Origin of the sequence: Micromonospora sp. NPDC050187, from assembly GCF_044459745.1 — a bacterium.
Lineage (GTDB): Bacteria > Actinomycetota > Actinomycetes > Mycobacteriales > Micromonosporaceae > Micromonospora.
The window spans coordinates 1-46,736 of sequence record NZ_JBITJH010000005.1 but is presented as its reverse complement, the minus strand read 5'-3'; the positions used below and the strand labels follow the sequence as shown (position 1 = coordinate 46,736).

43 protein-coding genes and 1 pseudogene are annotated in these 46,736 nt (G+C 72.6%); 16 read left to right on the top strand and 28 right to left on the bottom strand.

Annotated features, from left to right (window positions below; translation table 11 throughout):
- Together ACIBJE_RS09845 and ACIBJE_RS09840 are read right to left on the bottom strand one after the other, a co-directional pair.
- Nucleotides 1-325 (bottom strand): type IV toxin-antitoxin system AbiEi family antitoxin domain-containing protein (locus ACIBJE_RS09845; protein WP_396745739.1); only part of this gene is annotated, 325 nt, incomplete at its 3' end.
- A gap of 205 nt (nt 326-530) precedes the next feature.
- Nucleotides 531-1,820 (bottom strand): adenylosuccinate synthase, encoded by a 1,290-nt coding sequence (locus ACIBJE_RS09840; RefSeq protein ID WP_396746649.1) that lies wholly within the window; start codon nt 1,818-1,820, stop codon nt 531-533.
- Nucleotides 1,821-1,945: 125 nt separating this feature from the next.
- Here ACIBJE_RS09840 and ACIBJE_RS09835 point away from each other — a divergent pair, with 125 nt between their 5' ends.
- Both ACIBJE_RS09835 and ACIBJE_RS09830 read left to right on the top strand, forming a co-directional pair.
- A complete protein-coding gene (locus ACIBJE_RS09835; RefSeq protein ID WP_396745736.1) occupies nt 1,946-2,962 on the top strand; it encodes a hypothetical protein in 1,017 nt (338 codons plus the stop codon).
- 867 nt (nt 2,963-3,829) lie between these two features.
- Nucleotides 3,830-5,488 carry a chromosome partitioning protein gene (locus tag ACIBJE_RS09830; RefSeq protein WP_396746646.1) on the top strand — a complete coding sequence of 553 codons (1,659 nt, stop codon included), beginning with the start codon at nt 3,830-3,832 and terminating at the stop codon, nt 5,486-5,488.
- 222 nt (nt 5,489-5,710) lie between these two features.
- Here the strand turns inward: ACIBJE_RS09830 and ACIBJE_RS09825 are convergent, their stop codons facing one another.
- Entirely contained in the window at nt 5,711-6,139 is a 429-nt protein-coding gene (locus ACIBJE_RS09825) for a DUF3151 domain-containing protein (RefSeq protein ID WP_396745733.1), read from the bottom strand.
- 264 nt (nt 6,140-6,403) lie between these two features.
- Here ACIBJE_RS09825 and ACIBJE_RS09820 point away from each other — a divergent pair, with 264 nt between their 5' ends.
- Nucleotides 6,404-7,621 (top strand): LOG family protein, encoded by a 1,218-nt coding sequence (locus tag ACIBJE_RS09820; protein ID WP_396745730.1) that lies wholly within the window; start codon nt 6,404-6,406, stop codon nt 7,619-7,621.
- Between the two features lie 82 nt (nt 7,622-7,703).
- Here ACIBJE_RS09820 and fbaA read toward each other — a convergent pair whose 3' ends face one another.
- Nucleotides 7,704-8,729, bottom strand: a complete 1,026-nt coding sequence (gene fbaA, locus ACIBJE_RS09815) for a class II fructose-bisphosphate aldolase (RefSeq protein WP_396745727.1) — start codon at nt 8,727-8,729, stop codon at nt 7,704-7,706.
- Between the two features lie 188 nt (nt 8,730-8,917).
- Nucleotides 8,918-9,289, bottom strand: a complete 372-nt coding sequence (locus ACIBJE_RS09810) for a phage holin family protein (RefSeq protein ID WP_396745724.1) — start codon at nt 9,287-9,289, stop codon at nt 8,918-8,920.
- A gap of 211 nt (nt 9,290-9,500) precedes the next feature.
- Between ACIBJE_RS09810 and ACIBJE_RS09805 the strand changes: the two genes are divergently transcribed.
- The 3 genes and pseudogenes from ACIBJE_RS09805 to ACIBJE_RS09795 form a co-directional block, all read left to right on the top strand.
- Nucleotides 9,501-9,713, top strand: a complete 213-nt coding sequence (locus ACIBJE_RS09805; protein ID WP_396745721.1) for a hypothetical protein — start codon at nt 9,501-9,503, stop codon at nt 9,711-9,713.
- 254 nt (nt 9,714-9,967) lie between these two features.
- Nucleotides 9,968-11,074: an LPXTG cell wall anchor domain-containing protein gene (locus ACIBJE_RS09800; protein ID WP_396745718.1), complete on the top strand. Its 1,107-nt coding sequence runs from the start codon at nt 9,968-9,970 to the stop codon at nt 11,072-11,074.
- 228 nt (nt 11,075-11,302) lie between these two features.
- Nucleotides 11,303-12,004 (top strand): annotated as a pseudogene (locus ACIBJE_RS09795) (DedA family protein); the annotation flags it as partial.
- A gap of 1,184 nt (nt 12,005-13,188) precedes the next feature.
- Here the strand turns inward: ACIBJE_RS09795 and ACIBJE_RS09790 are convergent.
- The 14 genes from ACIBJE_RS09790 to ACIBJE_RS09725 all read right to left on the bottom strand — a co-directional run bounded on the left by ACIBJE_RS09790 (nt 13,189) and on the right by ACIBJE_RS09725 (nt 26,099).
- Nucleotides 13,189-13,566: a helix-turn-helix transcriptional regulator gene (locus tag ACIBJE_RS09790; RefSeq protein WP_076468717.1), complete on the bottom strand. Its 378-nt coding sequence runs from the start codon at nt 13,564-13,566 to the stop codon at nt 13,189-13,191.
- Between the two features lie 56 nt (nt 13,567-13,622).
- Nucleotides 13,623-14,162, bottom strand: coding sequence for an orotate phosphoribosyltransferase (pyrE, locus tag ACIBJE_RS09785; RefSeq protein WP_396745715.1), 540 nt, complete (start codon nt 14,160-14,162; stop codon nt 13,623-13,625).
- A 165-nt stretch (nt 14,163-14,327) separates the two neighbouring features.
- Nucleotides 14,328-15,152: an SDR family NAD(P)-dependent oxidoreductase gene (locus tag ACIBJE_RS09780; protein ID WP_396745712.1), complete on the bottom strand. Its 825-nt coding sequence runs from the start codon at nt 15,150-15,152 to the stop codon at nt 14,328-14,330.
- A 10-nt stretch (nt 15,153-15,162) separates the two neighbouring features.
- Nucleotides 15,163-15,771 (bottom strand): hypothetical protein, encoded by a 609-nt coding sequence (locus tag ACIBJE_RS09775; protein ID WP_396745710.1) that lies wholly within the window; start codon nt 15,769-15,771, stop codon nt 15,163-15,165.
- 73 nt (nt 15,772-15,844) lie between these two features.
- Nucleotides 15,845-16,714, bottom strand: coding sequence for a hypothetical protein (locus ACIBJE_RS09770; RefSeq protein WP_396745707.1), 870 nt, complete (start codon nt 16,712-16,714; stop codon nt 15,845-15,847).
- Nucleotides 16,715-16,840: 126 nt separating this feature from the next.
- On the bottom strand, nt 16,841-18,409 hold the full coding sequence (locus ACIBJE_RS09765; protein ID WP_396745704.1) for a polyamine aminopropyltransferase: 1,569 nt from the start codon (nt 18,407-18,409) through the stop codon (nt 16,841-16,843).
- Entirely contained in the window at nt 18,406-19,170 is a 765-nt protein-coding gene (locus tag ACIBJE_RS09760) for a hypothetical protein (protein WP_396745701.1), read from the bottom strand. Before ACIBJE_RS09760 ends, ACIBJE_RS09765 begins: the two co-directional genes overlap by 4 nt.
- Nucleotides 19,170-19,592: a DUF350 domain-containing protein gene (locus tag ACIBJE_RS09755; RefSeq protein WP_396745698.1), complete on the bottom strand. Its 423-nt coding sequence runs from the start codon at nt 19,590-19,592 to the stop codon at nt 19,170-19,172. The genes ACIBJE_RS09760 and ACIBJE_RS09755 overlap by 1 nt, the downstream gene beginning before the upstream one ends.
- Nucleotides 19,593-19,720: 128 nt before the next feature.
- Entirely contained in the window at nt 19,721-20,146 is a 426-nt protein-coding gene (locus ACIBJE_RS09750; protein ID WP_396745695.1) for a DUF4247 domain-containing protein, read from the bottom strand.
- Nucleotides 20,143-20,667 (bottom strand): DUF2617 family protein, encoded by a 525-nt coding sequence (locus ACIBJE_RS09745; RefSeq protein WP_396745692.1) that lies wholly within the window; start codon nt 20,665-20,667, stop codon nt 20,143-20,145. The genes ACIBJE_RS09750 and ACIBJE_RS09745 overlap by 4 nt, the downstream gene beginning before the upstream one ends.
- A 2-nt stretch (nt 20,668-20,669) precedes the next feature.
- Nucleotides 20,670-21,308, bottom strand: coding sequence for a DUF4178 domain-containing protein (locus ACIBJE_RS09740; RefSeq protein ID WP_396745689.1), 639 nt, complete (start codon nt 21,306-21,308; stop codon nt 20,670-20,672).
- Between the two features lie 85 nt (nt 21,309-21,393).
- On the bottom strand, nt 21,394-22,272 hold the full coding sequence (locus ACIBJE_RS09735; RefSeq protein WP_396745687.1) for a hypothetical protein: 879 nt from the start codon (nt 22,270-22,272) through the stop codon (nt 21,394-21,396).
- A 44-nt stretch (nt 22,273-22,316) separates the two neighbouring features.
- On the bottom strand, nt 22,317-24,911 hold the full coding sequence (gene clpB / locus ACIBJE_RS09730; RefSeq protein ID WP_396745684.1) for an ATP-dependent chaperone ClpB: 2,595 nt from the start codon (nt 24,909-24,911) through the stop codon (nt 22,317-22,319).
- A gap of 102 nt (nt 24,912-25,013) precedes the next feature.
- Complete coding sequence (locus ACIBJE_RS09725) at nt 25,014-26,099, bottom strand: hypothetical protein (protein WP_396745681.1); 1,086 nt, start codon at nt 26,097-26,099, stop codon at nt 25,014-25,016.
- A gap of 36 nt (nt 26,100-26,135) precedes the next feature.
- On the opposite strand from ACIBJE_RS09725, the gene ACIBJE_RS09720 reads away from it, so the two are divergent.
- The 3 genes from ACIBJE_RS09720 to ACIBJE_RS09710 all read left to right on the top strand — a co-directional run bounded on the left by ACIBJE_RS09720 (nt 26,136) and on the right by ACIBJE_RS09710 (nt 28,454).
- Nucleotides 26,136-26,636: a cation:proton antiporter regulatory subunit gene (locus ACIBJE_RS09720; protein ID WP_396745678.1), complete on the top strand. Its 501-nt coding sequence runs from the start codon at nt 26,136-26,138 to the stop codon at nt 26,634-26,636.
- Nucleotides 26,637-26,643: 7 nt separating this feature from the next.
- Nucleotides 26,644-27,849: a cation:proton antiporter gene (locus ACIBJE_RS09715; RefSeq protein WP_396745675.1), complete on the top strand. Its 1,206-nt coding sequence runs from the start codon at nt 26,644-26,646 to the stop codon at nt 27,847-27,849.
- A 179-nt stretch (nt 27,850-28,028) separates the two neighbouring features.
- Nucleotides 28,029-28,454 carry a hypothetical protein gene (locus ACIBJE_RS09710; protein WP_396745672.1) on the top strand — a complete coding sequence of 142 codons (426 nt, stop codon included), beginning with the start codon at nt 28,029-28,031 and terminating at the stop codon, nt 28,452-28,454.
- Between the two features lie 127 nt (nt 28,455-28,581).
- Here the strand turns inward: ACIBJE_RS09710 and ACIBJE_RS09705 are convergent, their stop codons facing one another.
- The 5 genes from ACIBJE_RS09705 to dnaK all read right to left on the bottom strand — a co-directional run bounded on the left by ACIBJE_RS09705 (nt 28,582) and on the right by dnaK (nt 33,401).
- On the bottom strand, nt 28,582-28,803 hold the full coding sequence (locus tag ACIBJE_RS09705) for a hypothetical protein (protein ID WP_396745669.1): 222 nt from the start codon (nt 28,801-28,803) through the stop codon (nt 28,582-28,584).
- A 267-nt stretch (nt 28,804-29,070) separates the two neighbouring features.
- Nucleotides 29,071-29,511: a heat shock protein transcriptional repressor HspR gene (locus tag ACIBJE_RS09700; protein ID WP_396745666.1), complete on the bottom strand. Its 441-nt coding sequence runs from the start codon at nt 29,509-29,511 to the stop codon at nt 29,071-29,073.
- 50 nt (nt 29,512-29,561) lie between these two features.
- Entirely contained in the window at nt 29,562-30,740 is a 1,179-nt protein-coding gene (gene dnaJ / locus ACIBJE_RS09695; RefSeq protein ID WP_396745664.1) for a molecular chaperone DnaJ, read from the bottom strand.
- 85 nt (nt 30,741-30,825) lie between these two features.
- Nucleotides 30,826-31,497 carry a nucleotide exchange factor GrpE gene (gene grpE / locus ACIBJE_RS09690; RefSeq protein ID WP_396745661.1) on the bottom strand — a complete coding sequence of 224 codons (672 nt, stop codon included), beginning with the start codon at nt 31,495-31,497 and terminating at the stop codon, nt 30,826-30,828.
- A gap of 47 nt (nt 31,498-31,544) precedes the next feature.
- Entirely contained in the window at nt 31,545-33,401 is a 1,857-nt protein-coding gene (dnaK, locus tag ACIBJE_RS09685; RefSeq protein ID WP_396745658.1) for a molecular chaperone DnaK, read from the bottom strand.
- A 196-nt stretch (nt 33,402-33,597) separates the two neighbouring features.
- On the opposite strand from dnaK, the gene ACIBJE_RS09680 reads away from it, so the two are divergent.
- The 3 genes from ACIBJE_RS09680 to ACIBJE_RS09670 are packed head-to-tail and all read left to right on the top strand — an operon-like array spanning nt 33,598 to nt 38,361.
- Nucleotides 33,598-35,400: an ABC transporter gene (locus ACIBJE_RS09680; protein ID WP_396745655.1), complete on the top strand. Its 1,803-nt coding sequence runs from the start codon at nt 33,598-33,600 to the stop codon at nt 35,398-35,400.
- A 17-nt stretch (nt 35,401-35,417) separates the two neighbouring features.
- Entirely contained in the window at nt 35,418-37,103 is a 1,686-nt protein-coding gene (locus tag ACIBJE_RS09675; RefSeq protein WP_396746643.1) for a GTPase, read from the top strand.
- Between the two features lie 46 nt (nt 37,104-37,149).
- The gene (locus ACIBJE_RS09670) at nt 37,150-38,361 is read left to right on the top strand and encodes a hypothetical protein (RefSeq protein WP_396745653.1); all 1,212 of its coding nucleotides are present in this window, start codon (nt 37,150-37,152) and stop codon (nt 38,359-38,361) included.
- A gap of 48 nt (nt 38,362-38,409) precedes the next feature.
- Here the strand turns inward: ACIBJE_RS09670 and ACIBJE_RS09665 are convergent, their stop codons facing one another.
- Both ACIBJE_RS09665 and ACIBJE_RS09660 read right to left on the bottom strand, forming a co-directional pair.
- Complete coding sequence (locus tag ACIBJE_RS09665; RefSeq protein WP_396745650.1) at nt 38,410-39,327, bottom strand: hypothetical protein; 918 nt, start codon at nt 39,325-39,327, stop codon at nt 38,410-38,412.
- Nucleotides 39,324-40,388 (bottom strand): SPFH domain-containing protein, encoded by a 1,065-nt coding sequence (locus tag ACIBJE_RS09660; RefSeq protein WP_396745647.1) that lies wholly within the window; start codon nt 40,386-40,388, stop codon nt 39,324-39,326. The genes ACIBJE_RS09665 and ACIBJE_RS09660 overlap by 4 nt, the downstream gene beginning before the upstream one ends.
- A 73-nt stretch (nt 40,389-40,461) precedes the next feature.
- On the opposite strand from ACIBJE_RS09660, the gene ACIBJE_RS09655 reads away from it, so the two are divergent.
- Nucleotides 40,462-41,169 (top strand): NUDIX hydrolase, encoded by a 708-nt coding sequence (locus ACIBJE_RS09655; protein WP_396745644.1) that lies wholly within the window; start codon nt 40,462-40,464, stop codon nt 41,167-41,169.
- Here ACIBJE_RS09655 and ACIBJE_RS09650 read toward each other — a convergent pair.
- Entirely contained in the window at nt 41,153-41,683 is a 531-nt protein-coding gene (locus ACIBJE_RS09650) for a phosphatase PAP2 family protein (protein WP_396745641.1), read from the bottom strand. The two genes, ACIBJE_RS09655 and ACIBJE_RS09650, sit on opposite strands and share 17 nt — an antisense overlap.
- 92 nt (nt 41,684-41,775) lie before the next feature.
- Entirely contained in the window at nt 41,776-42,456 is a 681-nt protein-coding gene (locus ACIBJE_RS09645) for a hypothetical protein (protein ID WP_396745638.1), read from the bottom strand.
- A 478-nt stretch (nt 42,457-42,934) separates the two neighbouring features.
- Here ACIBJE_RS09645 and pdhA point away from each other — a divergent pair, with 478 nt between their 5' ends.
- Genes pdhA through ACIBJE_RS09630 form a run of 3 tightly spaced genes read left to right on the top strand, consistent with a single transcriptional unit; the run spans nt 42,935 to nt 46,577 of the window.
- Nucleotides 42,935-44,116 (top strand): pyruvate dehydrogenase (acetyl-transferring) E1 component subunit alpha, encoded by a 1,182-nt coding sequence (gene pdhA / locus ACIBJE_RS09640; protein ID WP_396745635.1) that lies wholly within the window; start codon nt 42,935-42,937, stop codon nt 44,114-44,116.
- Complete coding sequence (locus ACIBJE_RS09635; protein ID WP_396745632.1) at nt 44,116-45,105, top strand: alpha-ketoacid dehydrogenase subunit beta; 990 nt, start codon at nt 44,116-44,118, stop codon at nt 45,103-45,105. The genes pdhA and ACIBJE_RS09635 overlap by 1 nt, the downstream gene beginning before the upstream one ends.
- Before the next feature lie 5 nt (nt 45,106-45,110).
- The gene (locus ACIBJE_RS09630) at nt 45,111-46,577 is read left to right on the top strand and encodes a dihydrolipoamide acetyltransferase family protein (RefSeq protein ID WP_396746640.1); all 1,467 of its coding nucleotides are present in this window, start codon (nt 45,111-45,113) and stop codon (nt 46,575-46,577) included.
- Nucleotides 46,578-46,736 lie beyond the last annotated feature (159 nt).

Below are 46,736 nucleotides of genomic sequence, written 5' to 3'. Positions count from 1 at the left end.
CCATGCCCGACGCCCCGGCGGCCGCGCCTGATTCCCTGGCGGCGGCCATGCCCGACGCCCCGGCGGCCGCGCCTGATTCCCTGGCGGCGGCCATGCCCGACGCCCCGGCGGCCGCGCCTGATTCCCTGGCGGCGGCCATGCCTGGCTCCCTGGCGGCCAGGGCGGGGACGGGCAGATAACAGCCACGGGCCAGGCGCAGCCACCTACCGGACCGACACAGCTGCCGGATCTCGTCCCGGCCCAGTCCCGCACCGAGCGCCTGGGCGGCCGTGACGATCCCGCCCTGGGCGGCGGCGAGGTGTCGGAGAAGCGCGAACGGAGTCACGTCGCCACCCTGCACCGCCGCTGCCCACAGCTTCACCCCCTGTGGACAACCCTGTGGATAACCCGGCCCTCCCCCTTCCGTCTCTCCCGTTGATCAAGAAGTTCGCGTCAGGATCCGGCTATTCCGGTGACGCGAACTTCTTGATCAACGGGGCGAGCCGGCGGGGGCCAGGCCGGCGGGGGCCAGGCCGGGTGGGGCAGTGGGGTTAGGGGAGGAGGGGGTGGCGGTGGACGTTCTCCTCGCGGCCGGGGCCGACGCCGACCACGCTGACCCGGGTGCCGCAGAGTTCCTCGATCCGGGCGATGTAGCGGCGGGCGTTCTCCGGCAGCTCGTCCTCGGTCCGGGCCTTGGTGATGTCCTCCCACCAGCCATCGAGCTCCTCGTAGACCGGAGTCGCGTGGTGGAAGTCGGTCTGCGTCATCGGCATGTCGTCGTACCGCTTGCCGTTGATCTCGTACCCGACGCAGATCGGCACCTTCGGCAGGCCGGTGAGCACATCCAGCTTGGTGACGACCAGGTCGGTGACGCCGTTGAGGCGGCAGGCGTACCGGGCGACCACCGCGTCGAACCAGCCGCACCGCCGCTCGCGGCCGGTCGTGGTGCCGTACTCGTGGCCGACCTTGCGCAGGTGCTGGCCGTTGTCGTCGAAGAGTTCGGTCGGGAACGGACCGGAGCCGACCCGGGTGGTGTACGCCTTGCTGACCGCGATCACCTTGTTGATGGCGGTCGGCGGGATACCGGCGCCGACGCACGCCCCACCGGCCGTCGGGTTCGACGAGGTCACGAAGGGGTACGTGCCGTGGTCCATGTCGAGCATGGTGGCCTGGGCACCCTCCAGCAGCACCGTCTCGCCCCGGTCCAGGGCGTCCCAGAGCATCACCCGGGTCTCGGCGATGTACGGACGCAGCCGCTCGGCGTACGCGAGGTACTCCTCGACGGTGGCCTCGACGTCGATCGCCTTGCGGTTGTAGACCTTGAACAGGATCTGGTTCTTCTCGCGCAGGGCCAGTTCGAGCTTCTTGCGCAGGATGCCCGGGTCGAGCAGGTCCTGAAGGCGGATGCCCATCCGGGCGACCTTGTCGCCGTACGCCGGGCCGATGCCCCGGCCGGTGGTGCCGATCCGGGACGAGCCGAGGTACCGCTCGACCACCCGGTCCAGCGCCCGGTGGTGCGGCATGATCAGGTGCGCGTCGCCGGAGATCCGCAGACGGGAGACATCGACACCCCGCTCGGCCAGGCCGTCGATCTCACCGAGCAGCACCTTCGGATCGACCACCACGCCGTTGCCGATCACGATCATCGCGCTCGGCGAGAGAGCGCCGGAGGGCATCAGGTGCAGGGCGTACTTCTGGCCGTCGGGCGTGATCACCGTGTGGCCGGCGTTGTTGCCGCCCGAGTAGCGCACGACGTAGTCGACCCGCTCGCCCAGCAGGTCGGTAACCTTGCCCTTGCCCTCGTCGCCCCACTGAGCACCGAGGAGCACGATCGCTGGCATCTTCACCGCCTCCAGGGGGCTCGGGTGCCAGGTGGCGACCGCGTGGCGAGCCCGAGGTGTCAGGCTAACAAGTGGTGGAGGCGCAGCCGGCAGGGGCTGCGTGACGAGGCAGGAGGCCCTCTTCCGTGTACGACGTGGTGCTACTCACCCTCGGCTCGGAGCGTGACGCCGCCGGGGCGTGCGGTAGCGGTGGCGGCTGCTGCGGAGCCGGCGGGAAGACCGGTACCGAACCGGCCGAACACTGCGCACCGGAGGCCGCCGAACGCTGCGAGACACCGCGCGTACCGGTGCTGGCCTGCGCGGACGCGCTGACCGAACGGGGCGCCCGGACGGAGGCGGTCACCGCCCGCTCGGACGCCGAGATCGACGAGGTGCTGGCCCGACTCGACGCCCCAGCCCGGCCCGACGGCCTCACCTGGCCCGACCCGGACTCCAAGACCCGGCTGGTCGTCGCCACGGCCAGTGACGCCCAGTTGCGCGCCGTCGTGCGCCGACTCGTCCGCCGGTACGCTCCACCGCCCAGCCGCCGCCCCGCCGACCTGGCCGGCAACCGTACGGTGCCGGATCTGCCCCCGGTCGGCGTCCTGCCGCTCGACCCGGCACGGGCCGCGACACAGCGTGACCTCGCGGCGCGACTCGGGCTGCCCCGGGAGCCGGCGGCGGTGGCCGCCGCGGTGCTGGACGGTCCGGCACGCCGCCTCGACCTGCTGCGCAACGACGGCGGCTCGGTGACCCTGGACGGGGCGCTGCTGGGAGCCTCGGACGAGTCCGGCCGACCGCTCTACTGGCGGGGACGGGTGGAGGTCGACGACGCCGTCCTCACCTCCGGTGACGATCCCCTGCTGGCCTGCGCGATCGGCAACGCCGGCGGGTATGCCCGACTCGACGGCCTCCCCCTGCTCACCGACCCGGACCCGACCGACGGCGTGGTCGAGGTGGCGGTGGCCGTTCCCGTGGTGGCCCGCACCCTGTTGGGCAGGAAGCGGGTCCGGTTCGAGGTACGCCGGGCCCGGGGCCGAGCGGTCGCCGTCGTACCCCGGGACGAGCGGGTGCCGTATCTCGACGACGGGGTCGAGGGCGAGCTGAACCGGAAGCGGTCCTGGTGGATCGAGCCGGGAGCATGGGCGGTCTACACGGCCTGACCGCCCGGTTCGGCGCTGGATGGGCGACTTTCAGGGCCTATCCTCGGCACGAGGACAGGGGGAGGAACCGTGGTGCACGAGAACGCCGACCGGGTCCGTCTGCCGGGTCAGCAGAGGGGACCGGTCCCCGAGCGGGACATCGAGCCGCTCTGGCCGCCGGGTCCGGTCCGGCCCGACACCGATCCGGCGACATGGACTTCCACCCCGCACTGGGCGCCGCCGGCTCCGGCGGCTCCGGTAGCCGATGGGGCAGTTCCAGGACCGGCCTCCCGGCCGACACGTCCGACGACGACCGGTGATGTCACGCCGGCGGACGATCCGACGGCGTGGGCACCGGACGGACATCCCGGCTGGTCCCCGGTTCCACCGTCGACCCGTACCCCGCTCGGCACGGCCCCGCCCGACGGCGGTCCGACCGGTGCAGCGGACGACAGCACTCCGGCCGATGGAGCGCACGGCACTCCGATCGATGGAGCGCACGGCACTCCGCCCCGGGCAGCGAGCGGCACTCCGAACAGCGGCGCGGCGGTCAGCGGCCCGGCGGTCAGCGGCGCGGACGGAGCAGCGACCGACGGTCCGGGCGGCAACCAGGCGCCCGGCGCAACGGCGGCTGACGGACTGGCACACGACGGCCCGCGCGGTGCAACGGCGGCCAGCAGCCCGGCGAGCCTCGGTCCGGACGGGGAAGCGACGGTCGCCGGAGTGCGACCGGGAGCGGCCGAAGAGATCGATCTCGCCGCTCCGTTCAGCCTCGACCCGCCGGTGGCCCACGAACCGGCCGTTCCTGCTGTCGCTGACGGCGACGCCACGGCCGCCGGCGCCCCGCCGCCGGTCACCACCGACGGCGGCTCCGACACGACCCGCCCGGTGTCCGCGTCCCGACCGCAGGCGGACTCACCGTGGGCGTACCCGCCGCAGCGGTCGCCCGGCACGCCGGTCGCGGTCCAGCCGCCGGTAACGCGTCAGCAGCAGGCCGACGACGGCAGCGTCCCCGGCTGGTATCCGTTGCCGTCGCCGCCGGTCAGCGGGGGCTCGTTCCCGCCCGGCGGCGACCCCGCCATGCCCGACGACGCGCCGCCGGCCGACGGTGGCAGTGCGACAGCCGGCGGCCGCCTGCCGATGGACGATGGTGAACCGGCGCGTGAGGGCAGGCCCGCCACGGGTTTCGTGCCCGAGTCGCGGCCGGCCGAGGCGCCGCCGAATCTTCCGCCGAACGTGCACCACCCCGACGGTGGGCCGGACCGCGTCGGTGAGCAGGCCGGACCGGGGGTCGCTACCTGGACGAACGAGCAGGTCGGTCCGCCTGGCGGGGCGTACCCGGGCAACGATGACCCCGCCTTCGCACCGGCCGGCGGTGCGTCTCTGTCCGGCTGGGCACCGCTGCCGGCCGCTCCGCCGCCTCCGGTCGCTCCGATGCCTCCGGGCTGGCCCGCGAGCGGCGGTTGGGCAACCACTGCCGCCCCGGGCCCGGCGGCATCGGACGGCCAGCAGTACCCGTCTCCCGGTGAGCCGGGCGGGGTGACGGCGGAGCCGGTCCCGCCCCGGGTGCCGACCGCACCCGCGAGTTACTCGGAACCGCTCTGGTCGGACGGAGCGACACCGACCGCCGAGGACTTCGCCCGGCGACGGCAGGCCCGGCCCGCCGACCCGGTGGCGACCATGGGCGTGCGGGCCGTGCTGAACCGGACGACCCTGGGACTGGTCAAGCTTCCGCCGGGGCGGCACGAGCAGGAGGTCAAGCACGACATCGAGATGGTCCGCCGCAACTTCGGCGGCCTCCGTCAGGTGACGGTGGTCAACCCGAAGGGCGGTGCCGGCAAGACAGTGGCAATCCTGCTGCTCGCGATGACCTTCGGCCAGAAGCGCGGTGGCTACGTCCTGGCCTGGGACAACAACGAGACCCAGGGCACTCTGGGCATGCGGGCCCAGCAGGACTTCCACTCCCGGACGGTCCGGGACATGCTGCGTGATCTCGCCCAGTTCCAGGGCGCGCACGGGCGGGTGGGCGACCTGTCGCAGTACGTCCGCTCGCAGGGCGAGGGAATGTTCGACGTACTGGCCTCGGACGAGTCGGCGACCGGTGGCGAGATGCTGACCGCCTCGGCGTTCGCCGAGATCCGGGACGTGGTGAGCCGGTTCTACAAGCTGATCTTCGTGGACACCGGTAACAACGTCCGGGCGCAGAACTGGCAGGCCGCGATGGACGCGACCGACCAACTGGTGGTCACCATGTCCGCCCGGAACGACTCGGCGGAGACCGCCGCGCGGATGCTCGACCACCTGGAGCAGAGCGGGCGGCAGCGGCTGGTACGGCAGGCGGTGACGGTGGTGTCGATGCCGCCGTCCCGGAAGGAGATCGACCTTCCGGCGATCCAGGAGCACTTCGCGGCCCGGACCAGGGCGGTGCTGCTCGCGCCGTACGAGCGGTTGATCGACACCGGCGAGCCGATCCGGTACGGGCAGCTCTCCTCGGCGACCCGGGACGCCTGGTTGAAGATCGCAGCCGCGGTCGCCGAAGGGCTCTGAGCGACCAGCATCCGTCCGCCCCACCCGAGGTACCCAGACCCCTCGGGATGCCCCAGGTGCCGTGTGGCCCGTGGGCTGCCGCCAGGTGCTCAGGCGTGCGTCATGTGCGTGGAGTGCTCGGGGCGTGGGGCGGCGAGTGCTCGGGTGCGTGGGGTGCCGTCAGGTGCGTGCAGGGGTCCCCTGCTACTCAAGAAGCGGTAGCAGGGGACCTCTGCTACCGCCTCAGTCGCTGGCGAGGGCGTCGCCGGCGGCCGGGTCGCAGTCGCGGAGGAACTGGGCGCAGCGGGCCGCCTCGTCCGCCTCGCCGATCTCGTCGGCCGCCCTGGAGAGCACGTACAGGCAGCGGAGGAAGCCCCGGTTCGGCTCGTGCGACCACGGCACCGGGCCGTGCCCGCGCCATCCGTTGCGACGGAGCTGGTCCAGGCCCCGGTGGTAACCGGTCCGGGCGAACGCGTACGCCGGGACGACCTGGCCCTGCGCGAGTGCCCGGGTGGCCAGCGTGGCCCAGCCCGCGCTGTAGGTCGGGAATCGGGCGGCCACCTCGAAGTACGCCTCGTCGGTGTCCGCCTGGCGAGCGTCGGCCAGCGCGGTGTCAGCCTCGTCGTGTACGGACAGGAGAGTGGCCGGCGGCTCCGGCAAGAGGTTCTGCATCGTCTCATTCAACCCGCTTCGCCGACCGGCTCGCGAGGGGGTCCGGCCAGGTCGTCGGCTGAACGGCTGAGTCGCGGCCACGCCTGTGGCCCATGTCGACCAGTGTTCACCTCGGCTACAAATGATGTTCCGGAGCCTCCCCAGGAACCGGTTTCACGAGAGCCCGGTGACCCTGGTCGCCGGGCTCTCGCCGGTGCAGGTGGCGACACCGGGTGGTGGCACCGGGTGGTTTGGCCGGTTGACCGGGCTGGGCACGATGATCTCGTGCCGACCCCACCACCCGCGGACGTCATCGAGCCGCACACCGCCCCCGACGAGATCGAGACCCGCACCGCCTTCGACCGGCGGCTCGCCACCGGCAGCCTGGCCGGGCTGACCGTGCAGGGACTCCGCCTCGACCTCACCCCCGTACCCGATCTGACCGGCACGGACGTCGCCGGGACGCTCTTCGTCGGCTGCCGGTTCGCCTCCCGCGAGATCGGCGCGGACCTGGTCCGGCGCGGCGCGAACGTGGTGCCGCCCTTCTCCGGGTTGCCCTATCCGACCCAGCCGTCGCACCTCTACACCCCGGAGGAACTGGCCGCCGGCTTCGCCGAGGGCGGCTTCGCCACCATGTACGACACCCGGGTGTACGAGCACTTCCGGGCACACGGTGGCGCGTTGCCGGACGTGAAGGAGGCACTCGGCCAACGACTGCACGACCATGGCGTGGACAACGCGCTGGCGGACGCCACCCGTGCCTGGCTCGCCACGCACGGCCCACAGTCGGTGGTGGGCGTCATGGGCGGACACGCGGTGGCCCGTGGCAGTGTGCCGTACCGGATGGCGGCGATGCTCGGCTGGGAGCTGGCGCGGGCCGACCGGCTGATCGTGACCGGCGGCGGCCCGGGGGTGATGGAGGCGGCGAACCTCGGCGCGTACCTCGCCTCCCACCCGGCGGAGACGTTGGCGACGGCGATCGACCTGCTCGCCACCGCGCCGGACTTCACCGACCACGACCGGTACACCGCCGTGGCGCTGGACGTGCGAGCGCGGTACGCACCGACCGAGGGGCTGCCCTGCTCGCCGGGCGAACTCTCCAGCCTGGACTGGGCCCGCACCGGTGGGTTGGCCATTCCCACCTGGCTGTACGGGCACGAGCCGGCGAACCTCTTCGCCGGGAAGATCGCGAAGTACTTCTCGAACGCAATCCGGGAGGACACCATCCTGCGGCTAGCGCGGGGCGGGATCGTCTTCGCGCCGGGGCGGGCCGGCACCGTGCAGGAGGTCTTCCAGGCGGCGACGAAGACGTTCTACGGCACCGACGGGGCCAGCGGGGCTTACGTCTTCCTGGACCGGGAGTACTGGACCCGGGAGCTGCCGGTGGAGGCGTTGCTGCGTCCGCTGCTGGCCGCGTCGCCGTTCGGGGACCTCTCCGGCACCATCCACCTCACCGACGACGTCGCCGAGGCGGCCCGCGCCCTGATCGGCGCTCCCGCCTGAGGTGTGTGCAGGGGTCCCTTGTTACTCGAAAACGAGTAACAAGGGACCCCTGCTACCACCAAACGGAGCGAGCCTGGTCCGGCTACTTGGCGAGCGTGGTGCCCGTCGAGCGGAGGTGCTCGCAGGCCTCGACGACCCGGGCGGCCATGCCGGCCTCGGCGGCCTTGCCCCAGACCCGCGGGTCGTACAGCTTCTTGTTGCCGACCTCGCCGTCGACCTTCAGGACGCCGTCGTAGTTGCGGAACATGTGGTCGGCGACCGGGCGGGTGAAGGTGTACTGCGTGTCGGTGTCGATGTTCATCTTGACCACGCCGTAGTCGAGCGCCTCGCGGATCTCGGAGAGCAGCGAGCCGGAGCCGCCGTGGAACACCAGGCTGAGCGGCTTCTCCTTGCCGTACTTGGCGCCGACCGCCTCCTGGATGTTCTTCAGCACCTCGGGGCGCAGCTTGACGTTGCCCGGCTTGTAGACGCCGTGCACGTTGCCGAAGGTCAGCGCCGCCATGTAGCGGCCCTTCTCGCCGAGGCCGAGCGCCTCGACCATGGCCAGGCCGTCCTCGACGGTGGTGTAGAGCTTGTCGTTGATGGCGTTCTCGACGCCGTCCTCCTCGCCGCCGACCACGCCGACCTCGATCTCCAGGACGATCTTGCCCTGGGCGGCGTCGGCGAGGAGCTGCTCGGCGATCTCCAGGTTCTCCGCCACCGGCACGGCGGAGCCGTCCCACATGTGCGACTGGAACAGCGGCTCCTCGCCCCGGGCCACCCGCTCCTTGGAGATCGCCATCAGCGGCCGGACGAACTTGTCCAGCTTCTCCTTCGGGCAGTGGTCGGTGTGCAGGGCGATGTTGACTGGGTAGTTCTTCGCCACCTCGCGGGCGTACGCGGCGAACGCGGCGGCACCGGTGACCATGTCCTTGACGGTCGGCCCGGAGAGGTACTCGGCGCCACCGGTCGAGACCTGGATGATGCCGTCGCTCCCCGCGTCGGCGAAGCCCTTCAGCGCGGCGTTGAGGGTCTGCGAGGACGTGACGTTGATGGCGGGGTACGCGTACCGACCGGCCTTGGCGCGGTCCAGCATCTCCGCGTAGACCTCAGGGGAAGCGATGGGCATGTCAAACGCTCCTAACTACCGCTCTCGGCCGTGTCGGCCGACTGTCTTCCATGGCTGCGAGACCGCGCTGTCCTCCGCGGAAAGTATCCCGTAGCCGGCCGGTGCGGACACAACCGACCCGGAAGGCGCCCGGATCGTCGGACCTGTCCCGTCCCACGGCCCACCGTCGCACCGGGCGGTGGCACCGCTCACCGCTCCCGGACGACAATGCTGATCAGCCAGCTGACCACCGCCACCACGATCGCTCCCCAGAAGGCCGGCCAGAACCCGTCCACCTGGAACGGCAGGTCGAGCCGGCCGGCGATCCAGTCCGTCAGCAGGAAGAGCAGCGCGTTGACGACCAGCGCGAACAGGCCCAGGGTCAGCAGGTAGAACACGCAGCCCACGATCTGGATGACCGGCTTGAGCACCGCGTTGACCAGACCGAAGATCAGCGCCACCACGAGCAGGGTCAACGCGCTGTTCACACCGGACCGGCCGCCCACCTCGACGCCGGGCACGATCAGGGTGGCGACCCAGAGCGCCACCGCGCTGGTGACGAGGCGGATCAGGAAGCCCACGGTCCCATCCTGGCACCGGGCGTCGCCCCCGGGTGGGCCAACCGCCGACTCCGCACCGACGGCCGGCAGGGAGGCTGCCCGCCGGGGACCGGCGGGCAGCCGTCGAAACGCGCTGACAGCGGTGGCGATTGTTTGGGACGGCTCGCCCGTGGGCAGGAGTGTCAGCCCGTACGGTGTGGAAGTAGAGCCGGCACGACGCGAAGGAGGGACGATGGGTCAGCCCGACGAGGAGTTCGCCCCCGGCGACCACCTCACCCCCGACGAGCGGGATCCCGAGGCCCCACCCGCCGACGCCGTCGAACAGGCGACGGCGGCCGGTCCGGTCGACGGCGACACGGAGCCGCACCGTGGCCTGGAGGTCGCGGACTGGGACGCGGTGGAGCAGTCCCGCGTGGTCACCGTGGACGAGGACGACTACCGCTGAGTTCAGCGGCACTTCCGCCTCGTCCGACGCCGCGAATCGGCACGACGAACTGATCTCGTTCATCCGTTCGGCTCGGTCTCGCCCGGCGGGCACCTCTGGACATCTGTGGGCACCTACGCTCCACAACGACCCAACGGTCAGTCCACGGGAGGAGCCTCGGCGGTCTCTTCCCGGTCGAGATCGCCGCGACCGACGGGACCGACGACGCCGCCGGCACGCTGAAGGTCACCTTCTCCGCGGCCGGCGTGGACCCGGTGACCCGGGAATCCAGAATTCGGGTCGGCGAGGGGGTGGACCTGGCCGGCGGCACGAGGACCGAACTCTCCGCGCGGCCCGGCGAGGCGTTCACCCTGCCGCTGATCGCCCGCAACGCCGGTGCCACCACCGTGACGGGCAGCACCGTGATCTTCTCCGGTGACTACGCGCTGCGTGCCGGCGAGAAGTACCGCAACTGCACCTACGAGGGCGACGAGTTGCGCACCTGCCGCTTCGACCAGGAACTGGCCCCCGGCACCAGCTACCGGGCCTCGGTCGACTTCGTGCTCGGCAGGGACACCTACGCCCCGGGCCGCGTCGCCGCTGGCGTCAGCTGGATGACCAGCGCCGAGTACGAGGACTTCGCCAAGTACCTGGAGCACGTCGGCGTCTCCCCCGGCACGCCGGGCACCGGTCCCGAGCTGACCCTGGCGGTCGACGACAGGGCACGCGCTTCGCAGGTCGACACCGACCCCGAGAACAACTGGTCCTCCTACGCGGTCACCGTGACCGGCTCGAACGGCACCGACCTGGCGGCCGTCGGCGACAAGCTGACCGGAGCGGCCGGCGACGAGGTCACCGCGAACGTCGGCTTCCGCAACAACGGCCCGGCGACGCTGAACGACCCGTCTGGCGCATCGATCACCTACCTGCGGGTGGACGTACCGCCGGGTACGACGGTGATCAGCGCGTCCCGGTCGTGCCAGCCGATCAAGGGTGAGGGGCTCGGCCAGCCCGGCGAGGCGGGCGGGAGCAGCTATCACTGCTACTCCAGCATCCGCAGCATCGCCGGCGAGGAGGAGACCTACGAGTTCACGCTCCGCATCGACGAGGTCCTGGCCAACGCCGAGGGCAAGGTCGAGGTGAACGTGCCGTGCCCGTGTGGCGGCTTCGACGACGACCTGAAGCCGGCGAACGACACCGCCGAGATCCTGGTGAACGCGGCGGGCGGCGAAGGCGGCGGAGGCGAAGACGGGGATGGCGGCGGTCTGCCCATCACCGGCGCCCAGACCGGCCTGATCGCCGGCGCCGGCGGGCTCCTGCTCGCCGTGGGCGTCGGTGGCTTCGCCCTGGCCCGTCGTCGCCGGACCCGGTTCGTGGCCTGATCCCCCAGCGCGCCACCGGTGCCCCACCGACCTTGTCGGGTCGGTGGGGCACCGTCGTCTCCGCACCGGCATCGGGTGCCGGTGCCATGGGCGTGGCCGACGTCGGCCGCCGTCCGGCGGGCCTGTGACGTCGAGCACCGGGGACCGTCGGAGGCCACCTAGACTTACCGGAGCCGTCGCCGGTGGCGTGTTCGCCACCCCCAACTGGCAGATCCCGGAGGTCACCTCGTGCCGACACCCACCACCACCCTGGCCCTGGGGCCGGAATGGCTCGACCCGGAGTGGTTGATTTCGACGTTCGGGTTGCTCGGCATCCTGGCCATCGTCTTCGCCGAGTCCGGCCTGCTGATCGGCTTCTTCCTGCCGGGCGACTCGCTGCTGTTCACCGCCGGACTGCTCACCGCCGACGGCAAGTACATCACCTACCCACTGTGGCTGGTCTGCCTGTTGATCACCCTCTCGGCGATCGCCGGTGACCAGGTCGGCTACGCCTTCGGGCGCAAGGTCGGGCCGGCGCTCTTCCGCCGGCCCAACTCCAAGCTGTTCAAGCAGGAGAACGTCCTCAAGGCACACGAGTTCTTCGAGAAGTACGGCGCCCGCTCGATCGTGCTGGCCCGGTTCGTGCCGATCGTGCGGACCTTCACCCCGATCGTGGCCGGGGTCAGCCGGATGGACTACCGCACCTTCGTGATCTACAACGTGGTCGGCGGCATCCTCTGGGGCACCGGGGTCACCGTGCTCGGCTACTTCCTCGGGCAGATCCCGTTCGTCAAGGCGAACATCGAGATGATCCTGATCGGCATCGTGGTGCTCTCGGTGGTCCCGATCGTCATCGAGCTGCTCCGGGCGCGCCTGGCGGCGAAGCGGGGCACCACCTCCGAGGAGAAGGCCGCCGCCGAGGAGGCCATCCGGGAGACCCGCGAGCACTACGCGGACCAGCGGTCGCCGTACGGCGGGCAGCCGTATCCGGCCGAGGGCGCGCAGCCGTACGGTGACCGGTCCCAGCCGGGCAGCGGTCAGGTCCACGGCGGCGCGCAGCAGCAGCGGGGCGGTCAGGTCTACGGGAGCGGCCAGCAGCAGGGCGGTCAGGCGTACCCGGAGGACCCGCAGCCCTACGGTGGCCAGCCGCACCAGGGTGGCGAACCGTACCGGGGCGGGCAGTACCAGAGCGACCAGCCGTACCAGGGCGGTGGTCAGCAGCCCTACGGCGGCGCGTCGTACGGCGGGCAGGAGCAGTACCACGGTGGCCCGCAGTCCGGGTACGACAGCCCTCGACCCGGGTACGGCGCGCAGCAGCCCTACGGGGGCGGGCAGCCGGGATACGGCGGGAGCCCGCAGTCCTACGACACCACCCGGTCCTACGGTGACGAGCAGCGGTGGACCGGTCAGCCCTACGGCAGCGAGCAGTCCTACCGCGACGAGCAGCCCCCGAGCCACGGGCAGTCGTACGAGGACCGGCCGGCACCGCCGCCCTACGGCGGCCAGCCCCACCACGGCGGTCAGCAGTACGGCCGCCACTGAGCGGCGTACGGCCGTTCCCGGAGTCGCGCCGTAGCGGCCGGCACCGGGAACGGCCACCGGTGAGGCCCGGCTCCCGGATCAGGTCAGTTGGCTGCCGCGCTGCGGCCCGGGCGAGTTCGCGCCACTGAGTCCGCGCCACCTGGACGCCAGGCGCTCCGGACCGGTTGCCGCCCGTCAGTGAACCCTGGCGCACGGGAACGCCGCCCACGGCAGCGCGGTCACGCGAGCCAGCGGGCAAGCACCCCAGGCCGCGCGCAGAAGAGTCGGTCACGCGAGCCAGCGGGCAAGCACCCCGAACCACGCCGTCACGCGAGTCGGGGGGGTAAGCACTCTGAACCGCGCAAGAACGCAGGCCGCGCCCGCTCGGTCGGGGCGCACCCGCACAGCGCACGGAGCAGGCCGCGCGAGCCGGTCGGGACGTCGGCCCGTCGGGCACACCCGTTCGTTACGGGTGGCCGGGGACCGTCCCGACCGGCGGCGGGCATTCCGACGACGGCCGCCGAGTTCCGACGGCCGGTCGGTACCGCACCGGTCGAACCCTCCCGGCTGTCTGGTGTCCCTCCCTCAGGAGCGACACCAGACGACCGGAACGGTCAGCGAGCCTTCTTGGTGGCGCGCTTACGGGGCGGGGTCAACAGGTCAGCGATCGTGGCGATCGCGGTCGGCACCAGCCGGTAGTACGCCCACACGCCGCGCTTCTCCCGCTCCAGCAAGCCGGCCTCGGTGAGGATACGCAGGTGGTGGCTGACCGTCGGCTGCGAGAGGCCGAGGGGCGCGGTCAGGTCGCAGACGCACGCCTCGCCCTCGGGTGCCGACTGGATCAGGCTGAGCAGCCGCAGCCGCGCGGGGTCGGCGAGGGCCTTGAGGACCCCCGCCAGCCGCTCGGCATCGGCACGTTCGATCGGCTCGCCGGCAAGCGGCGAGATCTGAGGCATAGTCATTTCAGCCAACGCAGTTCCCACGTTTTCCATCCTTCCACCAGCAGCATCGAAACGCCTGCATATCCGCAATCCGAATCGGCAAACTTTTAGGCCACAAGGCCGAGGTCAGCCAACGTATAGGCCGCCCGGTAGGCCAGTCCGGCTGCTTGCACGACGTCACCGGCGCCTCGATCAACAATAACCGCTACTCCGACGACCTCGGCCCCCGCCTCACGTAACGCTTCAACTGCGGTGAGTACACTCCCACCGGTCGTTGAGGTATCTTCGACCGCCAATACCCGGCGCCCGGATACTTCAGGCCCTTCGATGCGGCGTTGGAGCCCGTGCGCCTTACCTTCCTTGCGCACGACGAAGGCGTCGAGCGATCGTTCCGTCGCCGCTGCGGCGTGCAGCATCGACAGAGCGACCGGGTCGGCGCCCAGGGTCAGGCCACCAACCGCGTCGAACTCCCAGTCGGCGGTGAGATCCAGCAGGACGCGCCCCACCAACGGAGCGGCCTGGTGATGGAGCGTGACGCGACGCAGATCGACGTACCAATCTGCCTCGCGCCCCGAGGAGAGCACCACCCGCCCATGGACCACGGCCAGGTCGGAGATGAATTTACGCAGGTCGTCGCGGTCCCCCATGGCGCACAAGGGTACTGCTCAAGTCTGGGAGCCGTGGGTTGGGTCCACCCCCCGTCAGCCCTGTGGGCGACGACGAGTGGCGATGTTCACTTACTCTGCGCGACGACCCTGCGGTTCCAGGTGACCACCGGCCGGTTGTGCCTGTTCCGCCCGGGTCGGCTCCGGTCAGCGGCCGCCGCGTCCAACGAGGACCTTGGTGCTCCGGGTGAGCCGGTGCAGCAGCCGCTGCGGGGTGTGCCGCAACGCCACCACCGCCAGCTTGTACTTCCAGTCGGGAACGCTCACCAGTCGACCTTTCCGCAGGTCGCGTAGGCCCTCGTCGATGACCGCGTCGGCGTCGAGCCAGATCCAACCGGGCATCGACGAGATGTCGATGCCGGCCCGCTGGTGGAACTCGGTGCGGGTGAACCCCGGACAGAGAGCCATCACCCGCACGCCGTTGGGACGGGCGGCTTGCCCCACCGACTCGCTGAAGTTGGTCACCCAGGCCTTCGTCGCGGAGTAGGTCGAGCCAGCCTCGAGCGCACCGAAACCCGCCACGGAAGAGACATTAATCACTGCGCCCTGGCGTCGGGCGATCATCGTCGGCAGCACCGCGTGGGTCAGCCGCATCACCGAAGTGACGTTCAGCCGCAGCAGCCGGGCCTCGTCTTCGACGGTGGTCCGCAGGAAGGACCGGGTGAGCGCGATCCCGGCGTTGTTGACCAGCAGGTCGACCGGGCGGCCCTCGGTCAGTCGCCGCTCCACGGCGATGCAGCCGTCCTCTGTGGAGAGATCGGCCGGCAGGGTCTCCACCGTCCGGCCGTGCCGCTCGGTCAGCTCGGCGGCGAACCCGCTGAGCCGTTCCGCGTCCCGGGCGACCAGGACGAGGTCGTACCCGTCCCGGGCCAGCCGCCGGGCGAATGCCGCCCCGATGCCGGCTGTCGCCCCGGTGACCACCGCGAGCAGGTCGGTACGGCCGGGGGCAACCGGATCGGGCGTCGCGGGCACGGGCGGATCCTCATCTGGGCGGCACGGGGTGGGCGGGAAACTGTCGTGGCGCGGGCCGGGACACCGGCCGCTGCCGGTGGTGAGCGTTCACCGACGGCAGGGCCAGCAGCACGGCTACCACAAGGTAACCGAGCGCCTGACCGACCGAAAGCCCCGCGTTGAGCGCGATCCACCCGTTCGGATAGGCGTCGGTGAGGGCGTTCAGCAGCACGGCGGCGGTGCGTTCGTCGGCGTCCAGCCGGAACGGGGTGGACCGCTGCACGAACACGAGAGCCAGCGCACCGCAGCCGGCGAGGAGGCCGAGTCCGCAGACGACCCAGGCCGCCACCCGCACCCCGGCGCGCCCGGCGAGCAGGCCGAGGGCGAGCGCCACGAGCAGCGCGCCGACCGCCACCGCGAGCACCGCGGTCAGCACGGTGGCCGTCCGCACCAGCGTCACCACACCGTCGACCGCGCCCCGGTCGGGAGCGTCCGTGGTGGCGGATCGAAACCGCGCGACCGTGCCGTCCAGGGTCAACAGACCGGCGACCGCGTACGCGCCCCCGACGGTCGCCATGGTGACGAGCAGCCCGGCGGCGAACCTGACCACGGGCGGCCGTCGGGGCGGCTGTTCCGACACGAGCGATCCCTCCGGGTAGGCGTCGCGTTGCAACCTACTCGGAGGGATCGTCGTACGTCCCGCTTATCGGCGGTCAGCTTGCCGACGGCGGCCGGTCACCTGGCGGGTTCTGTTCGCCGGAGGGGCCACCGGATCCGCCGGCCGGCGGCTGTTCCGGCTGGCCGGTACCCGAGGGCGGCGGGTAACCCGGCTCACCGGACGGGGTCTGCCCCGGGTAGCCCGGGGTCGGCGGGTAGCCCGGCTGGCCCGAGGGGGTCTGCCCCGGATAGCCCGGGGCGGGCGGGTAGCCCGGCTGACCCTGGGGCGGGTAGCCCGGCGTCCCCGCCGACGGGTAGCCGGGGTAGGCGCCGGGAACCGGGGGCTCCCAGGCCGGCTGCTGCTTGCGGAAGAACTGGTTCGACGCGGGCAGGGCCAGCAGCACCAGGGCGGCGATCAGCGCGAGCACCGCGACCACGTTGACCAGGTTGCTGACCGGGTAGTACCAGGACGGCAGAACCTCCTCCAGCCGGCGCGCGATCTCCTCCTGGCTCGGCATGTCGGCGCTGGAACCGCCGACCGGACCGCTGACCGAGCCGGCCGCGCCGCTGACCAGGGTGCCGCCGCTGCAACAGAGCAGGATCCCGCCGACCACCCAGGTGGTGATCCGGGCACCGTTCTTCCCCCGGTTGTTGAGCATGGCCAGCACCACCAGCCCCACCGCCAGGAGCAGGGTGACGATGCCCGCCCCGACGGCGACGACGGTGGCGAAGTCGGCGACCGCGTCCATACCGTTGACCGAGCTGTCGCGGTACGCCTCCTCCAGCACTCGACGGGTGTCGCCGAGGGTGGCGAGGGTGAGGATCAGGTTGATCACCTGGATGACGGCCACCAGGATCAACAGGTAGCTGGATATCGTCACGCTGCCCGGGCGCACCCGGGCCGGGGTGCTGTGGGTTTCGGCCACGACTCTCCTTCCCTTGGATCGCCACCACACCGTAACGGCATTCCGCCAGCCGTACGGGACGGACGGGACGGACCCGCCGGGCGACGCTCGACGTGCCCTACCCAGTCGCGCACACCCGCAATCCGGTCAGTAGCCGCGCCACTCCGCGCGGGCGTACTCCAGCACCTTCGGATGGAGCAGGGTGGAAGCGGGCACGTCGACCCGGCGCCGGTCGGCGGGGAAGTTCCCGGCCGCGGCGAGCGTGCCGGTGTCCAGGAAGCGCAGCGACGGCACGTCGGCGGGCAGCTCCAGCGGGGGCGGGGTCGGGCCGGGGGCGGCCAGCACGAACCCCCAGTCGCCGAACGACGGAACGTCCACGTGGTACGGCCGGGTGGCGAAGCCGGCCGCCCGGACCGACGCCTCGATCGACCAGTACGACCGGGGTGCGAAGTACGGCGATCCGGACTGCACCACCAGTCGTCCCGTGTCGGCGAGCACCGCGTGCACCAGCGAGTAGAACTCGACGGTGTAGAGCTTCGCGGTGGCCGTCTCGTCCGGGTCGGGTAGGTCCGCCACCACCACGTCGAAGCGTTCCCCGGCGGTCCGCAGCCAGCCGAACGCGTCGGCGTGCACCACGTGTACCCGGGGGTCGGCGAAGGCGTCGTCGTTGAGCCGGCGCAGCTGCGGCTCGGTGCGGGCCAGCGCCACCACGGCCGGATCCAGGTCGACCACGGTCACCCGGCGCACGTCCGGGTAACGCAGCAGTTCCCGTACGGCCAGCCCGTCCCCGGCGCCGAGCACCAGCACCTCGCCGCGTGGACCGTCCAGCGCCGGATGCACCAGCGCCTCGTGGTAGCGGTGCTCGTCGACGGAGCTGAACTGGAGGTCGCCGTTGAGGTAGAGGCGCAGGTCGGAGGTCTGGTGGCCGGCCTCGGTCACGGACCGGGTCAGCACGATCTCCTGGTAGCGGCTGCGCTCGGCGTGCACCACCGGGTCCCGGTAGAGCTGCTGCCGGGCGGTCAGCTCGAAGTCCCGGGCGGTGATCCAGGCGTAGGACAGGCAGAGCGCGACCACGACCGACCCGGCGGTGATCGCGACGTACGCCCGGCGGCTCAGCTCCCGCCGGAAGACCGTGACCACCAGGGCCACGCCGGCCACGGCGTTCACCGCGCCGACCACGAGCGCCCCCTTGAGCTGCCCGAAGACCGGGATCAGCAGGAACGGGAAGGCGAGCCCGCCGAGCAGCGCGCCGACGTAGTCGGCGGCGAACAGGTCGGCCACCGCGCTGCCGGCGGACTGTTCCCGGATCCGTTGCAGCAGCACCATCAGCAGCGGGATCTCCGCACCGATCAGCAGCCCGAGCACGAACGCGGTGCCGACCAGGGCCGGACCGTACAGGTCCAGCCAGGCGAAGGCCGCGTAGAGGCCGAGCACCGAGAGCCCGCCGAGCAGCGCCAGGATCAGCTCGACCAGGGCGAACGCGGCGGCGGCCCGGGACTGGAGCGGCTTCGCGGCGAGCGCGCCCACGCCCATCGCGAACACCATCACACCGAGCACGATGGACGCCTGACCGACGGTGTCGCCGATCAGGTAGCTGCCCAACGCGACCAGGGCCAGCTCGTAGACCAGACCGCAAGCCGCGCAGACGAAGACCGCGACCAGGACGGCCGCGCGGGCCAGTCGCCAGCGCGGGCGTTCCGGTGCCTCGGTGCTCACGGCCTCTTCCGGTTGTGCCGGACGCTCATCCCCGCCATGGCCTGCGCGGTCGTCCGCCGCTCCTTGCGACGCTGCACGAAGCCGACGGTGAACAGGAGCGCGGTGATCAGGAGCAGGCCGGCGACGGCGGCGAAGTACCCCCAGCGGTCCCGCCAGATGTCGCTGCTGGTGTCCGGCAACGACGGCGCCGCCGCGTCCGGGGCGGCAGTGGTCACCGGGGCCGGGTCGGCCAGGCCCCGCTCGGCCAGCAGCAGCGGCAGGACGACCGCGGCCCGGGTGGTCGCCCAGCCGGGTTCGTCGATGAATGCCTTGTCGTCCAGTCCGAACCGCTCCAGGCCCCGCTGCAGCAGGATGAGGTCCGTGCGGTCGAAGTCGCTGGAACTCTCGAGGTAGATGGTGGCGGAGTCGTTGGACTCGCTGCTGTCCGACGGCCAGTACACGTCCGCCACGACCTGGACCCAGCGGAGGCACCGGGGGTCGTCGACCGGCGTGTCCACACCGAGGTTCGACCCCACGCTGACCGTGCGGCTCAGCTCCTCCAGCACCCAGCCGTAGCAGATGTCCTGGGCCTCGGTGGCCCGCTTGAGCACGGCCACGGTGTCGTCCCGCTCGGTGGCGGTGGGCGGGGGAACGACGTCGCTGGAGCCCCGGTTGAGGACGGCGGGCAGCACGCACGCGGCGACCACCACGACGGTGACCACCACCGTCCAGACGGCCGCCGCGGTCGACGACCCCTTCTTCGCGGGCTTCGGACGGGACATCAGCTGATCGCGGCGGCGATGATCGCGCCGGTGGCGAGGTGGATGACGGAGCTGACCCAGACGGCGGGGTGCGGCTGCGGGTCGACCAGGATCTCGCCGAGCTTGCCGGGCGTCGCCACGTCCAGCAGGACGAACGCGGCAGCCATGATGACCAGGCCGAGGACCCCGTACGAGGCGGCGCCGACGATGCCGAGGACGAAGTCGTCCTCGCTGGCGACGATGGCGGCGACCACGGTGATGCCGACGCCGGCCAGGTTGGAGGCGAGCAGCAGCGCGGCGTTCCGGTTGCGCTGCGTCCAGATCAGTTCGTTGAGCCGGCCGGGGGTGGCCACGTCGACGAGGACGTAGCCGATGCCCATGAGGACGACGCCGACCACCCCGTAGGCGAGGGTGACCAGCAGATCGGTGACGAGGGTCTGCACGGTGGGACTCCGAGGATGAGGGGTTTGTCGTCGGTCACCGCCGCTGCCGAAGCGGCGACAGTGAGATCGCGGGCCGCCGGCACACCAGCGGCGTTACGGTCAGCCGGGCGGGTGGACCGGCGGAGGGATCACTTGCCGCTGCCCGGGCCGCCGCCACGGACGCTGCTGCCACGTCCCCAGCCCCAGCTGTTGCCCACCGTCGAGTGGTAACGGGGATAGGCGGTGGAGACGCGTTCGAGCAGGATCAGCGACCCGGCCGCCACCGGCAGGATGACCACCGAGTCGTCGTCGTAGCGCAGGTAGACCCCGCTGCCGTCGACGTACTGGTCGGCCGGCTTCCAGGCGTCGGTCACCTCGTCCGCCACCTCGCTCGGCCGTTTGGTGGAGGTGTACGCGATCGCGTCCCGGCCGATGTCCTGGCTGGTGGCCCGGGTGTACCGGTCCTCGACGTAGCCCCGGGGCGAGAAGTTGCCGTAGAAGATCGCGAAGGCGGCGACCAGTACGCCGATCACGGCGAAGGCCGCGCCGACCACGAACCACCGTCGATACGTCACAGTGTCACCACCGTTTCGGTCAGGACCAGCTCATTGGTCTGCGGGTACGCGTGCCAGGTGCGCCAGCGCACCGTGTCCGATGCCGGATCTGGAACGACCGCCAGGGCGGTCACCGCGTCCGGGTCACCGGGGAAGACGCCGACCAGGGCACGCGGGTCGTCGGCCAGGTCGGCACGGAGAGCGGCGACCCGGCTGCTCAGCCCGCCCGGCTCCGGGCTGAGCACCGTCGCGGTGAACGAGTAGCCCTCCGCCGGCTGGTGCACCGTACTCGGCAGGTCCGGTCGCCGCCCCGGCAGGCAGGCGACCGTCTCGGCCAGCACCACCGGACCGGGTGTGCCGTCCGGCGCGGACCCGCCCAGGAGCACCTGATGGGACGCGCCGAGCAGGCGCAGCCGGATCCGCGGCCCGCCGGGCAGGTCGAGGTCGAGCACGTACAGGGCGGGCAGTTCCGGGCCGCCGAGAGCCAGGCTGAGGTCGGCGGCGCTGGTGTCGACGTACGGCGCATCGAGGCTGACCAGCATGCTCAGCCCACCTTCTCCGGGCCGGCCTGCGGGTAGACCATCACCTCGGGCCGGCGCAGCAGCTCGCCCCGGGCCACCTCCCAGTCGGCGTCGCCGTACTTCTCGAAGGAGAGCCGGGCCTCGCCGGGCGCCGTGTAGTCGTGGTACCGGACGCTGCCGGTGGGGGCGAGCCCGGTGGTGCCGGTGGCGGTCCAGCGGGCCTTGCCCGACTCGTCGCTGCGGTACCGCCGGCCGTCGAAGTCGACGGTGGGCGGGCCGGGGGTGACCGTGGCGGCCGGCTCGGCGGTCCAGAGCACCAGCTCCAGGTCCGGGTCCTCCTCCACGGAGAGCCAGCGCTTGGTCCCGTCCGCGGTGTCCAGCAGGTGCTCGTCCCAGCTCCAGCCGCCCTCGGTGAGGTGCAGCGAGCCGCGTACCGCGTAGGTCACCTGCCGGATCTCGACGAGGTCGCCGGGACGCAGCCGACGCGGGTCGCCGCGCAGGGCGTCGGCGTCGTGGTCGCGGAACGGGTCGGTGGCCGTCGGCGCGGTCGGAGCGGTCGGACGCTGCCGGGACCGGCGCAGGGCGACGAGGGCGACGACCACCCCGGCCACCCCGGCCAGGCAGCCAACCGCCGTCAACAGGTACGCCAGTGTCCCGCTCACCCTCACCCCGCCTTTCGTCCGCGTCGGCGCCTGACGGTAACAACCGCACGCACCTGCGCAAACAGCAGCGACATCGAGCGATTGGTCAGCTACCGAGAGTGGCCGGGGGTGTCTCCGGCGGGCCCTCGGACTGTGACGGCGGTAGGTGGCGGGACGGGTCCGGGCAGATCAGGTACCCCGGCGGCACGGTGTAGTACACGGGAGGCACCGGATGACCCGGCGGCACGACCGGCACGAAGTGCGGGACGACCGGGTTCGCCGGTCCGGACGGCGGCCCGGCGTACGTGGGCAGCGCGACCGGGGCGGCCGGCCAGGGCCACGAGCCGGGTTGCGTCGGGGGGCGTTCCTCGTCGGGCCGGAAGTACCGGCTGCCCGGCGGCAGGGCGAGCAGCAGCACCACCGCCAGGGTGAGCAGCAACGCGACGACCCCACCTAGGCCACCGGCGGCGGCGAGCACATCACTGCTGACGTCGGTGGCGCCGTAGAGCGTCTCGAAGAACTCCGACTCCTCCCACACCGGCTCCCCGTCCGGGCCGGTGGTCGGCTCCACCCACTCGTCGCCGGCCAGGAAGAACGGCAGGAAGGCGAAGCCGAGGCATCCTTGGCCGAAGCAGCACAGCAGTTGCGCCCCGCCGGCCACGAAGACCAGGACCCGGGCGGTGCCGCCACCCCGCAGCACCGGCCGGGCGGTGGCGGCGAGCCATCCCGCCAGCACCAGGGCCGGCAGGCAGACGAGCACCGTCATGAACAGGTTGCCGAACCGCTCGCCGCTCACCTCGTCCGGGTCGGCGTCGGGCACCCTCGCCGCCGCCCGGTCGATCTGGCCGTCGAACTGCACGGCCCCGGCCACGGTCAGGCCGACCATCGCGAGCAGGACGACGACGGTCGCCAGTTGCAGCCAGAAGGCGACGGTGACGGCGGTGGGCCGGGCCGGTCGGACCGGCTCGGCCGGGGAGGGGGTCATGCCCGGGGAGGGTACGGGTTCCATCCCTCCCCGGGCACCACCGTTCAGGCGGTGGAGGTGACGGTCAGCGCCTCCTTGGTGTCCGCCAGGTCGACCCGGACCGTGTCGCCGTCGCGGATCTGGCCGGCCAGCAGGGCCCGGGCGAGCTGGTCGCCGATGGCGGACTGGACCAGACGGCGCAGGGGGCGGGCACCGTAGATCGGGTCGTACCCGTGCTCGGCGAGCCAGACGCGGGCCGGTTCGGTGATCTCCAGGCCGAGACGGCGGTCAGCGAGCCGTCGGCGCATCCGCTCCAACTGGATGTCCACGATGGCCCGCAGGTCGTCGCCGTGCAGGGCGGCGAAGACCACGATGTCGTCCAGTCGGTTGAGGAACTCCGGCTTGAAGTGCGACCGGACCACCGCGAGCACGCCCTCCCGGCGCTGCTCCTCGGCGAGCGTCAGGTCGCTGATCACCGACGAGCCGAGGTTGGAGGTGAGGATCAGGATGGCGTTGCGGAAGTCGACGGTGCGACCCTGGCCGTCGGTGAGCCGACCGTCGTCGAGCACCTGGAGCAGGATGTCGAAGACGTCCGGGTGGGCCTTCTCCACCTCGTCGAGCAGGATCACCGAGTACGGCCGGCGGCGCACCGCCTCGGTCAACTGCCCGCCCTCCTCGTATCCGACGTAGCCGGGCGGGGCACCGACGAGCCGGGCGACGGAGTGCTTCTCGCCGTACTCGCTCATGTCGATGCGGACCATGGCCCGCTCGTCGTCGAAGAGGAACTCGGCGAGCGCCTTGGCCAGCTCGGTCTTGCCGACGCCGGTCGGGCCGAGGAAGAGGAAGCTGCCGGTCGGGCGGTCCGGGTCGGCGACCCCGGCGCGGGCGCGGCGGACCGCGTCGGAGACCGCACCGACCGCCTCGGGCTGGCCGACCACCCGGGTGCCCAGCGACTCCTCCATCCGGAGCAGCTTGGCGGTCTCGCCTTCGAGGAGGCGGCCGGCGGGGATGCCGGTCCAGGAGGCGACCACCGCGGCGATGTCGTCCGCGCCGACCTCCTCCTTGAGCATCGCGCCGTCGGCCTGGAGCCGGGCCAGTTCCTCCTCCGCCTTCGCCAGGTCGACCTTGAGCGCGGGGATCCGGCCGTACCGCAGCTCGGCGGCGCGTTCCAGCTCACCGTCACGCTCGGCCCGCTCCGCCTCGCCGCCGAGCCGTTCCAGTTCCTCCTTGGCGGTGGAGAGCCTGGTGATGTGGTCCTTCTCCAGCTTCCAGCGGTCGGAGAGGGCGGTGAGCTGCTCCCGCTTGTCGGCCAACTCCTTGCGAAGCCGGTCCAGCCGCTCGGCGGAGGCGGCGTCCGGCTCCTTGGCCAGCGCCATCTCCTCGATCTCCAGCCGGCGGACCGCCCGCTCGATCTCGTCCACCTCGACCGGCCGGGAGTCGATCTCCATGCGGAGCCGGGACGCGGACTCGTCGACCAGGTCGATCGCCTTGTCTGGCAGGAACCGGTCGGTGATGTAGCGGTCCGACAGGGAGGCGGCGGCGACCAGGGCGGCGTCGGTGATCCGCACACCGTGGTGCACCTCGTAGCGCTCCTTCAGGCCGCGGAGGATGCCGATGGTGTCCTCGATGGTCGGCTCGCCGACCAGCACCGGCTGGAAGCGTCGCTCCAGGGCCGGGTCCTTCTCGATGTGCTCGCGGTACTCGTCGAGGGTGGTCGCGCCGACCATCCGCAGCTCGCCCCGGGCCAGCATCGGCTTGAGCATGTTGCCGGCGTCCATCGAGCCCTCGCCCTTGCCCGCGCCGACCACGGTGTGCAGTTCGTCGAGAAAGGTGATGACCTGCCCGTTGGAGTTCTTGATCTCCTCCAGGACGGACTTCAGCCGCTCCTCGAACTGACCCCGGTACTGCGCCCCGGCGACCATCGCGCCGAGGTCGAGCGAGACGAGCTTCTTGTCCCGCAGCGACTCGGGCACGTCCCCGGCGACGATCCGCTGGGCCAGGCCCTCGACGATGGCGGTCTTGCCGACGCCGGGCTCGCCGATCAGCACCGGGTTGTTCTTGGTACGCCGGGAGAGCACCTGGATCACCCGGCGGATCTCCGAGTCCCGGCCGATGACCGGGTCGATCTTGCCGTCGCGGGCGCTGGCGGTCAGGTCGACGCCGTACTTCTCCAGGGCCTGGTAGGTCTGCTCGGGGTCGGCGGTGGTGACCCGCCGGTCCCCGCCCCGGATCGTCGGGAAGGCGGCGACCAGGTTCTCCTCGGTGGCCCCGGCGGTCCGGAGCGCACCCGCGACCGCGCCACCGACCCGGGCCAGGCCGGCGAGGAGGTGCTCGGTGGCGGTGTACTCGTCGCCGAGTGGCCGGGCGATCTGCTCGGCGGCTCCGATGGCGTTGACGAACTCCCGGGACAGGCTCGGCTCGGCGATGCTGGAGCCGCGTGCGGCGGGCAGGGCGTCGATCGCCCGTACGGCGGCCCGGCGCAGCTCGACCGGGTCGGCCCCGGCGGCGCGCAGCAGACCGGCAGCGGTGGAGCCGGCGGTGTCCAGCAGTGACAGCAGCAGGTGCCAGGGTTCGACGGTGGCGTGCCCGCGCTGGTTGGCGACGGCGACGGCACCGGTGATGGCCTCGCGGCTCTTGGTGGTGAGGCGTTCCGTGTTCATGGGCTCCCCCGGAATCGGCGTGTCCACTGAGAGAGACACAACCAGAGTTGAGCCTATTCCACTCAACTTCGACGGTGTGAGGCCCGTCACAGGAGAGCCGGGTCAGTGGTCGAGGACGACCCGGACCCAGTGCAGATCCCCCCAGCCGGTGGTCAGCACGACGTCGTCCGGTCCACGGGCACAGAGCGTGCCGTCGGCGAGCACGGTGAGGTGGTGCTCCGGGGTGAGCGGCCAGGCCATCCGGTGGTACCGGTCGTTGGTCACCATCCCGGCCCCGCCCGGCCCGGTCACCACCAGGATGCTGCCGCCGAAGGGAACGACCGACCGGATCCGCTCCGGGCCGCCGTCGGGGTGGACCAGTTCCCAGCCGGAGCCGCCCTGCCGCCACAGCGCCGGAAACGACGTCCGGTCCGGGCGCTCCCCGATCAGCCACGCCGTACCCCACGAGTCGATCACCGCCCGGAGCACGGACACCTCGCCGTCGGGCGGGGACACCGCCTGCCGCCACCATCTCCGGCCGCCGTCGGGCGAGATCGCGGCGGACGGCCGGCCGTCGTGCACCCCGGCCACGACGACCTGGTCGTCCCGCGAGGCGACCGTGTTGATTCCGGGTACGTCCGGCTGGGTGGCCAGGGGACGCAGCCGGCGGCCGTCCCACTCGGCGACCTTCCCGGTGGCCTCGACGACCTGGAACCGACCCTGCGCCCCGATCCAGACCGGGGGCGCGGAGCGGGAGTGCGTGAAGGTGGTGCCGCCGTCGGTCGAGGTGTACCAGCCGTGCGGCTCGCTGAGCAGCACGAGCAGATTGGGGGCGGTGTAGAGCTGCTGGTCGGCAGCGGTCGGGCGGGGATGCCGCAGCTTCCGCCAGGACTTGCCGCCGTCGGCGGTGCCGTAGAGCAGGGCCGGGCAGGTGGGACCCGGCGGCGTCCCGTCACACGCGGCGAAGAGGGCGTAACCGTGCCGCGCGTCGGTGAACTCGACGTACGGCCGGTCGTACCGCTCGGGCACGGTGACCCGCACCTGGCGTACCTCGTCGAAGGAGGCCGGCGGCAGCGTCGTCGTCGGTGTCGACGGGACCGGTGGGGTCGGTGGAGCCGGTGGTCGGCGCCGGACGTCGCCGATCGAGCAACCCGCCAGGGCGGGCACGAGCAACAGTGTGACCAGCCACCGACAACTCCGCTCGACCATGGCCCTCCTTCGCGCCGGTACCGTACCGTGACCGCCGTGCGAGTACGTGTCGAACAGACTGCCCTACCAGGAATCGGTGTACGTCACGACCTGTTGACGGAATCCGGACGCCGGCTCGGCGTGGTGTCCCACCGCAACGGCCGACGCGACCTTGTCCTCTATGACCCAGATGATCCCGATTCCTGCCAGCACGACATACCGCTGACCGACGACGAGGCGGAGGCGCTGGCCGACATCCTCGGTGCGTCGCTGATGCTCGGTCAGCTCACCGGGCTGCGGGAGCAGGCCGCCGGGCTGCTCACCGAGCAGATCGCCATCCCGGCCGGGTCGAAGTACGTCAACCGCCGGCTCGGCGACACCAAGGCCCGCACCCGCACCAGCGCCTCCATCGTGGCGGTGCTGCGCGGCGGCGAGGTGATCGTCTCGCCCGCCCCCACCTTCCGCTTCGAGGCCGGTGACGTGGTGGTCGTGGTCGGCAACCGCAAGGGACTCGACGGGGTCACAGCCATCCTCGCCGACAGCGACCCGGACGGCTGAGGCGCGGATGCACGACTTCACGACGCTGCTCATCGAGGTCGGGGCGCTGCTGTTCCTGCTCGGCCTCCTCGGCCGGCTCAGCCGCCGCATCGGCCTCTCCCCCATCCCGCTCTACCTGCTCGCCGGCCTCGCCGTCGGACACGGCGGCATCCTGGACATGCATGCCAGCGAGGAGTTCTTCGCCGTCGGCGCGGAGATCGGCGTCATCCTCCTGCTGGTCATGCTCGGCCTGGAGTACTCGGCGAACGAGCTGGTCGGCAACCTGCGCTCGGCGGCCCCGGCGGGCCTGATCGACGCCGTCCTCAACGCCCTGCCCGGCGCGGCCTTCGCGCTGCTGCTCGGCTGGGACTGGATCGCGGCGGTGGTGCTCGCCGGCATCACCTGGGTCTCCTCGTCCGGGGTGATCGCCAAGGTCCTCGCCGACCTGGGCCGGGTCGGTAACCGGGAGACACCGGTGGTCCTCTCGGTGCTGGTCATCGAGGACCTGGCCATGGCGCTCTACCTGCCGTTGGTCACCGCGCTGCTGGCCGGCGTCGGGCTGTTCGGCGGCGGGATCGCCCTGGCCGTCGCGGTCGGAACGGTGCTGCTGGTGCTGGTCGTGGCGATCCGGTACGGCCACCTCATCTCCACCGCGATGTCCGCGAAGGACCCGGAGGCGCTGCTGCTCGGAGTGCTCGGGATGACCCTGCTGGTCGCCGGGATCGCGGCGAAGCTCCAGGTCTCGGCCGCCGTCGGCGCGTTCCTGGTCGGCATCGCGCTCTCCGGACCGGTGGCGCACCACGCCACCGAGTTGCTCACCCCGCTGCGGGACCTCTTCGCCGCGGTCTTCTTCGTCTTCTTCGGCCTGGTCACCGACCCCCGGGACATCCCGCCCGTCCTGCTGCCGGCGCTCGCCCTGGCCGTGGTGACGATGGGGACGAAGACGATCACCGGTTACCTGGCCGCCCGCCGGGCCGGCATCGCCGAACCCGGCCGCTGGCGGGCCGGGCTCGCGCTGGTGCCCCGGGGGGAGTTCTCCATCGTCATCGCCGGGCTGGCGGTGGCCAGCGGCGAGGTCCCACCGGGGCTGGCCGCACTCGCCACCGCGTACGTGCTGATCACCGTGGTGACCGGGCCGATGCTGGCCCGCCTGCCGGACTTCGCGTGGTTCAAGCAGTGGTTGCGGCGTCGGGCGGCGGCCCGACCGGTGGAACCGGTCCCGGCCCCGGACTGAGTCGACGTCGGCCGGCCGGTCGCCCGGAAGGGGGAACCGGCCCGGCCGGCGGTCGCTGAATCCGTCCCGCCGAGGTCTTCCGCCGTCGCAGCGGCCCGCGCTACCGTTTCGCCCCAGCACACCAGGTTCCCGCGGACACCCGGTACGCCCCGCGGGCACGAGCGGAAGGCTGCCGGTACGTGCCCGAGTCGACGTTCCCCGGCTTCGCCAATCCCGTCGACCCGTCTGCGGCGGAGCTGCGGACGTGGGCCTACCAGCCGGACTCGGTGCCGCTGACGTCGATGCCGCCGGACTGGGACCTGCTCGTCGCCGGTGACCACCTGGTCCCGACCCTGTTCGAGCTGGCCATGGACCCGGCCTGCCCGGCCCGGCGGTTCGCCCTGCACTGTCTCTACATCTACGCCGCCGACGGCATCCGCACCCAGTTCCGCGCCCACCCGAAGCGTCGGCTGCGCAAGCTGGTCGAGCAGGCCGAGCTGACCGGTGACCACCTGGTCCGCACCTGGGCCTACAACGCCCGGGTGCTCATGGACCGGCCCGACCTCTTCGACTATCACGACTGGTGCGAGGGCGGGCTGGTCCGGGAGAACCGCCGGATCGGCTGAGCGGACCCACGCCGGATCGGCTCAGCGGGCCTGCGCCGGGTCGGTGGTCGCCGGACCCGGTCCGGCCCTGGAGTAAAGGGGGACGGACCGGGACCCCCCGTGGATCCCGGCCCGTGGCTCAGGTGCTTCAGCCGCTCTTCCGGCCCTTCTCGCCCGGCCCCGGTGGCGGTGCCGTCCGGTCCGGCCCGGTCTCGTCGCCCTCGGCGGCGTCCCGGCGCTCGACGACCGGGCCGGGCTTGCCGGCGAACCGGCTCCCGGTGATCGCGTCGAACTTTTCCCGCACCGTCTCGGCGACCCGGTCCAGGCGCTCCTCGGCCTGCTGGGCTACCTTCTTCGCCGGTTCCGCCATGCCTCCCCCTCGCCGCCACCCGCCGGGCCTCGCTCGGCCGCGACGGTGGCCCGGTTGGTGCGGACGGGTCCTGTTCAGAGGCTAGCCGGGCGGAGCCGGCCGGCACGGCGGTTCCACGGAACACGACGCCAGCCGCGGTTGCAGGGATCCCCTGCTCATCAAGAAGCGGTAACAGGGGACCCCTGCTACCACCGGTGGCGCCCTGGAAACGCGACCGGCCCGGCCGGCGGCGAATGTGCCGCGCGGCCGGGCCGGGCCAGCTGAGAATCAGCGGTCGGTGGAGCGGCGGGGCCGCCAGACCACCAGTGCGGTGGAGGTGCGGGTGGTGGGGACGATCTCCCGGCCGGGGAAGCGGGCCATCGCCTCCAGTTCGGCGATCCGTCGGTACGCGGCGTCCAGCTCCGCCTCCGTTTCGGCGAGTCGCGCCTGGGCCTGCTCCAGGAGCTGCTCCAGGCCGATGATCCGCTTGATGCCGGCCAGGTTGACCCCGTCGTCCTGGCTGAGCCGCTGCACCTCACGCAGCAGCACCACGTCCCGGACGCTGTAACGGCGACCGCCACCGGCCGCCCGCCCCGCCTGCACCAACCCGAGCCGGTCGTACTGCCGCAGCGTCTGCGGGTGCATCCCCGCCATCCGCGCCGCGACCGAGATCATCAGTACTTTGGCGTCGTAGGCAGGGTCACCCGAGCCGACGAACCCGTCCGCCATCCCGCTCACCTCCGCGTGTACTCCACCGTGCCAACCGAACCCACGCACTGCTAACCCAAGCGACGCACCCGCGCGTCGAGATGTTCCCGAGCCGCCGGCGGAGTCTGCGCCGCGAACTCCTCCAACGCCGCACGGGCCTCGTCGGAGAGCCGGGCCGGGACCACCACGTCCAGGGTGACCAGCAGGTCACCGGCCTGCCCGTCGCGGCGGACCACACCCTTGCCCCGGGCCCGCAGGACCCGACCGCCGGGCGTGCCCGGTGGCACCCGCAGGGTCACCGCCCCGTCCAGCGTGGGCACCCGCAGGTCGGTGCCGAGCGCCGCCTCCGCGAAGGTGATCGGCACGGTCAGGGTCAGGTCGTCCCCGGTCCGCCCGAACAGGTCGTCGGGACGCACCTTCACGTGCACGAAGAGGTCCCCCGCCGGGCCACCTCGCTCGCCCGGCTCGCCCCGGCCGGCCAGCCGGATCTTCTGCCCGTCGGCCACTCCGGCGGGAAACCGGACGTTGAGCGTGCGGGTCTTGGTGACCCCGCCGGTGCCCCGGCACTCGGGACACTTCTCCTCGACGATCGTGCCGACGCCCTGACAGTTGCGGCAGGGCTCGGCGAAGCTGAACGAGCCCTGGTTGCGGGTCACCATCCCCGAGCCGTGGCACTGGGCACAGGTCACCGGTCGGGTGCCGGGCTTGGCCCCGTCCCCGTGGCAGGTGTCGCAGACCCCGGGCGCGCGCAGGGTCAGCGGGAGCGTCACCCCGCGTACCGCGTCGGGGAAGTCCAACGCGACCTCGGCCTCGACGTTCCGGCCCCGGGCCGGACCACGCGGTCGCGCCGGGCCGCCCCCACCACCGCCGGAGAACATCGAACCGAACAGGTCAGAGGGGTTGAAGCCACCGAACCTCCGGTCACCGCCGCCCGCGCCGCCGCCGAACAGGTCGGAGACGTCGAACGGCGCGCCACCGCCCGCGCCCCGGGCGTTGCGCCGAAACGCGCCCGAGCCGAAGAGCGTGCGCATCTCGTCGTACTCCCGACGCCGCTTGTCGTCGGAGAGCACGTTGTACGCCTCGGAGGCGGCCTTGAACCGCTCCTCGGCCTTGGGGTCGTCCGGGTTGTGGTCCGGGTGGGACTCCCGGGCCAGTTTCCGGTACGCCTTCTTGATGTCGTCCGAGGAGGCGGACTTGTCCACGCCGAGCACGGCGTAGAAGTCCTTCTCCAGCCAGTCCTTGGAACTCACCGGTCCACCCCCTTCCACCCGACGTGCACCGGGCCTCCCGTCCACCCGGTGCCGGTGGACAGGAGGACCCGGTCACGGTCTCGTACTACTCCGGATCGGCGACCGCGACCATCGCGGGCCGCAGCAGACGCTCGCCGAGCTGGTAGCCCCGACGCATCACCTGGACGCAGGTCGGCTCGCTGACCTCGGCCGAGGTCTGGTGCGCGACCGCCTCGTGCCGGGTCGGGTCGAAGGGGTCGCCCTGCTCGCCGAAGACGGTGAGGCCGAACTTGCCCAGTGCCGTGGTGAGCTGCTCGGCGACCGTGCCGAACGGGCCCACCAGATCGCCGTGCTCGCGCGCCCGGTCGAGGTCGTCGAGGATCGGCAGCAGCGCGGTGAGCACCGCGCCGGTCGCCTGTTCGCCGACCAGGGCCCGGTCCCGCTCCACCCGCTTGCGGTAGTTGGCGTACTCGGCCGAGACCCGTTGCAGGTCCCGGGTGCGTTCCTCCAGCTCCGCCCGGAGCGCCTCCAGCTCGGCTCCGAGCGGGGCGGCCGGACCGCCGTCGGCCGGTCGCGCCGGGGCGTCCACCACCGGCGCGCCGTCCGAGGCCGTCTCGTCGATGGTCGACTCGACCTCGTCGACCACCACCTCGGCCTCCTCGACCAGGCCCGCCGCGGATTCGGCTCCGTCCCGGGTGGAACCGGCCGGCGTCCCGGAGTCACCCGGCACCGAACCGGGGGTCTCCTCCGGGTCGGCGGCTCGTGGCTTGTCCGTCATGCGGCTACCTCAATCCCTCTGCCGTGGGTTCGGGACGGGGTGGGAGGTCACTTCTTCCCGTCCTCGTCGACGATCTCGGCGTCGACCACGTCGTCGGCACCGGCCTGGGCACCGCCCGGCGCGCCACCGGCGGCTCCGGCCGCACCCGGCTGCTCGCCCTGCTCACCCTGCTGCTGGGCGTAGAGCAGCGAACCGGCCTGCTGGGAGACCTGCGCGAGCCGCTCGTGGGCCGACTTGATCTTCTCGATGTCCTGGCCGCCGAGCGCGCCGCGCAGCTCGCCGAGCGCCTCGTTGATCTGGTCGCGGTTCTCGCCGGGCAGCTTGTCGCCGCTCTCGGCGAGGAACTTCTCGGTCTGCCACTGGAGCGCCTCGGCCACGTTGCGGGTCTCGGCCTCCTCGCGGCGGCGCTTGTCCTCCTCCGCGTGGTCCTCGGCGTCCCGGCGCATCCGCTCGATGTCGTCCTTCGGCAGCGAGGAGCCACCGGTGATCGTCATCTTCTGTTCCTTGCCGGTGCCCAGGTCCTTGGCGTGCACGTTGACGATGCCGTTGGCGTCGATGTCGAAGGTGACCTCGACCTGCGGCACGCCACGCGGCGCGGGCGGAAGGCCGGTCAGCTCGAAGGTGCCGAGCTTCTTGTTGTAGGCGGCGATCTCCCGCTCGCCCTGGAAGACCTGGATCAGCACGGACGGCTGGTTGTCGTCGGCGGTGGTGAACACCTCGGACCGCTTGGTCGGGATGGTGGTGTTCCGCTCGATCAGCTTGGTGAAGATGCCGCCCTTGGTCTCGATGCCCAGGCTCAGCGGGGTCACGTCGAGCAGCAGGACGTCCTTGACCTCGCCCTTGAGCACGCCGGCCTGGAGCGCCGCGCCGACCGCGACGACCTCGTCCGGGTTGACGCCCTTGTTGGGATCCCGGCCGGTGAGCTGCTTGACCAGGTCGGTCACCGCCGGCATCCGGGTCGAGCCGCCGACCAGGATGACGTGGTCGACGTCGGAGACCTTGATCCCGGCGTCCTTGACGGCCTGCTCGAACGGGCCCTTGCAGCGGTCCAGCAGGTCCTGCGTCATCCGCTGGAACTCGGCGCGGCTGAGCGTCACGTCCAGGTGCAGCGGGCCGGCCGACCCGGCGGTGATGTACGGCAGGTTGATGTTGGTGTTGGTGGCGGCGGACAGCTCGATCTTGGCCTTCTCGGCGGCCTCGCGGAGCCGCTGGAGGGCCATCTTGTCCTGGGCCAGGTCGATGCCGTGCTCGCCCCGGAAGGTCTTCACCAGGTGGTCGATGATCCGCTGGTCCCAGTCGTCGCCACCGAGCTGGTTGTCACCGCTGGTGGACTTCACCTCGACGACGCCCTCGGCCAGCTCCAGCAGGGAGACGTCGAAGGTGCCACCACCGAGGTCGAAGACCAGGACGGTCTGCTCCTTGGAACCCTTGTCCAGCCCGTACGCCAGGGCGGCGGCGGTCGGCTCGTTCACGATCCGCAGCACGTTGAAGCCGGCGATCTCGCCGGCCTCCTTGGTGGCCTGGCGCTGGCCGTCGTTGAAGTACGCCGGGACGGTGATCACCGCGTCGGTGATCTGCTCGCCCAGGTACGCCTCGGCGTCCCGCTTGAGCTTCATCAGCGTCCGGGCCGAGATCTCCTGCGGGGTGTACTTCTTGCCGTCGATGTCGACGGTCCAGTTGGTGCCGATCTCCCGCTTGACCGACCGGATGGTCCGGTCCGGGTTGGTCACCGCCTGACGCTTGGCGACCTCACCGACGAGCACCTCGCCGTTACGGGCGAACGCGACGATCGACGGGGTCGTACGCGAGCCCTCAGCGTTGGCGATGACGGTGGGCTCACCGCCCTCGAGAACGCTGACGCAGGAGTTCGTCGTGCCGAGGTCGATACCGACCGCACGTGCCATCTTCGCTTCCTCGCTTCGTTACGTTGAGCAGGTGACGGGCACCGCCCGGAGAACACCCACCGCAAGTTGAGTGGACTTGACTCAATAGTGCCATGCCCGTCGCGATCGTCAAGTCGAGGTTGAGCCGACCCGACGCAACCCTTAACACCGGACCCCGCTGTTGTCTTCCCTTGCACCAGTCGGGCACGCTTTAGCGGTGACGACGCACGGGGAATCGGCCACCCACTCCGGCGCGCCCGCCGTCGCCGCCCGCACCGGACCAGCCACCGCCGCGGAGGACCCGACCGGGACACCCGGGGGCGACCTGTCGGTCGCCCTCGCCGGTCTGCGCGCCGCGACCACGGCCGCCCGCTTCCCGCTCGACCTGCCCACCGCCGAGCCGGCCCGGCGCAACACCGCTGCCCTCACCGACCAGCTCGACGACTATCTCCTGCCCCGGCTCGCCCGGCTCGACGCCCCGCTGCTGGTGGTGGTCGGCGGTTCCACCGGCGCGGGCAAGTCGACCCTGGTCAACAGCCTGGTCCAGGCCCGGGTCAGCGCCGCCGGGGTGCTCCGGCCCACCACCCGGTCGCCGGTGCTGGTCTGCAACCCGGCCGACTCGGGCTGGTTCCGCCAGGGCGAGCTGCTGCCCGGGCTGACCCGGACCAGCGAGCCCAGCGAGGACCCGCGCACCCTGCAACTGGTCACCGCGCCCGCGCTCCCGGCCGGGCTGGCCTTCCTCGACGCGCCGGACATCGACTCGGTGGTCGACGCCAACCGGGCGTTGGCCGGGCAGCTCCTCGCCGCCGCCGACCTCTGGCTCTTCGTCACCACCGCCGCCCGGTACGCCGACGCCGTTCCCTGGGAGCTGCTGCACAACGCCCGGGCCCGGGGAGCGGCCATCGCCCTCGTCCTGGACCGGGTGCCGGCGGAGGCCACCGAGGAGGTCTCCGCCCACCTCGCCGAGATGCTCGCCACCCACGACCTCGGCGCGGCCCCCCTCTTCGTCCTGCCCGAGACGCAGGTCGACGGGCAGGGACTCCTGCCGGAACGGGTGACCGCACCCCTCGGTGAGTGGTTCGCCCGGCTCGCCGCCGACGCGGAGGCCCGCGCCGCCGTGGTCCGGCAGACCCTCGACGGCGCGCTCGCCGCGCTCGGCCCGATCACCGAAACGCTCGCCGAGGCCGCCGATGAGCAGGCCACCGCCGCCGACGCGCTCGACGACCGGGTACGCGGCGCGTACCGCGGTGCCCGGCGCACCGTCGAGCAGGGCCTCTCCGACGGTCGGCTGCTCCGGGGTGAGGTGCTGGCCCGCTGGCAGGAGTTCGTCGGCACCGGTGAGTTCTTCCGCACCCTGGAGGCGCGGATCGGACGGTTCCGCGACCGCGTCGTGGCGGCGGTCACCGGGCGACCGGCCCCCGCCAACGAGCTGCGCGACGCCATCGAGTCCCAACTGGTCACCCTGCTGCGCGGGGTGGCCGCCGAGGCGGCCGAGAACGCGTACACCGGGTGGCGGGCCCACCCGGCCGGCGCGGCGCTGCTCGACCCGGACCTGGCGCACGCCTCCGCCGACCTGCCCGAACGCGCCGAGCGGATGGTCCGTGACTGGCAGCGGGGCGTGCTGGACCTGGTCCGCACCGAGGGCGGGGACAAACGCTTCGTCGCCCGGACGGCGGCGTACGCGGTCAACGCCACCGGCCTCGCCGTGATGATCGCGGTGTTCGCCTCGACCGCCTTCGTGCCGACCGGCCTGGAGGTGGCCACCGGGGCGGGCACCACGGTCGCCGCGCAGGCCGTCCTCCAGGCTATCTTCGGCGACCAGGCGGTCCGCAACCTCGCCCGCCGCGCCCGGGCCGACCTGCTGGAACGGGTCGACACGCTGCTCGACGAGGAGGCCGCGCGGTTCCTCGCCCGTACCGCGAGCGCCCGGCCGGAGGCGGACACCGCCGCCGACCTGCGGGCCGCCGCCGCGCGGGTGGCCGACGCCCGGGAGCGCGGCGACCTGGACGTGACCCGGTGACCGGGATCGTCGGCCGGATGCGGGAGGCGCTCCGGGGCGGGCAGCGGGTCGACCCGGACGACCTGATCACCCGCCTCGACGCGGTCCGCCGGTTCCTCACCGCCGTCGACGGGCATCTTCCCGACGAACGGCTCGTCCCGGCGCACACCCTGGTCGAACGGGCCGGCACCCGGCTCGCCCTCTCCCGTGACCACACCGTGGTCGCCCTGGCCGGGGCGACCGGCAGTGGCAAGTCCAGCCTGTTCAACGCGCTCGCCCGGCTGGACCTCTCCCCGGTCGGGGTGCGCCGACCCACCACCGGCGTGGCGCACGCCTGCGTGTGGGGGCCGCTGGACGGCGCGAACCGGCTGCTCGACTGGATCGGCGTGCTGCCCCGGCACCGGTTCATCCGGGAGAGTGCCCTGGACGGCGACGACGAGTCCGCCCTGCACGGTCTCGTCCTGCTCGACCTGCCCGACTTCGACTCGGTGCAGCACGCCCACCGGCTGGAGGTGGACCGGCTGCTCGGCCTGGTCGACCTGGTCATCTGGGTGGTCGACCCGCAGAAGTACGCCGACCGGCTGGTGCACACCGCCTACCTGCGCGAGTTCCACCGGCACCGGGACGTCACCCTGGTCGTGCTCAACCAGGCCGACCGGCTGCCCCCGGCCGAGGTGCCCCGGGTCCTCGACGACCTGCGCCGGCTGCTCGACGCCGACGGCCTGACCGGGGTGCCGCTGCTCGCCACCACCGCCGTGGACCCCTCCGGCACCACCGAACTGCGGGCCAGCCTGGAGTCGACGGTCGCCGAGCGGCAGGCGTCCCTGCGACGGCTGGCCGGCGACGTCGACACCGTCGTGGAACGCCTCGCCGACCTGGTCGGCCCGGAACCGGCCGGCACCGGGCCGGGCGCTGCCGGCACCCGTGCCCTGACCGACGCGCTGGCCGGGACGGCCGGGGTGCCGGCGGTGACCACGGCGGTCGAGCAGGCGTACCGGCACCGGGCGACGGGGGCCACCGGCTGGCCGCTGGTCCGTGGCTGGCGGCACCTGCGACCGGACCCGCTGCGTCGTCTGCACCTGCCCGGCTCTGGCGGGCCAGTCGGCTCGGGCGGGCCGGCCGACGAGCCGACCGCGAGACCGGTCGCCGCGACCTCCGTGCCCGACCCGACGGCCGCCCAGCGCTCGGCGCTGGGGCTGGCCGTCCGGGCGGTGGCCGAGCAGGCCGGGGGCGAACTGCCGGTGCCGTGGCCGGCGGCGGTCACCGGTGCGGCGCGGTCCCGCCTCGGCGACGTGCCGGACGCGTTGGACCGGGCGGTCGCCGGCACCGACCTCGGCGTGCCGGAGCAGCCCCTGTGGTGGCGGCTGGTCGGCGCGCTCCAGTGGCTGGTGACCCTCACCGCCGTCGCCGGGCTGGCCTGGCTGGTGCTCGGGTACGCGCTGGGTGCCCTCGGCCTGCCCGATCCGGACGAGCCGATGGTCGGCGAGGTGCCGCTGCCGACGCTGCTGTTCCTCGGCGGGCTGCTCGCCGGACTGCTGGTCGCGGCGGTGACCCGGCCGGTCGTCCGCTGGGCGGCCCGGCGCACCCGGCTCCGTGCGGAGCGACGGCTCACCGCCGCCGTCGCGGGGGTCGGCGAGGAGCACGTGCTGACCCCGGTCCGCACGGTGCTCACCTCGTACACCGACGCGCGGGACGCGCTGCGGGTGGCGGCCGGAAAGAAGTGATCCCGGCCTTCCTCCCACCGGGGTTCCGGCGGCGTAGGGTCGATCCATGGCCACGCCTCACACCCCCTACGACGCGGTACTGCACGCAGCCCGCGACGTGAGCCGGCTCGACTGCGCCCTCGACGCCGAGATGCTCGGCACGGCTCTGCTCGGCAGCGTCTACGCGGTCGCGGAGTCCGACCGCAGCACGGCCGTCCGGGAGTTCGTGAGCGGCTTCCTCGCCGCCACGACCCGTCGGCGGACCGCCTCGGCCACCACCATCCGGCGGGTCTTCGCCCGCCTCGTGCCGGACGCCGAGGGCGCCGACCGGGTCAAGCCCGGCGCGCAGGCCCCGTCCTGGTCCGACCAACTCGGCCGGGTGCACCTCACCGGCTGCTGGGCCTACGGCGACGTGTACGGCGACCAGACCTCCTACCTCGCCACCTTCGCGTACGACGAGGCGGCCGGCGGGCCGGAGCACGCCGTGGTCGCCCTGGTCGACCACAACATCGGCATCACCAAGGACATCTTCGTCGGCGGACCGGCCGAACGGATCCTGGAGCAGGTCCGGCAGATGTGCGCCACCGACGAGCTGACCTGGTTCCGGACGGAGGACCCGGCCCGGCTGCACGGCGAGGTGTCCCGCCACCTGGCGATCACCGACGACATCGGCGACCTGCCGGGCGAGGGATCACTCGCCACCGACCGGACGATCGCCGGAGCCCGGCTGGCCCTGTTGCCCCGCCCCGTCCGGGCGTCGGTGGATCCGGAACCGCTCACCCCGGCGGAGCGCACCGCGCTGGTACGACAGTTCCTCGCCTCGCCGGAGGCCGCCCGGTTCGGCCTCGACACCATGGACGGCCCCGAGCTGGCGTCCCTGCACTTCTGCCTGAGCCTGCTGCTGGACCACGCGGCGAGCTTCCCGGACGCCGACCCGCTGCGGTGGAGCCCGACGGTGGCCGAGCTGTTCCTGCTCGACTGGGTGCACCGGCGGGCCGTGCTGGACATGGACGACGCGGCGATGCTTCCCCGGGTGCTGCGCGGCTGGGCCGCGTACGCCGCCCGCCGGCGTGGTCTCCCCGAGCCCGCGGCCAGCCAGACGGACACCGCGATCGAGGAGATGGTCCCGGAGTTCGCCCGCCTCTACAGCACCGGCGAGCGGCGCAGTCCGGCGACGGCGGCGGTGGCCCAGCTGATGGCCGACGGCGTCGACCCCGACGATCCGGAGGCCCTGGACGCCTGGATCGAGGCCAACCGCCACCACCTCACCGACGACTGAGGTGCCTGCCCCCGCCGCTCTGCCGACACCGGGCGCGGCTAGGCGCGGCTACTCGGTTCCGGTGACGAGTGCCAGGTGGCGGGCGGCGACGGAGAGGGTGATCCGCTGCCCCCAGGCCAGGGTGAGTCGGTCCGACTCCAGGCCGTCGGCGAAGGCGACCAGGCCGTCGGACTCGGCGGTCAGTTCCAGGCTGCCGTCCGTGCCCAGCCGACCGGCGGTGAGGTCGGCCCCGGTGACCGGGGACGGCCAGGCCTCGCGGACGAACCAGCAGAGCGCCGGCTCGTCCGGGGTGGGCAGCCGGGGCGGTCCCGGGCGGTCCCGGGCGATCGACGCGCACCAGCCGGTCGCCCCGGTGCCGCTGCCCACCACCAGGCCGGAGGAGGACTGCCGCTCCTGTCGCGTCCGACCGGCGGCGGTCTCGGCGAGCAGGTAGCGGGCGGACTGGTGGGAGACGTGCCCGACGTACACCTCGTTGAGGCCGACCAGCTCCTGGCCGTCGTCCAGGACGGCGCGCACCATGGTCCGCCGTTCGGTGGCGGCGCGCCCGGCGGCGACCGCGCGGAGCAGGCCGGCGACCGCGTCGGGACTGGAGCGGACCAGGATCCCGGCGTTGCGCCCCGGATCGGGATCGACCCCGACGACCGGCTGCCGGTCGAGGTACTTGGCGACGTTGGCGACCAGCCCGTCCGGGCCGACGGCGACCACGACGTCCTCCGGGGCGAAGAGGAAGCGGGGCAGGTCGTCCCGGTCGACCGAGCCGCGCCGCCAGTCGGCCGGTACGGCAGCGCCGACCGTGGTCAGCGCCGTCTGGAGCAGTTCGTGCCGGTGGACGACCTCGGCCAGGTCAGCGCCGCGGGCCTTCAGGTACCAGGCCGCCGCGGCGCGGGTGCCGTGCCGCGCGAGCAGTTCGTCCAGTTCACTGCGCCGGCTGACGACCACGACCCGGGGGGCCAGGGTGGCGCTCACCGGTCACTCCCACCGATGCGGGTCAGCAGGTCGGCGAGCAGGTCCGGGGTGACGGTGAGCTGACCGATCTGCGGCAGCTGACCGGCCAGGTCGCGCAGCGCGAGGGCGTGCAGCACCTCGACCGGCAGCTGGGCGTACGCGGCCAGCCTGGCCGCCTCGGACTCGGCCTCGGCCTGGCCGAGTGCGCGTACCCCGTCGGCCTTGGCGGCGGCGAGGACGCGCTCCTTCTCGGCCTCGGCGGTGGAGAGCACCCGGGCGCGTTCGGCGGCGGCCGCGTTGGCGACCTTCTCGCGTTCCGCCTTGCCCTGGGCGGTGGCGAGTTCGGCGGTGGCGTCCAGCTCGGCCCGGCGGCGGGTGTTCGCGCCGTGTTGCTCCACGAGCTGCTGTTCCCGGCGGGCCAGCTCGATCTTGTTCTGGAGTTCGTTCTCCGCGATCGAGCGTTCCTGCTCGACGGCTTGGGCCCGGCGGGCGTACGTGGCCCGGTCGGCGTCGACCTGCACCGCCTCGCGGGTGGGGGTCTGGAGGGCCCGTTCCAGTTCCGGTTCGGGACGGATGGCGACCACCCGGGCACTGACCACGGCGACCCCGATGTCGGCGAGTCGGGGTTCGGTGCCGAGGGTGGCCGAGACCGCCTCCCGCACCGGGGCGATGGTGGTGAGCGCCTCGGCCAGCGGGACCCGGGCGAGCAGGTCGAGGGCGGGTTGCTGGGCCAGTTCGGCGAGGAGCGTGGCGACCTGGTCCAGTGGTCGTGCCCGCGCCGCGCCGGTGCGCGGGTCGACGGAGAAGTCGAGCCGGGTGGCGGCGAGCGCCGGGTCGGCCACCCGGTAGGTCACGGTGGCCTGCACGGTGACGTCCGCGAAGTCCCCGGTACGGGCGTGGAAGAGCAGGGGCAGTTCCCGGTCGTCGACCGGCACCTCGCTGAGCACGGCGTGCAGCGGTCGGTACCAGAAGGACAGCCCGGTGCCCTCCCTGCGCACCCGGCCGCCGGCGGAGTGCCGGACCCAGCTCGTCGGGGTGCCGCGCAGGTGTCGCAGGAAGAGTCGCCGCGAGACGTCAGCCATGATCGTCCTCCCCTTTTTCGTCTCTACGACGATAAAGTCTCTGGTAGATTATCGTCAAGGTGGTGATAAACACGTGACCGAGTACCCGCCGTTCGCGGTGACCGCCGATCTGGTGGTGCTGACCGTCCGCGCCGACGAGCTGAACGTGCTGCTGGTACGGCGGGGAGTCCCGCCGTACGAGGGCTGCTGGGCGCTGCCCGGCGGGTTCGTCGGCATCGACGAGGACCTGCCCGACGCGGCCACCCGCGAGCTGGCCGAGGAGACCGGCCTACCCGAACCGGCCGGGCACCTGGAACAGCTCGGCACGTACGGCCACCCGATCCGGGACCCGCGCGGCCGGGTGGTGACCGTCGCCTGGCTCGCCCTCCTCCCGGACCTGCCGGCCCCGGTCGCCGGGTCGGACGCGGCCGCCGCCGACTGGGTGCCGGTCAACCGGCTCGACCGGGAACGGCTCGCCTTCGACCATGGGCGGATCCTGGCCGACGGGCTGGAACGGGCCCGGGCCAAGCTGGAGTACACCCCGCTGGCGACGGCGTTCTGCCCGCCCGAGTTCACCGTCGCCCAACTGCGCGCGGTCTACGAGACGGTCTGGGACACCGCACTCGACCCGCGCAACTTCCACCGCAAGGTGACCGGCACTCCCGGGTTCGTCGAGTCGGTGGGGCGGAGCACGGCGGGCGAGCGGGGCCGTCCGGCCCAACTCTTCCGGCGCGGCCCCGCCACCCTGTTGCACCCGCCGATGCTCCGCCCACCGGGCACGGGGCTCAGTGCAGGGGCATGAAGACGGTGACCGCGACGAGGGCACCGAGAGCGGCGCCGGCCACCACCTGGCCGACGGTGTGGTCGCCCAGGCGTACCCGCGACCAGCCCACCAGAGCGAGCAGAGGGAAGCCGACCAGCAGTCCCGGTCCGAAGGTCGACGCCAGGACGACCAGCGCCCCCGCGGCCACCGCCGAGTGGATCGACATCTTCCACCAGTGGCTCACCGACACCGCCACCACCAGCCCGACCACCCCGGCGGCGACCAGGGCGAGCACCGGCCGGGGCGCGCCGAGCGCGGCGAGCAGGGCGAGTCCGCCGGCCGCCGACGCGAGCCCGACCAGCAGTGGGATCCGGCGCTGCTCGCGGATCCGGACGTGGTGGTCGGTGAGCCGGCCCCGGCGCACCCCGCCGAGGATGTAGGCGATCGGGATGCCGCTGGCAAAGACGGTGGCGAGCAGCCCCCAGACCAGACCGCCCGGACCGCTGCGGGCGCTGTGCCAGCCGACCGCGACGAGCAGGACGGTGACCAGCACCGCCGGGGCGGTGGCCTCGGTGACGACCCGCGCAAGCCAACCGCCCGCGCCGGACGTACCGTCCGGTGTCGCGGTCCGGTCGTCTGACGTGCTCAGGGTCCGGTCACCGGACCGCCCGGAGCGGACGGCGGCGGAACGGGAGACGGCGACGGGGCGGCCGGCGACGGAAGGCAGGTCGCACCGGTCGCCTCGGCGCAGATGTCACTCGGTGTCGGGGTGGGATCCGGGGACGGCGTGGGTTCCTGGCCTGGCCCCGGGGACTCGGTCGGGGCCGGCGTCGTCGGCGTGGGCGCCGCCGTGGGGCGGGGCGTCCGGGTCGGTGCGGGCTTGGACGGAGCCGGCGGCCGGGCCGGCGGTGCCGTCCGCTGGTGCGCCGACGGTGGCACGCCCCCGACCGGGACGGTGGACGGGGTGCCACCGACCGGCGAGTGGATCGGGGCGGCGACGGCCGGGGACGCCGGGCGGGGCGGCCCGATAACCACCGGTCCTCGCGAGGGCGTCGGGAGGAACGGGGTGTCGGCGTTCGGCAACGAGGTGCCCCCCACGGTGGCCGATCCGGCGCTGATCGCGGCCAGGATCGGCATGGAGGCGGTGCCGGCGAGCAGGGCGACGGTGAACAGGTAGCCGCGCGTCGGCCCGGGGAAGCCCGGGGCGCGGTGCGCGCCGACGACCCGCCGGTAGCCCGACACCGATCCCGGAGCCCGACCATGGACCTCACCGGTGGCACGGCGCCGGCCGGGCAGCGAAGGACCGGAACCGTCGTTCTCGGACACCGTGGCCCCTCCTCCTGGTCGGGTCGCAGGGCGAAACGGGACGAGCCGCTCCCCGGCGGTCGTCTCTCCCCCGGATCAGCCTGGACCAGTCACCCTCCGTCCGCCACCCTGCACAGCGTGTCGACACACCCTTTCGCCCGGCACCCGTGTCGTCCCCGCGCCGGAGCCGCCCGGACCCGGCGATCGGACGGCCTGTCGTCGATCAGGGCGGGCGTAGTGTGGGCCCGCTCACCTCGTTCTGCGAATATGGACCAACGACGGCGACGCAGCCGTGGCCCCCGCACACCCGCGGAGGCTCGGCCGGCTGCCGTCGCTCCCGAACCGGGTTCGGCCAGAATCCGGCTCACGCCGCACGGCAACCCCCACAAAGGGGCCAGGGGCGGCTGCCAGGAGACCCCCCGGCACCTGCCGGGCGGGCGCACGAGTTGCGCGGTCGGGCAATCCCCGGTGCCGGCGCAGACACGACAGGGAGAGACGGATGGCAAAGGGCGACCCCGGGGTCACCACCCGCAGCAGACGGGCGGCACCCAGATCCAAGCGGGCCGCGGCGAAGGGCGCCGACCCGGAGCTGGTGCAGTTGCTCACCCCCGAGGGTGAGCGGATCGAGAGCGTCACCGGTCCGGACGGTGTCGAGTACCGCGTCGACTTCTCCGACGAGGAGTACCGCGGTCTCTACCGGGACCTGGTGCTGGTGCGGAAGCTGGACGCCGAGGCGACCGCGTTGCAGCGGCAGGGCGAGCTGGGCCTCTGGGCCAGCCTGCTCGGCCAGGAGGCGGCCCAGGTCGGCTCCGGGCGGGCGCTGCGTACGCAGGACATGGCCTTCCCCACCTACCGGGAGCACGGTGTCCTCTACTGCCGGGGCATCGACCCGATCATGCCGCTCGGCCTCTTCCGTGGTGTCGACCAGGGCGGTTGGGACCCGAACGAGTTCAAGTTCAACATGTACACGATCGTGATCGGGGCGCAGACCCTGCACGCGACCGGGTACGCCATGGGCGTCGCCATGGACGGTCGGACCGGCGGCGACGACGGCGAGGCGGTGATCGCCTACTTCGGGGACGGGGCGACCAGCCAGGGCGACGTCAACGAGGCGTTCGTCTGGGCCAGCGTGTTCAACGCGCCGCTGGTCTTCTTCTGCCAGAACAACCAGTACGCGATCTCCGAGCCGCTGGAGCGGCAGACCCGCGTGCCGCTCTACCGCCGCGCCGCCGGCTTCGGCTTCCCCGGCGTACGGGTGGACGGCAACGACGTGCTCGCCTCGTACGCGGTGACCCGGCACGCGCTGGACAACGCCCGGAACGGGCAGGGCCCGAGCCTGATCGAGGCGTACACCTACCGGATGGGCGCGCACACCACCTCCGACGACCCGACCCGGTACCGGATCGCCAGCGAGGTCGAGGCCTGGCAGGCCAAGGACCCGATCGCCCGGATGAAGGCGTTCCTGGAGAAGCAGAAGATCGCCGACGCCGACTTCTTCGCCGAGGTCGACGAGCAGGCCCGCCGCGAGGCGGTGGACCTGCGGGAACGGGTGCTGGCCATGCCGGATCCGGAACCGGTGACGATGTTCGACCACGTCTACCCCAACGGGTCCCCCGAGCTCGACGAGCAGCGGGCGCAGTTCACGAAGTACGAGGCCTCGTTCGAGGGGGGTGCCCACTGATGGCCACGGAGACGCTCTCCATCGGCAAGGCCCTCAACACCGGCCTGCGCAGGGCCCTGGAGCAGGACTCCAAGGTCGTCATCATGGGCGAGGACGTCGGCAAGCTCGGCGGCGTCTTCCGGATCACCGACGGGCTCCAGAAGGACTTCGGCGACCAGCGGGTGATCGACACCCCGCTGGCCGAGTCCGGGATCATCGGCACCGCGGTCGGCCTGGCCATCCGGGGCTACCGGCCGGTCTGCGAGATCCAGTTCGACGGCTTCGTGTACCCCGCCTACGACCAGATCGTGTCGCAGGTGGCGAAGATGCACTACCGCTCGCGCGGCAAGTTGAACATCCCGATGGTGATCCGCATCCCGTTCGGCGGGGGCATCGGCGCGGTGGAACACCACTCCGAGTCGCCGGAGGCGTACTTCGCGCACACCGCCGGGCTCAAGGTGGTCTCCTGCGCCAGCCCGCAGGACGCGTACGTGATGATCCAGCAGGCCATCGCCTCGGACGACCCGGTCGTCTTCCTGGAGCCGAAGCGGCGCTACTGGGAGAAGGGTCCGGTGGAGCTGGACGCCCCGCTGTCGGAGGCGTACCCGCTGCACGCGGCCCGGGTGGTGCGGCCCGGCACGGATGTCACCGTGCTGGCGTACGGCCCGATGGTGCGGACCTGCCTGGACGCGGCGACCGCCGCCGCCGAGGACGGCCGCGAGCTGGAGGTCGTCGACCTGCGCACGCTCTCCCCGCTGGACCTGGGTCCGGTGTACGAGTCGGTGCGGCGCACCGGGCGCTGCGTGGTCGTGCACGAGGCGCCGGGCAACCTGGGCCTGGGCGCGGAGATCGCGGCCCGGATCACCGAGGAGTGCTTCTACTCCCTGGAGTCCCCGGTGCTGCGGGTGACCGGCTACGACACTCCCTACCCGGCGGCCCGGGTCGAGGAGGAGTACCTGCCCGACCTCGACCGGGTGCTCGACGGCGTCGACCGCACCTTCGGCTGGTGAGCGGCATGTCGCGGATCAAGGAGTTCAACCTGCCCGACCTGGGCGAGGGGCTGACCGAGGGCGAGATCCTGGCCTGGCTGGTCAAGGTCGGGGACACCATCGAGCTGAACCAGCCGATCGTCGAGGTCGAGACGGCCAAGGCGGCGGTGGAGATCCCGGCGAAGTGGGCCGGACAGGTGAAGTCGATCTTCCACCCGGAGGGCTCCACGGTCGAGGTCGGTACGCCGATCATCGCGATCGACACCGACCCGGGCGCCGGGCCGATCGAGGAGGAGCCCACCCCCACCCCGTCGGCCGCGGCGCTGGCGGCGGTGGACGTGGCCCCGAGCGAGGGTGCGGTCGAGCCCGGCCTGATCGGTGGCCCCGCCCCGGGCGGCCGGACCGCCGTGCTGGTCGGCTACGGGCCACGCAGCACGGCAGCCAAGCGCCGCCCGCGCAAGGCGACCGGCCAGGTTCCGGCACAGGCCACACCGACCGCGTCGGCGCAGCCCGTGGCCGCCGCGCCGACGGCGCCGGTCGCGCGTACCGCCCCGGCCGCGCCCCGCACCGCCCCGGCGGCCAACGGGCACGGGACCGCCGGTGCGCTGGTGCTGGCCAAGCCGCCGGTACGCAAGCTCGCCCGAGACCTCGGGGTCGACCTCACCACGCTGACCGGGTCGGGCCCGCTCGGCTCGATCACCCGGGAGGACGTCCAGCAGGCGGCGGACGGGGCCACGACGGCGGCGTCGACCGCGGTGGCCGCCCCGGCGACCACGGCGGCGGCCTTCGGCGCGGATCGCGAACGGCGGATCCCCGTCAAGGGCGTGCGCAAGCTCACCGCCGAGAACATGTCCGCGTCGGCGTTCACCGCCCCGCACGTCACCGAGTTCCTGACCGTGGACGTGACCCGGGCGATGAAGGCGCTGGACCGCCTCCGCGCCCGGCGGGAGTGGCGGGACGTCCGCGTCTCGCCGCTGCTGCTGGTCGCCAAGGCGGTGCTGCTGGCGGTCCAGCGGCACCCGATGGTCAACTCGACCTGGGCCGGCGACGAGATCGTGGTCAAGGAGTACGTCAACCTGGGCATCGCGGCGGCCACCGAGCGCGGCCTGATCGTGCCGAACATCAAGGACGCCGGGCGGCTCTCGCTGCGGGAGCTGGCCGACGCGATGACCGCCCTGGTGCAGACGGCGAAGGCGGGGAAGACCTCTCCGGCCGACATGTCCGGCGGCACGCTGACCATCACCAACGTGGGCGTGTTCGGGGTGGACACCGGTACGCCGATCCTGCCTCCGGGCGAGTCGGCCATCCTGGCGTTCGGCGCGGTGCGCGAGATGCCCTGGGTGCACAAGGGCAAGGTCAAGCCGCGTCAGGTGACGACGCTGGGGCTCTCCTTCGACCACCGGATCATCGACGGCGAGCTCGGGTCGAAGTTCCTGCGGGACATCGGTGACTTCCTGACCGATCCGGAGGCGGCGCTGCTCGCCTGGACCTGACACGTCCACGGCTACGACGGCCGGGGGGCCCGGGGTTAAACCCCCCCCCCCCCCCGCACCCGAATGTCCCCACAAAACACCGCGCAAACCCCCCGCAAACAAACATAGTTGGGCGGGTGTGCCCCCACAACCAGTATTAGTTTGTAAACCGCACGGATA

Excerpts from the sequence above, each read along its gene's own strand:
- ACIBJE_RS09840 (WP_396746649.1), bottom strand. The coding sequence starts at position 1,820 with ATGCCAGCGATCGTGCTCCTCGGTGCTCAGTGGGGCGACGAGGGCAAG.
- ACIBJE_RS09825 (WP_396745733.1), bottom strand. The coding sequence starts at position 6,139 with ATGCAGAACCTCTTGCCGGAGCCGCCGGCCACTCTCCTGTCCGTACAC.
- fbaA (WP_396745727.1), bottom strand. The coding sequence starts at position 8,729 with ATGCCCATCGCTTCCCCTGAGGTCTACGCGGAGATGCTGGACCGCGCC.
- ACIBJE_RS09805 (WP_396745721.1), top strand. The coding sequence starts at position 9,501 with ATGGGTCAGCCCGACGAGGAGTTCGCCCCCGGCGACCACCTCACCCCC.
- ACIBJE_RS09790 (WP_076468717.1), bottom strand. The coding sequence starts at position 13,566 with ATGGAAAACGTGGGAACTGCGTTGGCTGAAATGACTATGCCTCAGATC.
- pyrE (WP_396745715.1), bottom strand. The coding sequence starts at position 14,162 with ATGGGGGACCGCGACGACCTGCGTAAATTCATCTCCGACCTGGCCGTG.
- ACIBJE_RS09760 (WP_396745701.1), bottom strand. The coding sequence starts at position 19,170 with ATGTCCCGTCCGAAGCCCGCGAAGAAGGGGTCGTCGACCGCGGCGGCC.
- ACIBJE_RS09745 (WP_396745692.1), bottom strand. The coding sequence starts at position 20,667 with ATGCTGGTCAGCCTCGATGCGCCGTACGTCGACACCAGCGCCGCCGAC.
- ACIBJE_RS09735 (WP_396745687.1), bottom strand. The coding sequence starts at position 22,272 with ATGACCCCCTCCCCGGCCGAGCCGGTCCGACCGGCCCGGCCCACCGCC.
- clpB (WP_396745684.1), bottom strand. The coding sequence starts at position 24,911 with ATGAACACGGAACGCCTCACCACCAAGAGCCGCGAGGCCATCACCGGT.
- ACIBJE_RS09725 (WP_396745681.1), bottom strand. The coding sequence starts at position 26,099 with ATGGTCGAGCGGAGTTGTCGGTGGCTGGTCACACTGTTGCTCGTGCCC.
- ACIBJE_RS09715 (WP_396745675.1), top strand. The coding sequence starts at position 26,644 with ATGCACGACTTCACGACGCTGCTCATCGAGGTCGGGGCGCTGCTGTTC.
- ACIBJE_RS09705 (WP_396745669.1), bottom strand. The coding sequence starts at position 28,803 with ATGGCGGAACCGGCGAAGAAGGTAGCCCAGCAGGCCGAGGAGCGCCTG.
- ACIBJE_RS09700 (WP_396745666.1), bottom strand. The coding sequence starts at position 29,511 with ATGGCGGACGGGTTCGTCGGCTCGGGTGACCCTGCCTACGACGCCAAA.
- grpE (WP_396745661.1), bottom strand. The coding sequence starts at position 31,497 with ATGACGGACAAGCCACGAGCCGCCGACCCGGAGGAGACCCCCGGTTCG.
- dnaK (WP_396745658.1), bottom strand. The coding sequence starts at position 33,401 with ATGGCACGTGCGGTCGGTATCGACCTCGGCACGACGAACTCCTGCGTC.
- ACIBJE_RS09675 (WP_396746643.1), top strand. The coding sequence starts at position 35,418 with ATGCGGGAGGCGCTCCGGGGCGGGCAGCGGGTCGACCCGGACGACCTG.
- ACIBJE_RS09670 (WP_396745653.1), top strand. The coding sequence starts at position 37,150 with ATGGCCACGCCTCACACCCCCTACGACGCGGTACTGCACGCAGCCCGC.
- ACIBJE_RS09660 (WP_396745647.1), bottom strand. The coding sequence starts at position 40,388 with ATGGCTGACGTCTCGCGGCGACTCTTCCTGCGACACCTGCGCGGCACC.
- pdhA (WP_396745635.1), top strand. The coding sequence starts at position 42,935 with ATGGCAAAGGGCGACCCCGGGGTCACCACCCGCAGCAGACGGGCGGCA.
- ACIBJE_RS09635 (WP_396745632.1), top strand. The coding sequence starts at position 44,116 with ATGGCCACGGAGACGCTCTCCATCGGCAAGGCCCTCAACACCGGCCTG.
- ACIBJE_RS09630 (WP_396746640.1), top strand. The coding sequence starts at position 45,111 with ATGTCGCGGATCAAGGAGTTCAACCTGCCCGACCTGGGCGAGGGGCTG.